Annotated in this window: 50 protein-coding genes and 1 pseudogene (2 of these 51 cut by a window edge); 8 read left to right on the top strand and 43 right to left on the bottom strand. The window is 48.8% G+C overall.

Annotated features, from left to right (window positions below; all coding sequences use genetic code 11):
• The 3 genes from P3X63_RS07605 to P3X63_RS07595 all read right to left on the bottom strand — a co-directional run.
• Nucleotides 1-36: the start of a PadR family transcriptional regulator gene (locus P3X63_RS07605; protein ID WP_026586668.1), read on the bottom strand. Its footprint begins 297 nt before the window's first position; the window shows 36 of its 333 coding nt (coding positions 1-36); it begins with the start codon at nt 34-36; its stop codon lies off the left edge, out of view.
• Nucleotides 37-153: 117 nt separating this feature from the next.
• Nucleotides 154-1425 carry a pectate lyase family protein gene (locus tag P3X63_RS07600; RefSeq protein WP_277692903.1) on the bottom strand — a complete coding sequence of 424 codons (1272 nt, stop codon included), beginning with the start codon at nt 1423-1425 and terminating at the stop codon, nt 154-156.
• Between the two features lie 405 nt (nt 1426-1830).
• Nucleotides 1831-2349 (bottom strand): acyl-CoA thioesterase, encoded by a 519-nt coding sequence (locus P3X63_RS07595; RefSeq protein ID WP_026586666.1) that lies wholly within the window; start codon nt 2347-2349, stop codon nt 1831-1833.
• A gap of 181 nt (nt 2350-2530) precedes the next feature.
• On the opposite strand from P3X63_RS07595, the gene P3X63_RS07590 reads away from it, so the two are divergent.
• Complete coding sequence (locus P3X63_RS07590) at nt 2531-3397, top strand: dimethylarginine dimethylaminohydrolase family protein (RefSeq protein ID WP_277692694.1); 867 nt, start codon at nt 2531-2533, stop codon at nt 3395-3397.
• 39 nt (nt 3398-3436) lie between these two features.
• Here P3X63_RS07590 and P3X63_RS07585 read toward each other — a convergent pair whose 3' ends face one another.
• From P3X63_RS07585 to proG, 10 genes are all read right to left on the bottom strand, one after another.
• Nucleotides 3437-4456, bottom strand: a complete 1020-nt coding sequence (locus P3X63_RS07585) for an ABC transporter ATP-binding protein (protein ID WP_277692693.1) — start codon at nt 4454-4456, stop codon at nt 3437-3439.
• Between the two features lie 23 nt (nt 4457-4479).
• Entirely contained in the window at nt 4480-5367 is an 888-nt protein-coding gene (locus P3X63_RS07580) for a C40 family peptidase (protein WP_277692692.1), read from the bottom strand.
• A complete protein-coding gene (locus P3X63_RS07575; protein ID WP_026586661.1) occupies nt 5367-6461 on the bottom strand; it encodes a mandelate racemase/muconate lactonizing enzyme family protein in 1095 nt (364 codons plus the stop codon). The genes P3X63_RS07580 and P3X63_RS07575 overlap by 1 nt, the downstream gene beginning before the upstream one ends.
• A 24-nt stretch (nt 6462-6485) precedes the next feature.
• Entirely contained in the window at nt 6486-7373 is an 888-nt protein-coding gene (locus tag P3X63_RS07570; protein WP_256860501.1) for a S66 peptidase family protein, read from the bottom strand.
• A 110-nt stretch (nt 7374-7483) separates the two neighbouring features.
• Nucleotides 7484-9124 carry a peptide ABC transporter substrate-binding protein gene (locus P3X63_RS07565; RefSeq protein ID WP_277692691.1) on the bottom strand — a complete coding sequence of 547 codons (1641 nt, stop codon included), beginning with the start codon at nt 9122-9124 and terminating at the stop codon, nt 7484-7486.
• A gap of 10 nt (nt 9125-9134) precedes the next feature.
• Complete coding sequence (locus P3X63_RS07560) at nt 9135-10127, bottom strand: ABC transporter ATP-binding protein (RefSeq protein ID WP_277692690.1); 993 nt, start codon at nt 10125-10127, stop codon at nt 9135-9137.
• 7 nt (nt 10128-10134) lie between these two features.
• Nucleotides 10135-11094: an ABC transporter permease gene (locus P3X63_RS07555; RefSeq protein WP_026586657.1), complete on the bottom strand. Its 960-nt coding sequence runs from the start codon at nt 11092-11094 to the stop codon at nt 10135-10137.
• Nucleotides 11095-11099: 5 nt separating this feature from the next.
• Entirely contained in the window at nt 11100-12026 is a 927-nt protein-coding gene (locus P3X63_RS07550) for an ABC transporter permease (protein WP_026586656.1), read from the bottom strand.
• A gap of 15 nt (nt 12027-12041) precedes the next feature.
• On the bottom strand, nt 12042-12866 hold the full coding sequence (locus P3X63_RS07545; protein ID WP_026586655.1) for a M55 family metallopeptidase: 825 nt from the start codon (nt 12864-12866) through the stop codon (nt 12042-12044).
• A gap of 189 nt (nt 12867-13055) precedes the next feature.
• Entirely contained in the window at nt 13056-13868 is an 813-nt protein-coding gene (proG, locus tag P3X63_RS07540) for a pyrroline-5-carboxylate reductase ProG (RefSeq protein WP_277692689.1), read from the bottom strand.
• Between the two features lie 164 nt (nt 13869-14032).
• On the opposite strand from proG, the gene P3X63_RS07535 reads away from it, so the two are divergent.
• Entirely contained in the window at nt 14033-15337 is a 1305-nt protein-coding gene (locus P3X63_RS07535) for a S1C family serine protease (RefSeq protein WP_277692688.1), read from the top strand.
• Between the two features lie 58 nt (nt 15338-15395).
• Here the strand turns inward: P3X63_RS07535 and P3X63_RS07530 are convergent, their stop codons facing one another.
• A complete protein-coding gene (locus P3X63_RS07530) occupies nt 15396-16349 on the bottom strand; it encodes a ring-cleaving dioxygenase (protein ID WP_026586643.1) in 954 nt (317 codons plus the stop codon).
• 327 nt (nt 16350-16676) lie between these two features.
• On the opposite strand from P3X63_RS07530, the gene P3X63_RS07525 reads away from it, so the two are divergent.
• The gene (locus P3X63_RS07525; protein WP_077736971.1) at nt 16677-18002 is read left to right on the top strand and encodes an APC family permease; all 1326 of its coding nucleotides are present in this window, start codon (nt 16677-16679) and stop codon (nt 18000-18002) included.
• Nucleotides 18003-18039: 37 nt separating this feature from the next.
• On the opposite strand, the gene P3X63_RS07520 is transcribed toward P3X63_RS07525, so the two are convergent.
• The 22 genes and pseudogenes from P3X63_RS07520 to ggt form a co-directional block, all read right to left on the bottom strand.
• Nucleotides 18040-18924 carry a carbohydrate ABC transporter permease gene (locus P3X63_RS07520; protein ID WP_077736972.1) on the bottom strand — a complete coding sequence of 295 codons (885 nt, stop codon included), beginning with the start codon at nt 18922-18924 and terminating at the stop codon, nt 18040-18042.
• Between the two features lie 17 nt (nt 18925-18941).
• Nucleotides 18942-19895 carry an ABC transporter permease gene (locus P3X63_RS07515; protein ID WP_277692687.1) on the bottom strand — a complete coding sequence of 318 codons (954 nt, stop codon included), beginning with the start codon at nt 19893-19895 and terminating at the stop codon, nt 18942-18944.
• A 38-nt stretch (nt 19896-19933) separates the two neighbouring features.
• Complete coding sequence (locus P3X63_RS07510) at nt 19934-21457, bottom strand: extracellular solute-binding protein (protein WP_481748572.1); 1524 nt, start codon at nt 21455-21457, stop codon at nt 19934-19936.
• 61 nt (nt 21458-21518) lie between these two features.
• The gene (locus P3X63_RS07505; protein ID WP_277692685.1) at nt 21519-24122 is read right to left on the bottom strand and encodes an exo-rhamnogalacturonan lyase family protein; all 2604 of its coding nucleotides are present in this window, start codon (nt 24120-24122) and stop codon (nt 21519-21521) included.
• A gap of 195 nt (nt 24123-24317) precedes the next feature.
• A pseudogene (locus P3X63_RS07500) lies at nt 24318-26305 on the bottom strand (beta-galactosidase).
• A 2-nt stretch (nt 26306-26307) separates the two neighbouring features.
• Nucleotides 26308-26952 (bottom strand): rhamnogalacturonan acetylesterase, encoded by a 645-nt coding sequence (locus P3X63_RS07495; RefSeq protein WP_026586636.1) that lies wholly within the window; start codon nt 26950-26952, stop codon nt 26308-26310.
• 179 nt (nt 26953-27131) lie between these two features.
• Nucleotides 27132-27866, bottom strand: coding sequence for an MBL fold metallo-hydrolase (locus P3X63_RS07490; protein ID WP_026586635.1), 735 nt, complete (start codon nt 27864-27866; stop codon nt 27132-27134).
• 125 nt (nt 27867-27991) lie between these two features.
• Nucleotides 27992-29821, bottom strand: a complete 1830-nt coding sequence (locus P3X63_RS07485) for a rhamnogalacturonan lyase (RefSeq protein WP_277692902.1) — start codon at nt 29819-29821, stop codon at nt 27992-27994.
• 72 nt (nt 29822-29893) lie between these two features.
• Nucleotides 29894-31528, bottom strand: a complete 1635-nt coding sequence (locus P3X63_RS07480; RefSeq protein ID WP_277692684.1) for a rhamnogalacturonan acetylesterase — start codon at nt 31526-31528, stop codon at nt 29894-29896.
• Nucleotides 31529-31547: 19 nt separating this feature from the next.
• Nucleotides 31548-33410: a rhamnogalacturonan lyase gene (locus tag P3X63_RS07475; RefSeq protein WP_277692683.1), complete on the bottom strand. Its 1863-nt coding sequence runs from the start codon at nt 33408-33410 to the stop codon at nt 31548-31550.
• Between the two features lie 164 nt (nt 33411-33574).
• Complete coding sequence (locus P3X63_RS07470; protein WP_277692682.1) at nt 33575-34186, bottom strand: YesL family protein; 612 nt, start codon at nt 34184-34186, stop codon at nt 33575-33577.
• 14 nt (nt 34187-34200) lie between these two features.
• On the bottom strand, nt 34201-34893 hold the full coding sequence (locus tag P3X63_RS07465; protein WP_077736977.1) for a YesU family protein: 693 nt from the start codon (nt 34891-34893) through the stop codon (nt 34201-34203).
• Nucleotides 34880-35587 (bottom strand): rhamnogalacturonan acetylesterase, encoded by a 708-nt coding sequence (locus P3X63_RS07460; protein ID WP_277692681.1) that lies wholly within the window; start codon nt 35585-35587, stop codon nt 34880-34882. The genes P3X63_RS07465 and P3X63_RS07460 overlap by 14 nt, the downstream gene beginning before the upstream one ends.
• A gap of 15 nt (nt 35588-35602) precedes the next feature.
• Nucleotides 35603-37888 (bottom strand): helix-turn-helix transcriptional regulator, encoded by a 2286-nt coding sequence (locus P3X63_RS07455; protein WP_277692680.1) that lies wholly within the window; start codon nt 37886-37888, stop codon nt 35603-35605.
• A 46-nt stretch (nt 37889-37934) separates the two neighbouring features.
• Nucleotides 37935-38969: a glycoside hydrolase family 88/105 protein gene (locus P3X63_RS07450; protein ID WP_026586627.1), complete on the bottom strand. Its 1035-nt coding sequence runs from the start codon at nt 38967-38969 to the stop codon at nt 37935-37937.
• A gap of 17 nt (nt 38970-38986) precedes the next feature.
• A complete protein-coding gene (locus P3X63_RS07445) occupies nt 38987-39868 on the bottom strand; it encodes a carbohydrate ABC transporter permease (protein ID WP_026586626.1) in 882 nt (293 codons plus the stop codon).
• Nucleotides 39868-40770, bottom strand: coding sequence for a carbohydrate ABC transporter permease (locus tag P3X63_RS07440; protein ID WP_026586625.1), 903 nt, complete (start codon nt 40768-40770; stop codon nt 39868-39870). The genes P3X63_RS07445 and P3X63_RS07440 overlap by 1 nt, the downstream gene beginning before the upstream one ends.
• Nucleotides 40771-40792: 22 nt before the next feature.
• Nucleotides 40793-42091, bottom strand: coding sequence for an ABC transporter substrate-binding protein (locus P3X63_RS07435; protein WP_481748571.1), 1299 nt, complete (start codon nt 42089-42091; stop codon nt 40793-40795).
• Nucleotides 42092-42232: 141 nt separating this feature from the next.
• On the bottom strand, nt 42233-43408 hold the full coding sequence (locus P3X63_RS07430) for a response regulator transcription factor (protein ID WP_081692826.1): 1176 nt from the start codon (nt 43406-43408) through the stop codon (nt 42233-42235).
• Nucleotides 43408-45144 (bottom strand): cache domain-containing sensor histidine kinase, encoded by a 1737-nt coding sequence (locus tag P3X63_RS07425; protein WP_077736982.1) that lies wholly within the window; start codon nt 45142-45144, stop codon nt 43408-43410. The genes P3X63_RS07430 and P3X63_RS07425 overlap by 1 nt, the downstream gene beginning before the upstream one ends.
• Nucleotides 45145-45158: 14 nt before the next feature.
• Entirely contained in the window at nt 45159-45803 is a 645-nt protein-coding gene (locus P3X63_RS07420; protein ID WP_026586621.1) for a YesL family protein, read from the bottom strand.
• A gap of 135 nt (nt 45804-45938) precedes the next feature.
• Nucleotides 45939-47690, bottom strand: coding sequence for a gamma-glutamyltransferase (ggt, locus tag P3X63_RS07415; protein WP_277692678.1), 1752 nt, complete (start codon nt 47688-47690; stop codon nt 45939-45941).
• 332 nt (nt 47691-48022) lie between these two features.
• On the opposite strand from ggt, the gene P3X63_RS07410 reads away from it, so the two are divergent.
• The 5 genes from P3X63_RS07410 to P3X63_RS07390 all read left to right on the top strand — a co-directional run bounded on the left by P3X63_RS07410 (nt 48023) and on the right by P3X63_RS07390 (nt 50890).
• A complete protein-coding gene (locus P3X63_RS07410; protein WP_026586619.1) occupies nt 48023-48640 on the top strand; it encodes a DUF47 domain-containing protein in 618 nt (205 codons plus the stop codon).
• A gap of 12 nt (nt 48641-48652) precedes the next feature.
• Complete coding sequence (locus P3X63_RS07405) at nt 48653-49651, top strand: inorganic phosphate transporter (RefSeq protein WP_026586618.1); 999 nt, start codon at nt 48653-48655, stop codon at nt 49649-49651.
• 109 nt (nt 49652-49760) lie between these two features.
• Nucleotides 49761-50507, top strand: a complete 747-nt coding sequence (locus P3X63_RS07400; protein WP_026586617.1) for a type II toxin-antitoxin system SpoIISA family toxin — start codon at nt 49761-49763, stop codon at nt 50505-50507.
• A 1-nt stretch (nt 50508) separates the two neighbouring features.
• Nucleotides 50509-50673 carry a type II toxin-antitoxin system SpoIISB family antitoxin gene (locus P3X63_RS07395; protein ID WP_026586616.1) on the top strand — a complete coding sequence of 55 codons (165 nt, stop codon included), beginning with the start codon at nt 50509-50511 and terminating at the stop codon, nt 50671-50673.
• 88 nt (nt 50674-50761) lie between these two features.
• Entirely contained in the window at nt 50762-50890 is a 129-nt protein-coding gene (locus tag P3X63_RS07390) for a hypothetical protein (protein ID WP_256860446.1), read from the top strand.
• A 60-nt stretch (nt 50891-50950) separates the two neighbouring features.
• Here P3X63_RS07390 and P3X63_RS07385 read toward each other — a convergent pair whose 3' ends face one another.
• The 7 genes from P3X63_RS07385 to P3X63_RS07355 all read right to left on the bottom strand — a co-directional run.
• Nucleotides 50951-52222, bottom strand: a complete 1272-nt coding sequence (locus P3X63_RS07385) for an MFS transporter (RefSeq protein ID WP_277692677.1) — start codon at nt 52220-52222, stop codon at nt 50951-50953.
• A gap of 53 nt (nt 52223-52275) precedes the next feature.
• Nucleotides 52276-53289: a zinc-binding alcohol dehydrogenase family protein gene (locus P3X63_RS07380; RefSeq protein WP_277692676.1), complete on the bottom strand. Its 1014-nt coding sequence runs from the start codon at nt 53287-53289 to the stop codon at nt 52276-52278.
• A 21-nt stretch (nt 53290-53310) separates the two neighbouring features.
• Nucleotides 53311-54159: an SDR family oxidoreductase gene (locus tag P3X63_RS07375; RefSeq protein WP_277692675.1), complete on the bottom strand. Its 849-nt coding sequence runs from the start codon at nt 54157-54159 to the stop codon at nt 53311-53313.
• Nucleotides 54135-55232 (bottom strand): mannonate dehydratase, encoded by a 1098-nt coding sequence (gene uxuA, locus P3X63_RS07370; protein ID WP_026586613.1) that lies wholly within the window; start codon nt 55230-55232, stop codon nt 54135-54137. Before uxuA ends, P3X63_RS07375 begins: the two co-directional genes overlap by 25 nt.
• Before the next feature lie 21 nt (nt 55233-55253).
• Entirely contained in the window at nt 55254-56270 is a 1017-nt protein-coding gene (locus tag P3X63_RS07365; RefSeq protein ID WP_277692674.1) for a zinc-binding alcohol dehydrogenase family protein, read from the bottom strand.
• 11 nt (nt 56271-56281) lie between these two features.
• Entirely contained in the window at nt 56282-56959 is a 678-nt protein-coding gene (locus P3X63_RS07360; protein ID WP_077736988.1) for a GntR family transcriptional regulator, read from the bottom strand.
• A gap of 499 nt (nt 56960-57458) precedes the next feature.
• A protein-coding gene (locus tag P3X63_RS07355) for a peptidoglycan recognition protein family protein (protein WP_077736989.1) crosses the window boundary here: on the bottom strand, nt 57459-57671 show its end. The gene runs 867 nt beyond the window's last position; 213 of the gene's 1080 nt are visible here — the last part of the coding sequence; its start codon lies off the right edge, out of view — the gene reads right to left on this strand; it ends in the stop codon at nt 57459-57461.

Here is a 57671-nt window from a genome sequence, read left to right as displayed (position 1 = left end):
TTCTAAAATCCCTTTCAGCATTTGCGTCGAACTCATCATATTCTCCCTTCGGTATCTTGTCATACAAGATACTTACACCTTACCACACACTATTTTGTTATGCAAGATAGCAGACGTAAAAAAAGCAGGCATGCCACATGCCCGCTTACGATATTATTGCAGTTTTCCAACACCGGCTTGTGCTTGTACAATCTCAGGCACATCGGCGGCATCGTCGATTTTTTCATAGAGCTCAGGCGTCCAGCCTACTGTTGTTTTGATCGACGCATCGTTCGCTTCATTATAAGCGGAGACAACACTGATTTTTTGATCATTCAGCAGCATGTCTTGTTCATAGAGCTCGTCTCCTTTAAAGACCTTCATCAGCTTCTGCGGCTTTGTTCCTTCAGGCATCTCGAAGTAGTTGTCTTCCGCATATATTTTTGAAGAGTAGCCGACACCCCATGAATAATTGTAGTTTTTCGTGCTTTTAAAATAGTTGTTGTAGATGTGCACTTTACCGTAACGTACACGCGGCGCACGCTCTTTAATATTTTCGTACATGTTGTGGTGGAATGTCACTCTCAGATGGCCATTATCGGCTTTATAACTGTCGCTTGATCCGACAATCGTGTTTTTCGAATGACCTGCAAACACATTGTAGGAAACAGTGATGAAGTCAGACTGTTTTTTGATATCAAGCAGTCCGTCATGGTGCTGAAATTCGCGTCCGAAATAAGTCTCGGTTTCCTCATCAGGCTTATTTCCGTCATTGAATGAGCAATGGTCGATCCAGATATGCTTGGATGACTCGATTAACAGATTATCAAATTCAGAGTTCCAGTTCCCGCTGCTTCCGTCGGTCGGATCCCAGCCGGGGAAGAAATCATAGGCATTTTCAAACTCGATATTGCGGACAATGATATTTTCGACACCTTTGATATAAAGGCCGCCGCCGATGATTTTCGCATCATCGCCCAATCCGATGATCGTCGTATTGGAACCGACGCGAATGATAACGCGTTCTTTCTCGTTCTTTTCAGAGCGGAGTCTTGCTTCTTCAAGCTTTCCTGACGGTTCTTTTTTGCCCCATTTCTTCGGGTCATAAGCTTTCAAATACTCTTCAATGCTGTAGTCAGGATCTTTATAATCATCATAGCCCAGAGGCTTGTTTTGATCATCGACACTGAGATCAATCGTACCTTTCACATAGATGATTTTCGGCGTGTCATTCGTGCCGTTCTTGCTGTTGTTCCCTCCGAGCGCTTCAACAAGCTGCTTCCGGTTTTCAGCTGTGTACACATGGTCTGAAGAAGCGTCGGCACCGCCGGTTGTTCCATCTCCATATGCGCCCCAGCCGTCTTTGGCCCCCAATGTTTCTCGTCCGTGGTCTGCTGCTTGGACGGAAAAAGACGAGCCGAACATCAGCAGAGGAAAAATCATCATGCTACAAAAAAATTTTTTCAATACTTGCACCTTCCATCTAAATTTTTTCACAAAAACTAATATATTCTATAAAAATACATAAAACAACAGATTTTCCTCCTATTTTTTTCGTCATTTACCAAGAGATGTATGACGAATTCCCCAAGGACATAGTGCAAAACTTACCTAAATATGAAGGCAGCTGAAATGAAGATGATGGCAGATTGATTTTTCAGAATAATAAATAAAATTGTGGCTAATCGGTGAACGGAGATGTTTGAGCTTTTCCGCAGGTTAACTTGGTGAGTGTGATTCGAGGCGAGGAGCTTTCGGCTGAAGAAAAGCAATAAGGACGGTTCAACCGTCCTTACAAAAAAACGCCAAGACCCCGGCTGCTATTAAACAGGCGAGTGTTGGCGGCTTTGATTACCATGGCTTGTCTACAGCGAGGGCCTGAGCGAGGGCTTTGCTGTGCTTCCGGTGGCTTTTGCGTTCTTCCGCCCGCTGTTCGGCTGTTTTGTGCAGCATGATCTCTTCTTCCGTCTCCGGCTCGACCTGTGGAACAGGCTGGGGATTTCCGTTTTTGTCAAGAGCCACAAATGTTAAAAAGGATGTTGCCGCAAGCTTGCGTTCGCCCGTCAGCAAATGTTCTTTAATCACTTTCACAAACACTTCCATTGATGTTTTACCGACCCATGTCACATACGATTCAAGGCACACGGAATCCTCCTGCCGGATCGGCTCAAGAAAATCGACGGAATCCATTGAAGCGGTGACCGTTTCACACCTGGAATGCCTTGCTGCAGATATCGATGCAATATCGTCGATATAACTCATCAGCTTTCCCCCGAACAGTGTGTTGTGGTTGTTTGTATCAAGCGGAAACACCCGGCTTGTTTTCACAACTTTTGATTCCCGGCAGTATCTTTTTTCTGGTCCTGTCATGTCCATTACTCCTTTGATGTCTGATTGTTTATAAGGTGAATGTTCTTTATTAAACACTATTAGAATTCATTTGTCTAAAGTTTTTTATCCGGATACTTGTGAGATTTTCTTGCTAAAACGTTTATTTCCAATCTTGCGAAGGGAATAATGAAAGTATGAAAGGAAGATGGGGGAGAGAAATATGGACTCAGCAACGCCGAAAAAAGATTATCAAGCAAGCTGCAGCAGCGAATATGATCTTTTAAAAAAAGTTGTGCTATGCAGACCCGAATACATGGAAATTGCTGAAGTCATCAATGCTACACAAAAATACTACCATAAAGAAAACATCGATAAAACGCTGGCCGTCCAGCAGCATAACAGATTGATTGAGGAATTGGAGAAACGCGGTGTTGAAGTGGTGCTTCTGCCTGCGCTGAGCCAATTTCCTGAGCAGATATTCACGAGGGACATCGGGTTTATCATCGGCGAGACCGTTTTCTCCGCTCAGCTTTCCGCCGATATCCGCCAAGGTGAAGAGAACGTGTTGCAGGAATGGCTCGGCAAGGAAAACATATCCTATAAGACCTTTAACGAAGGATATCAAATTGAAGGCGGAGACATTTTGATTGATCAAAACACCGTCTTCGCCGGAATCAGCCACAGAACGACATTTTCAGCTGTTCGGGAGCTTAAACGGCAGCTTCCCTCATATGAAGTCATTCCGATTCCGTTTGAAGAAACATTTCTCCACCTGGACTGCGTCTTTAACATTCTTTCTCCAACAGAAGCGCTCGTTTATCCAAAAGCCTTGGGAGAACAAGAATACCAGATACTAGGGAAACACTACGATCTGATCGACATAACGGATGATGAACAGTTCACACTCGGAACAAACGTCCTGGCCATCGGCAATCAAACCGTCATCAGCCTCCCCGATAACAAAAATGTCAACAATCAGCTTAGGAACCGGGGCTATACAGTGATTGAAATCGATCTGTCCGAGATTATCAAATCCGGCGGATCATTTAGATGCTGTACGATGCCGATCGTGAGAAGCTGCAGTTGAGGAGCCGTCAAGGCTCCTCTTTTTTCGTCCGCCACTGCTTTATCTAGCCTGCATCGTCAATTTCGGGCCGCCCGCTTCTTCATCTTTTCTCACGTCTCCATCATACAAATGGCAGGCGACTAAGTGGCCTGTGTCCGCTTCCTTCAACACGGGCTTTTCCAGTGCGCATATGTCCATTGCCGCCGGACACCTTGTCCTGAACACACAGCCGCTCGGCGGGTCGATCGGGCTCGGGAGCTCGCCTTTTAAAATGATTCGCTTCCGCTTATCTTCGATGTCCGGGTCGGGGATCGGAATTGCGGATAAAAGGGCCTGTGTATACGGGTGAAGCGGTTCTCGATAGAGCTTGCCGCTGTCTGTGATTTCAACCATGTTTCCGAGGTACATGACACCGATGCGGTCGCTGATATGCTTGACCATTGAAAGGTCGTGAGCGATAAACAGGAAGGTGAGCCCTTTTTCTTTTTGCAGTTTTTTCAGGAGATTGACGACCTGCGCTTGTACGGAGACGTCAAGAGCTGAGATCGGTTCATCACAGACGATGAATTCCGGTTCAAGCGTGAGCGCCCTGGCAATGCCGATTCTCTGCCTCTGACCGCCGCTGAATTCGTGCGCATAGCGATCGGCAAAGCTTTTGTGCAAGCCGACGGCTTCCAAGAGCTCGTCCGCTTTTTTGAGGCGCCCTTTATTTCCCCCGTATAAACCGTGGATTTCCATCGGCTCCATCATAATATCCCTGACCGTCAGGCGCGGATTCAGTGAGGCGTACGGGTCTTGAAAAATCATCTGGATTTTGCGATTGTACTGAAACGCCTCTTGCTCATTCAATTGATGGATATTGACGCCCCGATATGTCACCTCGCCTTCGGTCGGTTTATAAAGGCGCAGCAGCACCCGCCCTGAAGTCGATTTGCCGCAGCCTGATTCACCGACAAGCCCGAATGTCTCCCCTTCTTTGATCTCAAAGGAAATGCCGTCGACCGCTTTGACCGTTTTGCCTTTCCCGGCGTCAAAATGCATTTTCAGCCGGCTGACTTTTAGGAGTGTATCTATTTTCATGGCGATCTCCCCTTCGTTTTTGTTTAAAAGTAGCGCCTTGCCGCACACAGCTCTTTTTCATAAATCGTGCCTTTAAGAGATATGATTTCAATCGATTTTCCCGTTTTCGGCGAGTGGAGCATCCGCCCTTCCCCACAGTAGATGCCAACATGATGGACCCGGCCTTGGCCCTCTTCATATGCAAAAAACAGCAAATCCCCCTCCTCCAGATGGCTTAAAGAAACGTCTTTGCCTCCTTTTGCCTGATCACCGGCATCGCGGGGGGCGAGGTGTCCGTTGGCTTTCAGCATATTGAAGGCAAACCCTGAACAATCATAGCCGAATCCGCTCATTCCCCCCCATAGATACGGAAGGTTTAAAAACGCTTTTCCCGTTTGCACGATGTCTTTGCCAGAGCCTTTGCGATGTCCTTTGATTGTCGCATCTGCTTTTTTCAGCCATTTTCGTCCCAATGGCGTCGCCACTTCAAACCAGCCGCTCTCCTCCGATAGAACAGCGAGCTTTGTGAGAAAGCTTAATTCGAGTTCTTTTGTTTTCTTTTGATCATATAAAAAAGCAGTCGGTTTTTGAATAACGGCGCAGCTTTCGGTCTTGGGATCTGTTTTTCTGACCAGGCAGGCTGCGGGAATCCAGCCCGGATAACCACGCTCATTTTTCGCAGATGGCTGGCCGGGAATGACGACAGATGCCCAGCCGTCCTTTTCCTCGAGCACCTCGACATCTTCGCCGAATAAAACCTGTGTTTGCAGAAGGTTTTCCGTACACAGCGCAAGGCGGTCTTCATATGCTAGTGACTCAAGCCAATGTCTGATAGGAGCGGGTTTTGAGAGCATCATTTCATCTGCACGGCGCGGTGCTTCGGGATGTGTCCAAACATTGGCTACCGCGACGGCGGCTGTATAGACCGTCATCAGTCATCTCCCCTTAAACCTTTGATATAATCAATCCCGAGTCCCGGGACTTCCGGAATCGTCAGTTTCCTGCCTTCATAAATGATGCCGCCCTGGACGATGTCTTCTTTCAGCATAAGCGGTGCGTCAAAGTCAAATCTTGTCACGTTTTTCTGGCTTGCGGCAAAGTGCGCGGCGGCTGTAATGCCGAGCCTCGTTTCGATCATGCTTCCAGCCATGCATTCCACACCGCAGGCTTCTGCCATCGCATTGATCGTCAGCGCCTGGCGGATGCCGCCCGCTTTCATCAGCTTGATATTGATCATGTCGGCGCTTCTTGTTTTCAAAACCAGGAACGCCTCCTCTGCTGTAAAGACGCTTTCATCCGCCATGATCGGCGTATCCACTGCATCTGTTACTTGCTTCAAACCTTCAAGATCGTGTCTGTGGACAGGCTGCTCCACAAGCTCAATATCAAGACCTTCATCTTCCATCTTGCGAATGGCTCCTATCGCCTGCTTCACTGTCCAGCCTTGATTCACGTCGAGCCGGATGTTAACCCCGGACCCGCTTACCTTGCGGATTTCGCGGATACGGGCCAGGTCTGTTGCGATGTCGTCTTTTCCGATTTTGATTTTCAAGGTGTGATAGCCTTCTTTTATATAGCGTGCGGCATCCTTTCCCATTTCTTCGGGGTCGTTGACACTGACGGTAAAGTCCGTCTCCATCTCCCGCCTGTATCCCCCCAAAAATTGATAAAGAGGCAGGCCGCACATTTGCGCTAAACAGTCATAAACAGCCATATCAACGGCCGCTTTCGCACTTGTGTTTCCAATCATCAGCTTTTCGATTGTATGAAAAATGGCGTCCGCTCTCAGTAAACTTTGGCCGATCAGCGCCGGGGCGAAGACCTGTTTGATCGCCCCTTCGATGCTTTCAAGCGTTTCGCCGGTGATGACGGCGGTCGGAGGCGCTTCTCCCCAGCCTATCGCCCCGTTCTCAGCTGTGATTTTCACGATGACAGCCTCTGCGGTATGTACGGTTCGAAGCGCGGTTTTAAACGGTTTTTTCAGGCGAACGCTGGCACGGTATGTGGTGATGTCGGTGATCTGCATGCCGGCCCTCCTTTCTCTTAAGTTTTAAGAAATTCCCGGCTCGATCGTCAGCTGTTTCCGATCGGCATCCAACACGGCCTCCGCCCCGATCGGCACGGCGATGTTCGGTGATGAATGGCCGATTTTAAAGCCGGACAGCGCCGGTTTTCCCTCGGGGACGATATAGTCTTCGATCAGCTCTTTCAGTGTCAGCGATTGCTCGCGTTTTTTCGGTGTGCAGTTATGAAAATCGCAAATCAACATCCCGGCGGCGTCGGAAAGCTTTCCCGCCATCTGCAGATGATTCAGCATCCGGTCAATGCGATAAGGCTCCTCATCGACATCTTCGATAAACAAAAGCTTTCCTTTTACATCGATTTCAAACGGAGTTCCGAGCGTGGTCGTTAAAAGGGCGAGATTACCGCCGGCAAGCTCCCCCTTCACCTTCCCTTTCACAACCGTCTTCAAAGGCGAGGTGTCATCCGTCAAAGTAAGCGTCGATTTTTGAAAAAGCTGTCGAAACGAATGTTTTGTCAGCGGATCGACGTCATCCCGGCCGATGTCCGAGCTGAGCATCGGCCCGTGAAAAGTGACAAGCCCCGTCTGCTGCCTGATGGCTGTATGCAAAAAAGTAATATCTGAGTAGCCCCAGAAAATTTTCGGGTTGTTTTTCAAGATCTGATAGTCGATGTTTCCGGCGATTCTTGCCGTTCCATATCCGCCGCAAGCGCAGATCACCGCTTTGACGGCAGGATCTAAAAACATGTCATGAAAATCGCTCAGCCGCTCTTCATCACGTCCTGCGAGATAGCCGTGTTTTTTTGCCGCGGCCCGGCCCAGTTTGACACGAAGGCCCAGCTCTTGTAAAAAAGCGACGGCGGCATCCAGCTTTTCCGGATCAGGCGGACTGGCCGGTGCGATCACTCCGACCATATCTCCTTTTTTCAGCCGTTGAGGCGTTATTTTCAACAAAAGAGTACCCCCTTTTAGAAAAATCCGCCCGGCCCTGTGCTAAGCTTGCACAGATCACAGGCGGACACGGTTTATGTTTTTTCGACCCATTTGAGCTCGATATAGCCGACAGGGTGGCGGATGATGCCTTTTACGTTCTCTTTTTCCAAATGAACTTGATTATAGAAGTGGATGGGAATGATCGGCATTCCTTCAAACAACAGCTTTTCAGCCTGATGCATCAGCTCGTTCCGCTTTTGTTCGTCGGCTTCTTTTTTCGCCGCGTTGATCAGCTGATCATACGCTTTATTGCTCCACCCGGTTCTGTTCATCGCATTGCCGGTCTGAAAGCTTTCCAGAAAATTGACGGGATCTGCGTAATCGGCTAGGAAAGAGCTTTGGGAAAACTGAAATTTCAGCGCTTTTTGCTCTTCAAGGAATGTATTCCACTCCATATTTGCGAGCTTTACATTGACGCCGAGCGTGCTTTTCAGCTTCTGCTGAATGGCCTCTGCCATTTTTTTATGCTCAGGCTTTGTACTGTATGTCAATGTCACAGCGGGAAGCTTTTGATAGTGTTCTTCCCTCATGCCCTTTTCCAGCAGCTTTTTCGCTTCTTCGGGATCATATTTAACCAAATCGCCGCCTTCCTCGCGAAAGTCCTTGCCGCTAGGTCCCTTAATACCTGGAGAGACAAAGGCCCGCGCCGGTTTTTCACCGTTTTTTGTGACATAGTCGACGATTTCCTGCTGGTCAATGGCCATCGCGAACGCTTTTCTGATGTTTTCGTTTTTAAACGGCTCCATATTGACGTTGAACCTGTAAAAATAAAGGCCCGCCTGCTCGAACACTTTCACCTGGTCAGAGCCCCTCAGCTTCTCGCTCATCTCTGCCGGCACATAGGATGTATCAAGCTCATTGGACTCGAACATCTGGTAATCCGTATTTCTGTCATCAACCATCGCCCATGTGACTTTATCAAGCTTGACGGCATCCTTATCCCAATACGTATCGCTTTTTACCATCGTGAAGCTTTCATCATGCTTCCACTCTGTCAGCTTGAACGGTCCGTTGCCGACAAATGTGTCTGCTTCTTCGTGCCATTTCGGATTTTCTTCGGCGACCTTTTGATTGACGGGGAAAAAGGCCGGATTGGCGACAATGCTTAAAAACGATTTCTGCGGATGGGCCAGTGTGACTTTCAATGTTTTGTCATCCAAAGCCTCCACTTTCACATCATCTTTTGCGCCTTTTCCCGTGTTAAACGCCTCTCCTCCTTCGATAAAATAGCCGAGGAACGCGGCGGATGAACCCGTTTTCGGATCAAGCAGCCGCTTCCACGCATATTCGAAATCGCCGGCTGTCAACGGATCCCCGTTTGACCATTGCGCCTGTTTTCGAATTGTAAATGTATATGTCTTTCCGTCAGCGGAAATGTCCCATTTTTCGGCTGATGCAGCCTCAGGCTCATGATCTTTTCCAAGCCGTGTCAGCCCTTCCATAATGTTGTTCAGCGCCTGCCATGACACATTGTTAAAGCCGATCGGCGGATCGAATGACGTCGGCTCATTCTCATTGTTCAGCCGCAGGATTTGTTCTTTTTCAGCTTCCTTTCCTTTCTTTTCCGTCTCCTGACCGGCTTGCTCATTCGCCGTACACCCAAACAGCATCACAACAATCATCATAGCGGCCAAACTGCTCCACAACCTTTTCATCAAATCCCCCCGTTTCATTTGATCCTTATCACTTTCTCACCAATACGGCCCGCTCGTCCTGAAGCCAGCAGCACACATCATGCCCGGCTGTAAGTTCGGTTTTCACAGGGTGGAGCTTTTCGCACACTTCCATTGCAGATGAACAGCGGGCGGTAAACGGACACCCTTGAGGCGGTGAAAATAAATCAGGCGGCGTCCCGTCAATCGGGACAAGCTCCGCTTCTTCAATGTCAAGCCTTGGAACGGATTTCAGCAACCCTTTTGTGTATGGATGCTGCGGATGATAAAAGATGTCTTTTCTCGTCCCCGTCTCCGCGATTTTTCCGGCGTACATGACCGCGATTCTATCGGCCGTCTGCGCGACAACGCCCAAATCATGGGTAATCAAGATAATCGAGACCCCGGTTTTGCGCTGTATGTCTTTAAAGAGCTCAAGGATCTGCGCTTGAATGGTGACATCAAGCGCTGTTGTCGGTTCGTCCGCAATCAGGATCTCCGGTTCGCAGATCAGCGCCATCGCGATTACGATCCGCTGCCTCATTCCGCCGCTGAATTGATGGGGATACTGCCGCAAACGCTCTTTCGGGTTCGGGATTCCGACAAGCTCAAGCATGGAGAGGGCGGCTTTTTTCGCGGCATCCTTTGAAATTCTTCGATGCTCCAAAACCGCTTCTGTCAGCTGGTCGCCGATCGTTAACGTCGGATTCAGGGCAGTCATCGGATCCTGAAAAATCATCGAAATCTCGGCGCCGCGGATTTTCCGCATCTCTTTTTCAGACAGATAGCGCAAATCCCTTCCTTTAAAGCGGATCGAACCGTCGGTGATGGAGGCGGAATACTTCGGCAAAAGCTGCATGATGCTTTGTGATGTTACGCTTTTCCCGCAGCCCGATTCACCGACGACCGCAAACGTTTCCCCTTCATATAAAGCAAAGCTGACACCGCGGACAGCTTTCACCGTCCCTCCGTGTGTCGCAAATGAAACATGCAGATTTTCAACATCCAGCACTTTTTTCCGCAAACATCCATCACCTCCTCAGCTTCGGATCCAGCGCATCCTGGAGTCCGTCTCCCAGAACATTAAAGGCGAACATCGTCAATGAAATAAAGAAAGCCGGAAAAAACAGCCGCCACCAATCCCCCGACAAAATGACCGGCAGACCGTCGTTGGCCATCACGCCCCAGCTGGCAAACGGGGCTTGAATCCCTAAGCCGAGGAAGCTTAAGAACGCTTCGGCAAATATGGCTTGCGGCACCGTCAGCGTCATTTGCACGATAATCGCCCCCATCATGTTCGGAAGCAGGTTCCGCCTAATGATCCGCATCGTTTTCGCCCCAAATGTTTTGGATGCAAGAACGTGCTCATCGTGTTTGATCTTCAGCACCTGCCCTCTGACAATTCTCGCCATGCCGACCCAGCCGGTGACCGTCAGCGCAACGATAATCGTCCCGAGTCCCGGTCCCATCAAGACCATCAGAAGGATGACGACCAAAAGGTATGGAAGCCCGTGCAGGACTTCGATGATCCGCATCATCACATGATCGGTCTTACCGCCTTTATAGCCGGCAACACCGCCGTAGATAACACCGATCGCAAAATCGATCAACGCCGCCATAAGGCCGACAAAAAGCGAAATCCTCGCTCCATACCATGTTCTTGTAAAAACATCGCGGCCCAGCTCGTCGGTTCCGAACCAATGCGTTCCGGACGGAGGCAGGTTTTGCTGGGAAAGCGACTGCTGTGTGACACTGTGGGGAGAAAGAGTCGGCCCGAGAGCCGCCATGATAAAGAGAAAGATTAAAATACTCAAGCCAGTCATCGCCAGCTTGTTCTTTCTTAAAATCCGCCAGGCGTTCTGCCAGTATGAAAGGCTCGGCCTGACAACAGATTCGCTTTCACCCCTTACCTGTTTCTTCGGGGCAAACCATTCATTCGGGATAGGCCCGCCATGCGGAGTCCCATTTTCCCGGCGAACCGGAAGGCTCATATCTCTCACCCTTTCTTATGCAGTTTAATGCGCGGATCAAGGATTCCGTATGCCATATCGACTAAAAACAGCATAACGATGAGGATGATGCTGTAGAAAACGGTGGTTCCCATAATCACGGGATAATCGCGGGAGTTGATGCTTTCGACGAAGTATTTTCCCATGCCTGGAATCGCGAAGATTTTTTCAATGACGAAGCTCCCTGTTAAAATGGCGGCTGAAAGTGTGCCAAGCACCGTAACAACGGGCATCAGCGCGTTTTTAAGCGCATGCTTGATGACGATTTTAAAGGGAGAGAGTCCCTTCGCCCTTGCCGTGCGGATATAATCCTGGGTCAGCACTTCAATCATGCTCGACCGCGTCAATCTGGCGATTATCGCCATCGGTCCCATCGCCAAAGCCGTTGTCGGCAGCACCATATGCATCGGGCTCGTCCAGGTCGAAGGCGGAAAGATGTTCCAATTGACGGCGAATTGCTGAATCAAGAGGGTCGCCATAATGAAGTTCGGCACAGAAATCCCGAGGACGGCGATTGTCATCGCCAAGTAATCGATGATCCCGTTTTGCTTCAGCGCCGCAAAAATGCCGAGGGCGATTCCTGATATGACCGCCAGCACGAGCGCCGTCATCCCCAGTTCAAATGAAACAGGGAAGCCTCTTGCCAGCATGTCGTTCACACTTTGCGAAGACTGTTTGATCGACGGTCCAAAATCAAAGGTGATGATCGATTTCAAGTAGATCACATATTGCACAATGAGAGGCTCATCTAAGTGATAATAAGCTTCAAGGTTTCGCTGAACCGCCTCATTGGTGTTTCGCTCCTCATTAAAAGGAGAACCCGGAATCACTTTCATCATCACAAAGGTCAATGTTGTGATCACCAAAATGGTCACAAGCATCGAGAAAAACCGCTTCATGATGTAACCCGCCATGTCCATCACACCTTCCTAGGAAAATGTCGTCCGCATCGCCAGCTCTGTCATGACAAGCATCGCTTGGTAGGCCTCCAAAATATCTTTCGCTTGATAGCGGACAATCGTCGTTCCCGGTTTGATTTCAGTGCCGGGCATCAAGTTCGCCCACTCCGCCTGGCCGTAGTTGGCAAATTCGATGCTGAGCACCGGCCTGTCCGGAGGTGTGAGGGGCTTGACCTTGTCCCTGTTTTGCAGCGCATAAGCCGTCTGTTCCTTTAAAAGACGCCCCGCTTTCTCAGGTGTCAGACATTTGACGGCCGAACGCGAAATCGTTTCTTTCACGGCCGCGGTCGTCACGTTCGGGATCAGCTCCTTCGCTTCAGCCGCGGCCTCACTGTCACCGGCCACCATGATGACCGGAACGCCGTAATAGCCGGCTACATAAGCGTTAAAGCCGAGCTCGCCGACCGTCTGATCGTTTATGTAAAAATGCCGAACACCGAAGATCATGCTGTGCGACATCACGCCTCTCATCGACGCCCGCGCGTGATAGCCGAGAAACACCGCTCCCCCATATGTTTCATCAAGTCCCTGAACCATCGAAAACGGCTTGACATCCCCTGAAATAAGCTGTGCTTCAGGATGGAGGCGCTCGATCAAAATATTGTTCATTTTTGAATGGCTGTCATTGACAAGCACTTCTGAACAGCCGTTTTGCAACGCTGCTTCAATCACATGATTGGCTTCATCCGTCATGATCGCCCTTCCCCGCTCATAGTTCAGCTTGCTTGAATCGACAAACGTATCATCAGGAAGTCCAGAAATTCCTTCCATATCAACGGACATGTACAGCTTCACAAAATTCCCCCTCATCAAAAACATCTCAAATTTTTTATTATTTTATGAATATTCTAACAAATTATATTAAAATCTTAATAGGATTTCAATAACTATTGGGAAATTTAGAAATTTAAGATAACAATGGAAATGTGAAGAAATTTGTCGAACAGCACGAAAAGGCTGCCCTCAAAAAGGCAGCCTCCCCGCTTATGGCCGTACGGCATCTTTTAATGATTGATACTTGTCCAGCGTTCTCTCAAACAGCTTATCAAAAACCTCTGGTACAGCCTGCTGAATAACCTCTGCGCCTTCTGCTGTAATGCCGCCTTTTGTCGCCACCCGTCGAAGGGTTTCTTCAAAGGTCATTTGTTGTTCCAACAAAAGTTTCCCAGTACCTACTAAAGAATGGATCAGGAACTCAAACGCTTCTTCTTTCGTCAGACTGCTGTTTCTGACTGCGGACTGGGCGAACTCTTCAAAAATCGCGGCGATAAAACCCGGTGAAGAGCTTGTTAAATTGCTCGCGGCATCGATATCGTTCTCGCTGATGTTTTTTACTTTGCTGAAAGGGGAAAGGTATCCTTCGAGACTGGTTTTATTGTCTTCTGTCACCCGTTCGCCGTGCACGACAAGCGAAATGCCGACTCCCGCTTCAGATGTCAAAGTCGGGATGTATCTTGATACTTGCCGGTTTGTCCATTCGTGCAGCCGTTCAAGCGTGATGCCCGCAGCAATTGACACGATATGTGCGTGTTCCTGAAGAAATGGATTGATGTTTGTGAGCGTTTCTTTCACCGCTAAAGGCGGAACACAGATGAAGATGAGTCCGCACTGCTTTGCGAGATCTTCAGACGATTGGAAGGAGACATCCGGATGAAGCCTTTGGGCGGCCGCTGCTTTGTCTCTGTCAGCCCTTGTTGCAACAAGCACCGTCTCGCCCTTTATGTTGTCTTGTTGAAGCAGCTTGCCCGCGATCATCCGCGCCATGCTCCCGTATCCGATAAAACCGATTTTGTTCAATGTTCGTCAACACCTCTGGAATGTCGTATTGTAAGAAAAAAGCATCCATATCTATTCTATCCTTTTCCTTTGACAATTTCCCACATTCTTTTCATGTTTATCCCACAGTCTTTGTTTATGATGGGTGTATCAAAGGATATGATAACAATAGGAGCGTGGAGAAAATGGAATATAACAGGGAAAATCAACCTCAAACCGAAAACGAAATCATCGTCTCTGATAAACAGCCAAATCAAAAATTAAAACCAGAACAACAAAAGCGGAGACTATCATGGATGACGCCGATCATCAGCGGCATCATCGGCGGAAGCCTCGTCCTCGGCGTGTCGACTTATCAGCACTCAAAAGACCAGACAGTCGATTCGTCCGCTCAGACACAAACCAATCAAACATCCACTTCTTCGTCAGCGAACGAGACGAAGACGGAAAAGCTGTCATCTACAAGCTCTTCCGACGTGTCAGCAATGGTTGAGAACATATCGCCGGCCATCGTCGGCATCTCAAACTATCAAAAACAGACAGAGAATGATATGTTCGGCTTTGAGAGCAGCGATAACACGAACAGCGGCAGCTCAACCGAGGAAGAAACAGGCACGGGTTCAGGCGTCATTTATAAAAAAGCGAACGGAAAAGCGTATATCATTACGAACAACCATGTCGTCGAAGGCGCAAGCAAGCTGAAGGTTTCTCTCTCAAACGGGAAAGAAGTCGAGGGCAAACTGGTCGGAAGCGACTCCTTGACAGACCTTGCCGTTGTCGAAATTTCTGCGGATAACGTCGAAAAAGTGGCGTCATTCGGAGATTCGTCAAGCTTAAGGGCGGGCGAATCGGTCGTCGCCATCGGCAATCCGCTCGGCAAAGACCTTTCCCGCACCGTCACACAAGGAATCATCAGCGGTGTTGACCGGACCGTATCCGTCAACACATCTGCCGGCGAAACGGAAATGAACGTCATTCAAACGGATGCCGCGATCAATCCTGGTAACAGCGGCGGTGCTCTGTTGAACACGAAAGGCGAAGTGATCGGCATCAACAGCATGAAGATCAGTGAAACAGGCGTGGAAGGCATCGGTTTTGCGATTCCGAGCAATGATGTCAAACCGATTGCAGAAGAGCTGATGTCCAAAGGCAAAATCGAACGTCCATACATCGGCATCAGCATGATGGATCTGAGCCAGGTTCCGGAAAACTATCAAACCGGAACACTCGGTTTAAAGAGCAGCCAATTAAACAAAGGCGTCTACATCGGCCAAGTCGCTTCAGGATCTCCTGCCGAAAAAGCGGGGCTTAAAGAAAATGATGTGATCGTCAGCCTGAACGACAAAGAAACCGCTGCCGGCAGCACCCTTCGCAACATCCTGTACAAAGATACGCAAATCGGCGATACGATAAAAGTGAAAATCATCAGAAACGGCAAGACAATGACCAAGCAAGTGAAACTTGATCAAAAAGAAGAAGCATCTTCTTAAATCAATCCCCCCTGTTTGATATAACAAAAAACAAGGCCCTTAACACGGGCCTTGTTTTTTATTTGATCGGTGTAAGACGGGCTTCGATTTCTGTTCGCCTGTTTTCAAGGTATGGCGGAAGCGCAAGGCTTTGTCCCAGCTCATCGAGTCCTTCGTCAACATGAAAGCCGGGTCCGTCGGTGGAAAGCTCAAAGAGGATGCCGTTCGGCTCTCTGAAATAGAGCGCTTTAAAATAATAGCGCTCAACAATGCCGGAATTCGTGAAACCGTGCGCACTGATTTTTTCATGCCATTTTTGCAGTTCGTCTTCATTTTTGACGCGGAATGCGACATGGTGGACACTGCCTTTTCCGGGACGCTCTCTTCTCATGTCTTGCGTTTCTGTGAGATGAACCTCTGTGGCGGCTCCGCCGTCTCCTGATTCAAACACAACCAGCTCCCGGCCGCTTCCATCAAGCTCCTCTTTTGCAACACGCTTAAAGCCGAGAAGTTCTGTCAGCACTTCTTCAGTCGGGCCTCTATCGGGAACGGACAGCTCGACAGGCCCAAGTCCTCTGATCTGAAACTCTTCCGGAATAGGACTGTTTTTCACTGGCACCCCATGATCTTTACCTTCAGCGTCCGCTACAAGAATGATCGTTTGCCCTTCATGATCGAAAAAGCGGAGAACGCTCCGTCCCGCACGCTGCATGATCCCGTCTTGCCTGACGCCGAGTTCATCAAGGCGCCGCTGCCAAAAACCGAGGGCTTCCTCGCTCGGAACCCTGAGGGACACTGATGAAATGCAGTTTGTTCCTTGTATCTTTCGGGCCAGCATCGGAATCTCGAAAAACGTCAAATCTGAACCAGGGGTTGCAACCTCATCACCGTAAAACAAATGATACATTGTCGGATCATCCTGATTGACCGTTTTCTTGATCAGTCTCATGCCAAGCCCTTTGACGTAAAAGTCGAGATTTTTTTGCGCGTTGGCCGTTAAAGCGGATACGTGGTGAATGCCGTTCACTTTCATCTTGTATAATCTCCTCTCAATTAAATATCTCGAATTCGAGATATTTTCTTTTCTTCAAAAATAGGTGATTTCAGATGAAAAGTCAACCAATACGGCTTTCGATCCGGTTCGTTTCTAAGGGTAAGCAAAACACTAACAATATAACTTTTAATAGATTACATAGTTCGTTTATAACCGCATTTTTTTAGTTTTACTCTGTGAAAAACAATGACCTTCAAAGGAAATACGAAAATCTGAAAATTTATTTTATTTTTATTTTGAAAAAAAGGTATTACAATATAAAAATAGTTTTTTACAAAAAGAATGACACAACAGGAGGCGTAGCAAATGAATGCAGACACAAACGGACTAAAAAAAGAGATTGGCTTGTTATTTGCGCTTTCTCTTGTGATTGGCACGATCATCGGCTCGGGCGTGTTTATGAAGCCCGGCAGTGTTCTTTCTTATTCCGGGAATGCACAGATCGCCCTTTTCGCCTGGCTTCTCGGAGGCATTTTGACGCTTGCGGGCGGACTGACGATCGCCGAAATCGGCACGCAAATTCCGAAAACGGGCGGGTTGTACACGTATCTGGAAGAAATCTACGGAGAGTTTTGGGGCTTTTTGTGCGGCTGGGTGCAGATCATCATCTACGGACCGGCGATCATCGGCGCCCTTGGGCTATATTTCGGGTCGCTTGTGGCCAACTTGTTTTCCTGGGACAAATCATGGGCCGCACTGATCGGCATTATTTCCGTCGCGTTTTTGTGCATCATCAACATCATCGGGACAAAGTACGGCGGAGCGGTCCAGACGATCACAACGGTCGGAAAACTGATCCCCATTGTATGTATTGTTGTCTTCGGGCTCTGGCAAGGTGATGAACATATTTTCAGCGAAGTCAAAAGTTTCGGCGGAGAGAATTTCGGAGCGGCGGTGCTGGCGACATTGTTTGCCTACGACGGCTGGATTCTTCTTGCCGCACTCGGCGGAGAAATGAAAAACCCGGAAAAGGTGCTTCCAAAAGCGATGACCGGAGGCATTTTGATTGTGACGGCGTGCTATCTGTTTATCAATCTGGCGCTCTTGCATATTCTGCCGGCAGAACAGATTGTCGCACTCGGTGAAAATGCGACAAGCACCGCCGCTTCGATGCTGTTTGGACCGCTCGGCGGAAAATTGATCTCCATCGGTATTATCGTCAGCATTTTCGGCTGTTTAAACGGAAAAGTTCTGTCTTTCCCGCGCGTTATTTTCGCGATGGCGGAAAAAAAACAGCTGCCGTTTTCGCGCTGGATCTCGCATGTCCACCCGACATTCCATACGCCTTGGATTGCCGTCACCGTACAGATCATGATTGCCGTCGTCCTCATGATGATCAGCAATCCGGAAAAGCTGTCTGAGGTTTCGATTTTTATGATCTATATCTTTTATGTGATGGCATTTTTCGCGGTGTTTATTCTGAGGAAGAAAAACAGCGGACAGGAAAGATCCTACAGTGTGCCGCTTTACCCTTACATGCCGATTGCGGCTATTGCCGGATCGCTGTTTGTCCTTTTCAGCACCCTGATCACAGACTTTTACAGCTGCCTCTGGTCTATCTTGATCGGCCTTGCCGGACTCCCTGTTTATGTGTGGATGAAAAAACGAAACAAAGGCGGCTCCCATGTATAAGCCGCCCGCTGCTGCCGAAGATGTCCGGCAGCTTTTTTTATCCTTTGACAGACCCGATCAATATCCCTTTTGCAAAATGTTTCTGCAAAAACGGATAAACCGCTAAAATCGGCAGTGTCGCTATGACAATGACGGCCAGTTTGATCGACTGTTCCGGCGGCACCGCACTCTCCATCATCTCATTGGTCCCGGTCAAGTCGGACAGGATCGTCACCTGGCGCAGCACCATCTGCAGCGGCCATTTGGCGCTGTCATTGATATAAAGCAGGGCATGAAAAAAGTCGTTCCAGATGCCGACCGCATAAAACAGGGCAAAGGTGGCGATGATCGGCTTTGACAGCGGAAGGGCGATCCTCAGGAATACGCCGATTTCTGAACAGCCGTCTATTTTCGCCGATTCCTCGAGTTCTTTCGGCAGCTGCTGAAAAAAGTTTTTGATAATGATCAAATTAAACGGATTAATCGCCATCGGCAAAATTAAAGCCCAATAGGAATCGAGCAGTCCGAGTGTTTTGACGACGATATAGGTCGGAATCATCCCCCCGCTGAAAAGCATCGCGAAAATCACGAGATTTAAAAGCAAATTCCGGCCTTTGAGGTTCCGTTTCGCAAGGGGATAGGCCATCGTAAACGTAAACAACAGCTGAACAAAAGTTCCCACAACCGTAATGAACACGGAAACCCCCATGCTTCTGATAAAGGTCGGCGTAGAAAAAATGTAGCGGTACGCATCCAGTGAAAAGGTTTCCGGAAAGATAAAGAAGCTCCTTTCCGACAGCTCGGCTTCTGTTGCAAAAGACCCGGCGATGATGTACAGAAATGGCAGCACCGTCACAAGCCCCAGGCAGCCAAGAAAGACAATATTAAACACATCGAACACCCGCCCGGCTTTCGTATTATGGAGCGATTCTGAAGCGGACATCCCATCACCTCCATTCATTAAAACAGACCATCCTGGTCGAATTTTTTCGCGACATAATTGGCACCGAAAATCAGGATGATGCCGACGACTGATTTAAAAAGGCCGACTGCCGTGCTGTAGCTGTAAGCCCCTTGGGTAATCCCAACCACATAGACATACGTGTCAAAGATTTCGGCGACGCTCCGGTTTAATGAATTGGTCATTAAAAAGATCTGTTCAAAGCCGATGTTTAAAAAACTGCCGATTCTTAAGATAAGGAGCACGACAATCGTACTTCTGATCGCGGGCAGCGTGATATGCCACATTCTCCTGAAGCGCCCGGCCCCGTCTATCACCGCCGCTTCATACTGTTCCTGGTCAACGGCGGCAAGCGCCGCCAAAAACAGAATCGTTCCCCAGCCCGTCTCCTTCCACATGCTTTGCAGCACGATCATCGGCCTGAACCATTCGGGATCGGAGAGAAATGAGATCTCCCCTCCCGTTACATGCTGCAGCATTTTATTGATAACCCCTGTATCAACCGTAAAAAAGACAAATGTGATGCTGACGACGATCGTCCATGAGACAAAGTGCGGCACATAAATAAACGTCTGAATGCATCGTTTATAAATCGCATGCCTTAATTCATTCAGCAATAGCGCCACGATCAATGGCGCCGGAAAGGCGAAAAGCAAGTCGAGAGCGGCCAGCATCAGCGTGTTGCGCAAGAGCCGGAAGAAATCGGGATTCATAAAAAAATCCTTGAAATACTCGAATCCGACCCATTCGCTCTGCCAAAAGCCGAGATATGGGGAATAATCCTTAAAAGCGATCAATACGCCCCACATCGGCCAATATTTAAAGATGAGAAAATATAAAACACCGGGAACGAGCAGAAGATAAAGCCATTTGTCCCGTTTAAAGGCCGAGAGCCCATTTGTTTTTCTAGCCGCCTTGACAGCGGCCTTCTCCGTTTTTGTGGCGATTTCCATGTCCTAAACCCCCTTTCGTGTGCATTGGCGGAGATGGGCTATTCAGCCTGCCGGTACAATTGATTAAGCTCCTTCATCAAATCCTCGCCGCCGCTTTTATACCAAAGCTCAACGGCATCCTGAAAACCTTTTTCATCAATGTCTCCGATGATAAATTGTGTTTTGGCGTCAAGGATGATGTTGTCGAGCTGTGCGCCTTTTTGCGTGTACACATCTGAAACGAGCGATTCTGCCGGGTTGAAGACGGCGATTTTTTCTCCTTCTTTGATGATCTGTTCACGGTGCTTGAACAGCTTTGACGTTTGTTTTTCAATGTAATATCTTTGTTCCGGAATCCCCATGCTGAACTGGGCGAGCCCTTCGTGTTCGTAAAGCAGTTTTTTGTTATTTTTTTCTAGAGATGTGAATGTTCCGTTTTCGAGCTTATAATTACGCCCCTCAATACCGTCGTTGGCAATGATCTGAGCCTCTTTATCGTTCATTTTGTCCAGGAAGCTCAAAACCTCCCTCAGCTCTTTCTCCGTTTTGACGCTTGCCTTCGGGATGGCAATCATTCCGGCATAGCCAGACGTGGGGAATGTATAGGTCCCCTTCGGCCCTTTTACCGTACCGACGACATCGATCACACCCTTGTTGGCGGGTTCGGCTTCCTCAAGAGCGCTTTGGATTTGTGAAGCCCTTGAACCTGTATCGACGATCACGCCCGCTTTCCCTTTGACGACGGGGTCATTCCATTTCGCCGAATCCATTACGGCAAAATCTTTATTGATCAGCCGTTCATCATAAAGTTTTTTAAAGAACCGCAATGCCTCCATATACTCCTCTGTCGTAAAATCGGGAACGAGCTCGCCGTTCTCATCTACGCCATAGCGATTCGGCGCGCCGAACCAAGTCTGCATAATATCCCACGGACTCCCGTTTCCAAGCCCCATCCATTTCGGCACAACCATGCCGTACGTATCGTCTTTCCCGTTCCCGTCGGGGTCTTTTTCTTTAAATGCTTTCAACACTTCATAAAAATCATCGATCGTTTTCGGCATATCGAGCCCGACGTTGTCCAGCCAGTCGGTTCTGATGATGATCGAAGCCCGAATCAGATCCCTCGCCCTGTATATGCCGTAAATCTCGCCGTTGATCGAGCTGTTTTTCATGATCTTTTCATCAGCCTTGCTGAGATTCGGGTAATCTTTTAAGTATGGAGACAGCTCCCAGAACGCGCCCGCTTTAACCGATTTGATAAATCCTGGTGATTTGTCGGTGATAACGATCGCGTGCGGCAAATCTCCGGACGCCATGACAATGTTGAATTTGTCATTGTAGGAAGAGTTCGGAACCCATGTCACGTTAATTTGTTTTTGCGTATACGTTTCAAGCGCTTTCAATGACGGGCTGTTTTGCCCCGGACTTTCCGGCGATAGAAGCGGTGCCATGATGTGGATCACATCCTTTTGCTTGTCCTTTTCGTTTTGGCTGGATGATTCGTTTGCGCTGCAGCCCATGAGAAGAAAAAAGGCGGCGGAGGCGGCCAGCCATTTTTTCCCCTTGCTTTTTACTACCGGCATTTTCATTCCCCCTTTATGATTTAACAATAAATTTAAAGCGCTTTCATTTTTCCGGCAATCTTCATTTTTTGCCTGTCGCTTGAATGTGTGACATCACCTTTTCCTGAAGCTCCCGACTGGGCGGCATATCGCCGAGAAGCTCCAATACTGCGATTAAGTTTAAACACCATTGCGATACACAGTTTGTCGTCACCCAAGGCATTTCCGTCAGTTCTCTCCATCTGTTCGTCCGCTTTGGTGTAATCGGCAGTGGTGTATGGCTTTGCGTTTCATCCAGCAAAAGGCGCCACACTTTTTCGGCAAGCTCCCGGTCCCGGCGCCGGTGTGCAGCATATGCGGCCATTGCAGCAGCAAACATCGGCCAATGGAACAAACCGTTATGAAGCTTTCCCCCGCTCCTTCGCCGCTTCTCTTCATCGCTCAGCAAATAAAATTCGCCGAATTCACTAAGCATCTCCTTCCATTCTTCATCTTCCAGGAGTCCGGCAAGTTCCATCCATACTTGCGGAGCGCCAAATGCGATCACCATATGGTAGCCGCCTTCGTTCCCGTCTCCCATGTGAAACAAAGCGGCACCCGCCGGATCATAGCCGAACGTCGGCCCTGACAAAAGACGAAGCGGCAATGCTTTCAGCTGGCTGATCCCTTTTTTGATTTTTGCAAGATATGCAGTGTCCCCCGTCCGTTCCCAATGTGTTAGCCAGTTCGAGCAAAACGCCGCCCAATCAGGGCCCACTCTTGCATGTGCAGGAAACCCGCCTTTCGGATAATAAGCTCTCATCGGGTCCAACGTCGCGACTGCTTTGTCGGCATCCTTTCTTTCAGCGAGAATCTCACCCGTGCGTTCATCGGCCGTCAAAAAATAGTACATTTTATGGAGCCCGGCCATGCTGATTCTCGCTTCTTTGCAGCCGCAGCCCCAATGGAGGACATTGTGCCTTGAACCGAGACCTTGATATTCTCCGAAGTGGTAGCAGTCAACCTCGCTTGTATGGCGCGTCATCGCTTCGGCCATTCGGAAGACATCCTCCCTGCCCGACCGGAGAAATGACTGCCAAAGCCACAGATTCGGTACAAGCTCTGTGTTTTGCCATGCGTAACCGCCAAGATCATACCGCCACATATGGCGGACGGGATCATACGTATGCATCACATCACCATAATGCCAATACCCGTACCAGCTTCGCTGTTCGACTTCGTTTTTGTAAAACCGGAAAGCTTCGTCAAGCTGTTCTTCAAGCATCGCTTCTAGCGGACGGCTTGTATCTTTCAAGCTCCAAATCCCAAGTGCGCGGGTGTTGTAATAATAGTCGGGCTCACAAAGCAAAAGCGGCGGATTTTGCCATTCATCCGCCAGTCTCATCAGTTCTTCATCGCTTGGCGGCTTTGTCAAACAGGCGAGATGGACTTCGCTCGTATTGGCAATCCCTGAAGCAGTAGAGCGCATTTCCGCAAAGCCTTCATATGCGCTTTCAACATGGGTGTCCTTTGAATAGTGGCGGAAATCCATCGCTTCCGCTTCCGGAGGCCAAAACCAGACCGTCAATGTCGTTTCATCAGAGGCGAGATTTGCCGCTGTAAGTGAGGACGGATATTTTTCAAAAAAATCCTTTAGCCCTAAAGCGATTCCACCCGTTTCTCCTCCTGCATACATCAGCCCTTTCGCTCTCTCTCCGCGGAAGGCGGGCACCCAGGCACAGCTTTTATCCGTCCGTTTTTGCAAACGGTAGTGATGCGGAGCGTCTTGAACGAGTTGAAAGTCATGCCAAATCGCATTCCGGCGGGCATCCTGAACCACGGCCGATGTTTCTGGTGTCTCACGGACCGGCTGTCCGGCAATTTGTTTTTCATAAATCCCGTTTGATTCGTTAAATCTTCTCGTCACAAGCAGCTGGGCCGCCTCCCCGTAAATGCCGCTGTCAGCCGCATAACGAATGTGCCGATTCCAAGGGGCACCTTTGAAAAACGCGGAAAACTCCAAGCCGAGCCCTTTGATCCATTCAGTTTGCGGATCTCCGTCGATGAAAATGGTATGCATGATCCGAATGGCCGATACCCCGGCGTAAAAAGACAGTCTGTCGGCAAAAGGAAGCCAAGGGTTGCCCCGGTCTTCGCTCCGGTGGACACCTTCTGCTTTCAACACCGCTTTTACCGGCCCGTTTTGTTCAATAACCACCCTGTTGATCATGCTTTTAAATCGTGTGATTTGATAAGTCTCGTGAAAATCTGCGGCAGTCCGTTTTTCTTTTAAGGCGATGAGCCGTCCGTTTTTCGCCATCATTTCCCCGGAAATGGAAATCGAGCTGAACAAGGTCGAGCCTGTTTTCTCCAGCTTGCAGACCATCTCCCCGGTGTCCACTGTGATGCTGTCTTCCTGCTCTGAAATGTGTACGGTGTTTTCAGGTGGTTTTGGACACCCTTTTTGCAGCCAAAAACGGCCGCCGCTCTCTTCTGTGAAAACCGCCGCATGCCCTGTCCATTTCAGCGATCCGTCAGGCCAATAGGCAAGCGGCCATGTTTGTAAGCTAGGCGCCTGACCGTTCTGATCGGCGATGGTGACTGCCTCCCCTTTTTGCAGCACACCTTTTTCCCAGGGAACTCCCCATGTGACGCCACCCGCCCGGGGCGGCGCCTTCAGCCATTTCACTTCAGCCTGTGCTTTCACAAGCGCTCCTCCTCTTTCTGCTTTGTCTGATCAGTCTGTATTTTCCCTTTCCATTCTTTTGACCGTCAATGTTCTTTTTTTGCCTTGGGAACTGGCCGGGATTTCTCCTTATTTGCAGGGCTGCCCTTCTTTTGCAGCCGTATCAGGCAAAAGAAAAGCCGCCGGCATTGCCGGCGGCGGTTCTTCTTCAAAGTCCTATTTTCCAGAAAAACAAATAACGCGATGTTCATGCGGTTTGAGCATTAAACAGCCGGACATCGGCTCGCCGGATATCAAGTCGGTTCCGCGATCCAGCAGGGTCACTTGTCCGCCTTTGCCGTCCATATTGACGACCACCCAGACAAGGCCGTCCATTCCCCTCCGCGGGGCGACGATCGTGCCCGGTGTAACATCTGTTCCCAGTGTGACACCCGCTTCTTCGGCATAGTGGCTGATCAGCTTTTTCAACATGATATCACCGGCCTCACCCGCCGGCAAGGAACCGAGCATGACGATTTTTCCTTTCCCCCGTTTATGCTCAGTTATAAATGCCTTCCCAGGTGCCGCTCCTTCTTCGATGATGCCGACCGCTTCGGAATCGTCCGGTTCAAAAACAGCGCTCCATAAACTGAGCGGCGCCTTAACGTCAAAGGCTGCACCGACCGTGTTTCGTTCATCCATCGGATAAGTAAACAAGGTTTTGGCCCCGGCGCATTTTTCTAAATCACCCAACCCGCGGTCGGTGTGAATCGTATGATGCTCTGTCCTTCCTCCTGCCAGAGGCCCCGCGATCCAGATTCCGCCGCTTTCTGTGAAGGTAGCCGCTTTTTGGATATATTCAGGAGAAAGATAATGGATAAACGGTGTAAACAGCAATTTATAGCCGTCAAGCGGGCTTCCTTCCGGGATGACGTCCCTGTGGATGCCGAGCGAGAGAATCCTGTCGTAAAACTCGGTGATGAGCGACCTGTAATGAAGCTTTCGGTGGGGTTCCGTTTTGAAAAAGACCTTCGCCCTGTCCGAGTAGACAAGAGCCGTTTCAGCCTGGACGGGAGCCGTTGCGAGCATGATGTTTTCGATCTCTTTTCTGGCGCGCTCGACTTCAAGCACATTCCCATACCCTACATCCGGCGCTCCCCAAGCGCTGAGGACAGCGCCGTGCGGCTGTTCGGAACCGGCCCGCTGCTGCCGCCACAGCCAATAGCAGAACGCGCCTCCGCCCAAGGCGTAGGATGATACGGCTTCCGCTTTCAAATAGCCGTCCTGATGCGGCAATGCATAGCTTTCCAATGAAGCGCTGTAAGAAGGGCTCGTCTCCATCACCCAAAAAGCCCGGTCTTTTTTCATGTTTCTCCATAAATCGCAGTTCAACAAAAAGGCCGCTCTGTTCTCTTGCGTGGCGTACGTATCAAATGAGGCAAAATCAAGTCCGCCAAACAGCTCTTCATTGTTGACGCCGAACATGATGCTGCTGTTATGGGTAATCGGCGCATCGGAGTACGCCCTGATCACTTCAGCCTGCTCAAATGCAAATTCGGCGATTTTGTCCATGGAAAACAGCTGATACATCGTCCTTAACGACGAGTTATGCAAAAATGGCGTCGGACCGGGCTGCGGAATTTGCTCAAAGCGCTGATAGGTTTCGCTCCAAATATCGGTTCCCCAGGCTTCGTTGAGACTGGCAATCGACTCGTATCGCTCCTTCAGCCATTTGTGCCACAGCGTTTTGCATGTTTCACACATGCATTCCGCGACATGGCATTTGAATTCATTGTCAAGCTGCCAGCCGATGAGTCCCGGGAGCCTGCCGATTTTTTCCGCGATCTGCTCGGTGATCAGCCTGGCCCGCTTCCGGAAATACGGATGGTTTGTACAGACGTGCTGTCTTGAGCCATGCCCCATCGTCTCCCCTTTTTCATTGACATACATTCTTTCCGGATGCCCGTGGGTAAGCCAAATCGGCGGAGTCGCGGTCGGCGTGCACATCACCGTGTCAATCCCGTTGTCATCTAGCTTTTTGATGACATCGGCAAAAAACCGACATCGATCTTTCCTTCCTCAGGCTCCATTGTCGACCAGGCAAATTCACCGATTCTCACGACATTGATCCCTGTTTCCTTCATCAGCTTGATATCTTCTTCAAGCGTTGCTTCATCCCATAACTCGGGATAAAAACAGGCGCCATGATACAGCTTTTTCTTCATGCTCACACCGTCTCTTCGACAAACGGCAAACCGAGTTCCCGGATCCCGGCCGAGACGAGCTTTGCGATTTCCCGGGCACCTTTTTTCGTGAAATGAGTGTAATCGTTTACATTTTCCGAAATCATAAAATATTGAAATATTTCGCTGTAGCCTTTTTCGGCAAAATGCTGAAGACTTTTTTCCATTAAGTCGATCAAGCGGACATGTTCTTCATGGGCCACCTGCTTCATGGCGATGCAATAGTCGGGGAAATCGTTCAAAAAGACGCCGTCCTTGTAATGAAGCCTTGCCACCGGTGTGATGAGAAGCGGTTCCGCTCCTTTTTGTCGCGCACCTTCGACATACATTTTCAAATATTCTTTATACGTCGTATACGGCTCTGTGTAACGCTCCGGTTTATCTTTTGAGGCATCATTATGCCCCATCTGCACAAACAGCCAATCCCCTGTTTGAATCACATCCAAAATCGAGGCGAGCCTCCCTTCTTCAACGAAGGTTTTTGAGCTCCTCCCCCCGATCGCCCGGTTGATCACCTGTACATCTCCAGTCAAATAGACTTGCAGAAATTCCCCCCAGCCTCCCTGCGGCGAGTCTGCCCTATAGTTTTGCACGGTCGAATCACCGGCCAAATAAATGCTGATTGTCAAACCGATCACTCCTTTTCATCTCTTCGTGTCACCCTGTTTTCCCTGCCTTCCGCGGCGAAACCGCTTACTATTTATTTTAGCGGAGCTGGCTTTTTGTCTACAATCATACTTTTTTGTTTTTCGAAAAGGCCGAGGGAGAGCTCCGTCGCCCCGGCCATTTTGTTTATTTTTGCAATAGATTACAAGCTTGCCTGATGAATGATTTCCCTGATCCGCTTCTTTGGATCGCCAATAGCAGCGCCCCCGTGATAGCAGATCACCGTCTTGATATCAAATGCCAAAAGCTTTTCCAGCGACTTGATCGCTTGCTTCATATCCGGGGTCACGCGGGGAATGGGCGGCTGTAAACGGCCTTCGGCACATACTAAAGCATCGCCCGTAATCAACGTTTTGCTTTTCTTCAAATAAAGGCTGACATGGCCTTCCGTATGCCCCGGTGTGGAGATCACCTGAATGCCTCCGCAAAACGGCAGTTCCATCCCGTCTTCCAGCAGACAGTCGACCCTTGCCTTCGGCGGATTTGCGAAAATGGCAAGCAGATCTTTTGGCAAGGCTTTCTTTTCCTCATCGCTCATCTGCTTCGGATCTGTCTTGAAAAGCGGGCGTTCGCCTTCTATATACGGCTTTTCCAGCTTGTGGGCATAGCTTTTCACACCTTCGGCTTCCTGTAAAATACCGGGAAGACTGCCGATATGATCGATATCCTGATGTGTCAAGACAACCGCCTTCAGCATCTTGAAGGGGACATCGCATTGTTCTAGCGCCAGGCGGAGTTGTCCCAATTGCCCCGGCATGCCGGTGTCGATTAAAACGGCGTCTTCCTCATCCCACACAAGCACCGGGTGAAGCGCGGCTTTTTGGCCAAAAGCTTCACTTTCCAATTCCAGCATTTCAACACCATCTGATATTCTCATCATTGATCCGCTCCTTACTCAAAGTTGATACAGCTTGCTCTACATCAACTAGATTAATAGCGAGATCATCATTTGTCAAATAAATATTTTATTATATCACAATTTTAAATTACAGTCAATGTTTTTTAATTCTTTTTCACTGAAACGGTATAAATATTGGGCCGGGGCGGTTTTTTCATCCCCGTTCCCAAATAAAAGCCGGGATGAGGCGGCTGATTGTAAGCGACGTTTTGCCAGGCCACCGCCAAGCGGTAGACGGGATCATGCATGAATGTGTAAAAACGGTGCTCCGTCAGCTCTGTCGTTGTATAAATGCGCAAGGCCTCGCTTGTTTCTGTTCTGAACACGACATCTTCCCGCCAGTCGCCGAACATATTGGCCTGAAGAACAGGCGTCCCTTTCGTCCAGTTGTTTGATAGTGTTCCTTCAGCGGTAAGGAGATTGATCAGCCTTCCATTGTGATAATCCCACTTATCAATTTTCGGGATGCCGTTCGACTCTTGCCAATCATGGTCAAGCAATTCCCGAAGGAGATCGCCGTCCCACCATATCGCAAAATTGGCCGAAGCCGGAGCAGTATCGCTGATTTTTTCCCCCTTGCACGTATAGAGCCCGTATGAATGTCCTTCTGTCCCCGGAGGATCGATCGCCCAAACCAGCGCACCTTTATAGCGCGGATCAATGTGGGCCGCCATTCCCCGTCCGACATCGGTATCGGCGGGTACCCCCCAAAGAATCTCGCCGGTTCCCGCATCGCGAAAGGACAGGCCGTATGGCAGGCGCGGATCTTCATGGACTTGAAACACTTCAAGCCCCGGCCTGTCGGGATCAAGGTCGCTTACATGCAGCGCATCCCCGTGTCCAAGCCCAGTCGTATAAAGCCCTGTTCCGTCATGATCAACGACCATCGCCCCGTAAATGATCTCATCCTTCCCGTCGCCGTCAACATCAGCAACGCTCAGGCTGTGATTCCCCTGCCCCGCATATGCGGCATATTCAAGCTTGTCGCTGTCAAATGTCCATAGTTTGGTCAGCATCCCATTGCGAAAATGGTAGGCGACAAGCACTGTTCTTGTGTAATAGCCGCGCGCCATCACCAGGCTCGGCCGCTCCCCATCCAAGTAGGCGATGCCGGCGAGAAACCGGTCCATTCTGTTGCCGTAGCCGTCCCCCCAGTCCTCAAGCTTTCCGCGCGGCGGTTCATAATCGACCGTCACCAATTCCCCGCCAGTTTCACCGTCAAAAATGGACAAGTATTCCTGCCCCGATAAAATCCGGCCTTGCTCATTTCTGTAATCGGCCTCCTTGTCACCGATTACCCGGCCCGTTCCATCAATCGTTCCGTCAGCGGTCTTCATGGCGATTTCCGCTTTTCCGTCACCGTCAAGATCATAAACCATAAACTGGGTGTAGTGGGCTCCCGCACGAATGTTTTTCCCGAGGTTGATTCTCCACAAATGTGTTCCGTCAAGCTTATAAGCGTCAATGAATACTTCCCCTGTATAGCCGTGGTGAGCATTATCTTTCGAATTGGACGGATCCCATTTGAGCACGATTTCATATTCGCCGTCACCGTCAAGATCCCCGATCGACGCATCATTGGCGCTGTAGGTATACGGCTCGCCGTCAGGAGTGAACCCGCCTTCCGGTTTATTTAACGGCACATCCAGATAGGGCTTCTTCCAAACCGACGCTTCTTTCGATTTTTCGCATTCTTTTCCGCGGAGAATGGTTTTGACGTCATAAATTGATTCAAGATCGCCGTTTTCATCTAGAAAATTAGTAGATGAGGCGATTGGACGTGAATTGATTTTGCGACCGTTGCGGTAAAGGTTAAAAGCTGTTTTCTCAGGGTCTGTCCCGAGCAGTCTCCAGCTGAGAAAAACGCCGTTTTCCGTTTTCACGGCAATAAGACCGCGGTTTAATGCTTCCATTTGCCTCGGCGCCGCCGTCATGTTTTGTTCATGAGCCGGCCCGCTCTCTTGTGTACGCTTCATCGTCTGCTCTCCTTTCAAGACAATGCTCCATCAGAACGATTTTTTCAACTCTCGTTTCAGCGGATAAAGGTTCAGATCTGCGATCTCTTCTGTGACGAGCCTTGCCAATTGATTGGCCCCGTACTCTTGGAAATGAACCCTGTCTTCGATTCCGTCCGGATAGTTCGGACTTTCTCCAGGCTCGAGAAACATAAACACATTTTTCGTCGCTTCAACACCGATTTCATTGTAAAAGGCGATGCTTTTTTTGTTCAGATCGATGACGGGCACATTCATCTGACGCCCAAGCTGCCTCATCGCTTCAGGGTAGTCTCCGATGCTGTTATAGAAAACGCCGTTTTCATTGAATGTCCGCTTGCTCTGCGAAGTGACGAGCACCGGATGGCCGCCTTTTTCTCTTGTGCGTTCGATATAGATTCGCAAATAATCCTGAAATGTCGTATAAGGATCTGTATGGCGGGCCGGGTCCGGGCCGGCGTCATTAATACCGAACATGATCAACAGATAATCCCCCCGCTTCATGCGGTTCATAATCGTATCAAGGGAACGTTCATCAACAAAGCTTTTCGCGCTTCTCGCCCGTTTGGCCTGATTATCGATGGCAATGTCGCCCGTAAAATAATCGTCCAAAAACTGCCCCCAGCCGGCCATTGGCGCGTATCCCCGCTCATAGTCGGATACGGTCGAGTCGCCCGCCAGAAAAACCGTCGTTTTGTCGTTTGTTACATGATAAGCCGTTTTCGTGATGATGACGGCATTGATGTGCGGCAGTGTTCTCGCCGTCAGACATTGGATGGAAAGGCGGCCGTCTGTAATCGTAATCGGAAACGTTTTTTCGTTGTAAGAACCGGCGCCGGCGCCAAACGAATAAAGCTGAAGCATGCCGTTCGCCCGTACATCCATATTTGTTTTTGCCAGGTCGTCTCCAGTTATGATCTTGACTTCGTATGTTCCGTTTGGCAGATCGAGAGAAAACGCGGTGCCGTCGGGAATGCAGAAGTCTGAGCGAAGCGGGTCGTTTGTGCCGCGGTCAGTGCAGGATACCTTGGATGAGTCGTCAAATCCGAAGCCTTTTTCAGGCGAATAAGCCGATTGGGCGGAAACCGGGATAAATCCGGGGGCTGCTTGTCCGTTGCCGAAATCGAATTGATACATATGCGAAATTTCGATGGCATACACCTTTGGCGAGCCTTGCCAGCCGAGATCAAGCCGTCCGTCCTCTACCGAAACCGTAAATACCGTTTCAGCCGCGCTTCGGTTTGCTCCGGCAGGAATCGCTCCGACCTTCTCACCTTCTGCATAAAGTGCCGTTTCCTCGGCAGCTGTGGCAAATACGGTTATCCGGTATTTTCCGTTTGCAAGGTCTGCTAAGAATGCAGCATCGTTTACAATACAATAGTCTTTGCGCAAGGTTTCATGACTTTTCGTCCGTTTGCATTTGATGCCTTTTCCATGCGAAAAGCCGTATCCTGTGTCTTTTTTGTAAATCGAGGTTTTCCCGATTTTTGTGTAATGCTCTTCTGCGGGCCCTATTCCAAAATCGAACAGAAACAGCTGCCGGTCGGTCTGCGCAGCGGCCTTCTGCGGATGCATCAGTCCGATAAAACCCGCCAGCAAAAGGATGAGCAGGGGAAGAGCCGCGGTGAAACGAAGATATTTCTTCATGTTTTCAGTCTCCTTTCACTCAGCGCGTATCAATATTTGGCTTCTCGGGGACCGCCATGCCTTCCCCTAAATAAAAGCCGGTGTGCGGCGGCTGATTGTAGCCGACATTTTGCCAGGCGATGCCGAGCCTGTAGACAGCGTCATGCATCAGCGTATATATGCGGTGATTGGTCATATCTGTCGTCGTATAGATGTGCAGTGCACTGCTGTCATCTGTGCGCCAAATCACTTCCTCGCGCCAGTCTCCGAGAATATCGGCCTGCAAAGTCGGCGTCGCTTTTGTCCCATTATTCGCAGAAGCTCCGGCCGCTGTCAGCAAATTGATTGTTTTCGCATGTTGATAATCCCACTTATCGATCCTGTTGCTGTCAAGCAGCTCTCGCTGAAGGTCTCCATCCCACCAGATGCCGAAATTGGTTGACGAAGGCAGTGTGCTGCCGATCTTTTCTCCTTTTGCCGTGTAAAGTCCCCCGTTTGCCCACACTTCAGCCCCCTCATAGCGCGGATCAATATCAGCGGCCATCCCGCGTCCGACATCCTTGCCGGCATGGACGCCCCAAATCAGCTGTCCGGTGGCCGCGTCGCGAAAGGACAATCCGTATGGAGAACTGCTGTTTTCATGCACTTGAAACACTTCCAGTCCGTCTCTTGCCGGATCAAGGTCTCCGGCGTGCATCGCATCTCCATGGCCCCAGCCTGTTGAATAAAGACCTTTGCCGTCATGGTCGACAGCCATCGCACCGTATAAAATTTCATCTTTTCCATCCCCGTCTGCATCTGCGACACTTAAGCTGTGATTGCCCTGTCCGGCATATCTCTCATTGCCCGGCGCTTTTGAATCAAATGTCCACAGCTTGGTCAGCTTTCCATCCCTAAAGTTATAAGCGACAAGGACGGTTCTCGTGTAATAGCCGCGCGCCATGACAAGACTCGGCCGTTTTCCGTCAAGATATGCGACACCTGCGAGAAAACGATCAACCCTGTTTCCGTAGCTGTCACCCCAGTCCGCTACATTCCCCCGGGCCGGCTCGTAGTTTATCGTCTGCAGCTCGCTTCCTGTATCACCTTTAAAGATCGTCAAATACTCAGGCCCTTCCAAAATCCTGCCTTGGCTATTCCGATAGTCGGCGCTGCGGTTGCCGATCACTTTTCCTTTTCCGTCCGTCGTTCCGTCAGCCGTTTTCATCGCGATTTCCGCTTTTCCGTCGCCGTCGAAGTCATAGACGAGGAACTGTGTATAGTGGGCGCCGGCGCGGATGTTTTTACCCAGCCCGATTCTCCATATTCTCGTACCGTCTAGTTTATAAGCATCGATCAACACTTCTCCTGTATACCCGTCCTGTGAATTATCCTTTGAGTTGGATGGGTCCCATTTGAGAATGATCTCGTACTCACCGTCACCATCAAGATCACCGACGCTCGCATCATTGGCGCTGTAGGTATATGAATGGCCATCAGGCGTTTTCCCGCCGGCCGGCTTCTCGAGCGGAACAGCTTTGTGATTCTCACCCCAAACCCCAACCGTTTCAGAAGGCGCCTGTTCTTTGCCGTTTAAAACAGCCCGAACTGCATAAGAATCATTGGCATTTCCCCCCGCATCCTGATAATTCGTGCTTGATGTGATCGGAGAATTGTTCAGTTTCCGGCCGTTTCGATACACATTAAAAGAAACGGATGACGGCTCTGTACCGAGGAGCCGCCAGCTCAAAAACACACCACTTCCAGTTTTGACAGCGACAAGCCCCCGTTTCAGCGACTCCATTTGTCGCCCTTCATCCGCATGAACTTTCCCGGCTTTCGCCTGTTCCGCAACGGGTGGAACTGCCATGATCAAAAACAAAGCTGAGGCCGCCAGCCGTTTTCTCCACCTTTTTTTCCTCATAATAGTCTCCCTTCACAAGATAATTTGTAAGCGCTTACTCAAAAGGGATTCTATTATGACTTCCATTTTTATTCAATTGCACTTTTTTGCGAGGGGCAAATAGCTGACTAATAGCCGCCAGCGGCAGCTTTTTTATTAAAATTGGTACTTTTTTGCCTAACTTCTCACGCTTCCAACCTCATAAAACACCTGTGTGTGATAAACATAAAAACAAGAGCAAATAAACTGACACCATAAAACGGGATCAGCCCCGGCACCGTTATGAGCACGCAGACGACCAGCCCGCCCGCCGCGGCCAGCCCGGCCGTTGTCAAAGGGCGAAGAAGACCGATCAGTACAGCCTGGGAAAAATAGCGGGAAAACGGCAGCTCAAAATGAACGTAGAGCGGGAAAATATAAATGAGGACCATCGCATACGCCAGCCCGGCAAGCAATGTCGCATAGCTGATCATGATCGAAAACAAGTCTTCGCGAATATGAAAAAATTGATAGTTAACAAATAAAATATAACCGGCCGCCACAAGGATAAGACCGATCCCGTTTGCTTTGGCAAATTCCTTTTTGTATGTTTGGTAAAACGTTTTGAAAAGCGGCAGATCCGTATAACCAAAAAGCCATTTGCGTACGACTGTAAACATCGCGGCCGTGCTTGGAGCCCAGCCGAGAACGATGCCTCCGCATACTGTAAACAAAATCCACAAACCGTTCAGCATGGCGATCTTAACGGCTGCTTCACAGCCGTTGTAAATCATCGCCATTACGCCTTTTTCACGCATGATGCACCTCCCCTTTAGCCGCGCAAAAGCGTGCGAACCTCAAAATTGCTGTAGGCCGCTTTCAGCGGAGCCATTTGCCTGAAGCCGATTTTTCCTCCTCCGTATACAGGGCCGAAGCGGCGGCCGTCATCCGTCCACTCCAGAATGGAAAGCCCGTTGATCGAAAAGTGAATGTATGGACCGTCTTTAACGAGCCTCATCCGGTAAGGCGGAAGAGCGTCGGCTGCTGGCGGCAGCGGATCGGCTCCCTCCTCGACAAGGTGAAAACCGCGGCTTTTCCTGAGATTGCATGTTCTGAAGGCTCTTTCATCAGCATGCTTATGTCTGAAATAAGAGAGATGCAGCGTATTGATATCACCTGAATGATATTCCGGATATTTGCCTGTTCTTTCTGCGAGCTTCCGATCAAACAAATCCTCTCCATTCCGTCCGGAAGCCGCGAAAAAGATCATGCACAGCCCGGGTTCTCTGATAGGGTAGAAATCCCATTTGATGATGATCCCATCAGGAAACGTCTCCGGGCACCAGTACACAAAGTGTGCGTCATCTCCGTAAAGCTCCGGATCAAGCTCATTTTCCAGATGAAGCCTTCCCTCAGGAAAGCTGACCTTTCCTTTCCCTTCCATGACCCAGCCGCTGAGATCCTGAGGAGATGATAAACGATTTTGATAGATCATGAGGCCCTCCCTGTTGTCAAAACTTTGCATGGCGACCGCTCCTTTCTGTTTGAAGATAGGCGGAAAGAGGAAGCCCAAGCTCCTTGATGCCTTCTGTGACAAGCTTTGCAACCTGACGAGCGCCGTATGCGGAGAAATGGGTGTTATCTTCGATGCCGCCTGGATAATGAGGATGCTCATCAGGCTGAAAGTGAACGAACAGCTGCTTTGACCCTTCCACTCCGAAAGATTCATAGAGCGCTTTTGTCTTCGACCATAAATCGATGTGCGGCACTTCAAGCCTCCGCGCAAGCTCAAGCATCGCTTTTGGAAAATCGCCAAGCGTATTAACGATCACTCCGCTTTCATCAAAATGCCGCCTCTGGACAGAAGTAACCAAAACCGGAAACGCCGCTTTTGCCCGCACGGTTTCGACATAGCGGAAAAGATTGTCCTGATACGATGTAAACGGATCTGTTCCATACGGCTTTTGATCATTGTGACCGAATTGAATCAACACATAATCCCCTGCTGTGAGACGGCCGGCGATGTCAGCGAGACGCCCCTCGGTGATAAAGCGGTTGGAGCTGGCGCCGCCTTTGGCCAGATTGACGATTCTTGCTTCATCTGTAAAAAACAATGGAAACGCTTGACCCCAGCCGGCCATCGGCGCTTCATGCGGCGGACACTCGGCAACGGTCGAATCCCCCGCCAAAAACACGGTGACTTTCGGTTTTTCGTTCATGTTTTCCTCTCCATTTCACGAGGTTTCCTGATGAAGCTGTCTATAGCGGCTCGGCGGAACCCCGACCTGTTTTTTAAAAATCCGGTTGAAATAGCTGTGTCTGTAGCCGACAGCCTCTGATACGTCATGTATTTTCTGATCCGTTTCGAGAAGCAGCTCTTTCGCTTTTTCAATTCGCAAATGCGTGACATAATCGATAAAATTGATGCCGGTGATCTGTTTAAACGCCTTGCTCAGCGTATATGAATTCGTTCCCGCTTCATCAGCGCAGCTTTCAAGTGAAATATCATTCATGTAATTTTCGTGAATCATCGCAAGCACCCGTTCGACAAGCCGTTTTTGCTGTCTGTTGTTTCTCCCCTCAAGTTCTTTGAGATAAGGACCGACAGCGCGTTCCATCATCCAGGCGACCGCGTGTGACGGCTCTCTGAGTTCTGACAGCTCCCGGATCAGATCGTTATTGGAAAATAATTCATAAGGGTGAAGACCCGAATGAAAAATCTCTTCCTGAATTTTGGCAAACAGCTGAATCATTCCCGGCTGGATACGGGCCTCTGTTTTCCCTCTTTCCGCAAGCTCATTCATAAAAAGCGCGATCAGGCGTTCGGCTTCATCTTTTTCTTCGAGGCGGATCGCTTGTACGATCCTTTTTTCCAGGGCAAACGGATAATAAGCATCGGCTTGTGTCTTCTCCTTCCGCCGGCTTAAATCGATCAGCTGGCTGGAATTTTCAAACTGTCTGTAAAGCTTCCCGGCTTTCACCTCTTCATATATGACAGGAATGTCCTTTACCATGCCGACCGGCTTTGAGATTGTAGCCGTAATGTGAAGCCCGCATAGTGTATGAATCGTATCTGTCAGCTCGCGGACAAATTGCGCGGCGGTTTTCTGCTGTGCGCGAGGACCGCTAAACATCAAAAGGGCATCGAGCGATAAAGCGCGGACATCGCTGATATACGCCCGCCGGAATACTTTTTCGGCCAGTTCGCGGGCGATGTTGGCCAGCATAAAATTGGCGAGGCTTTCGTCTTTTTTGGAAAAAGAGCCGGCCCCGTCATAAAGGCCGGTCATCTGGATATCGATGATGATGAACACCTTGTCTTTCGCTTCCCAGCCCCAGCGCTTCAGACGGTTTTTCAAGCTTTTCTCCGCTTCTCCCGCAAAGCCTCCTTGGAGAAGCCGCTGAAAAAATCCGCTTGTCACTTGAGAAACTTGAGCCGTCATCTGCTGTTTCAGCTTCCCGCTTTCGTTCGACATGTCCTCCCAACGCTTTTGGAGCCACTGAAATTCATCGCGGCCGAAAGCGGCGGTTTTCTGTTCTGCTGAACAAAGCTGGATCAGCTTCTCGACAGGTGAATAGATTTTATTTGAGGCATACCAGGTGAGAATGAAAGCCAGCACAATCCCGGCCATGCTGACGGATGCGACGAGCTTTGATAAAAACAGGACAGGAGAGGTAATGGACGACATTGGCGATGCGGAAACATAAGTCCATTCCTGGCCGAGTCGATCCATCTGTCCGAAGGAGACGGAATAGTTTTCACCTCTCCACTTCATGAAAAAGGCCCCCTGTTTGCTCCGCTGTTTTTCAGCCCGCTTCTTTAATGCGCTTTCAAATTCTTCGCCTTCCTTTCCAAAAGGTGCGTCCCTGCTGAAAAGCAGCGCGGTTCCTTTTGAATATGGGGAAAGGCTTTCCAGCAAATGCTTCATTTCTTTACGATCTATCGTTACAATCAGGGCGCCGAACGGCTCTGAAATGCCCCCCGGAATTTTATGAACGAGGGCCATGCCTCCAGTGCTGCCGCGCCATTTTTTCCAATAGACGTTTTTATTGCCGGAAAGCAGTGAATCGTAGGATTTTAAACGATTTCGATCGGTCAGCGCGCTGTATTCCGGATTTAAAAGCTGGGGCTCACCTTCATGAATGAATAATTCAACCCGCTGAATGAGCGGATTTTGGTCCTGGAGAACAAACAGCGACTTTGACAAGCGGTATGTCGTTTGAAAGTCTTTTTTTAAATCCGTATGAGCCAGCCCGCTCATCAGCCGTGTGTCATACGCCAGCTGGGAGAGCATGATTTCGAGCCCTTCCAGCTTGTCATCCATTTGCATGATTTGGCGTCTGACTTGGCTTTCATGCAGATGCTGAAGCTCGTGTTCGATTTTTGCGGCTGAGAAAAAATAGATGCCCGCACTCGTCAACAGACCCGGGATGCACGCAATCAGCAAGATCAGCACAAAACTCTTTTTGAAATAGGTCCCCTTCCGCCGTGAAACATGTCTTTGATGCAGCTTTTTCATGCCTCTCCCCCCACTGCAAATGAAAAGAATGTTTCTTTTTCAATTTTTATTGAAATGCTCGCGATTTTGAGCGGATGACATCTGCCAAAAAGGTCAGCGCAAGCCCCTGCCCCCAGCCTTGAATCCGTTTATACGGGACATCCTTATACCCCCCGGCGTCCCGCATGACCGCCGTTCCCGCGGAAACGCGTTCGACCCTGCCGTCCGGCGCGACGGATTCTGTGATGGCCGCCAGCGCTCTCTGAACCGACTCGTGGTACAAAGAGCCTCTTGATAAAAGACCGGAGGCAATTCCGGCGGAACCCGAGACTTCAAGATATGAGCCGGGGTCTGTCACGATGGTGTGCCATAACCCGGAAGGATGCTGAAGCCTGACAAGCGCGCTCAACAGATCTCTCAATGAGCCGTCGATGATCATATAAGACGGATGGGTCACATCAATCAGCGGCAGCGCTTTGGCCATGGTCAGCGCGGCCCAGCCGTTTCCCCTCCCCCAAAATATGCCTGACATATGGTTTTTGGCCACATTGTCCCAGCCGTGATAATACAGATTGGTATCCATATCCTGCAAAAGTTCTTCATGACCATGATACTGGCGGAGGCCATCCTCAAAGTATTCTTCACTCTCGACAAGCTTTCCGATGCGGAGAAGAAACAAGCCGGCCATCATCATCGTATCGACCCACGCCTGCTCCGGGAAGACGTTTTTCTCTGAATTGACGGTATGCTGGAGGATGCCGTCTGCAAACCTCGGCGCTTCATGAAGGACATAGTCTGCCATTTCCCTGGCTGTTTCAAGATAACGGTCATCACCTGTTGCCTGATAGAGCGATAAAAGGGTGTGGCCAATGGAGACGCCGTTGATCGAAAGCTTCGGCAGGCCGTCTTCAAGCTTTTCATCCGTCCAGTTTTTCAGAAGCTGAAGGTATTCTTCCTTTTCCGTCGCATCATACGCCTCGGCCACGCCGTAAAACGCCACACCGCCGGGCCAATCCCATTCAAAATCCATCGCAAATGTCCGCTTGACGATTCTGTCGATCATGTCATTCAGCTTTTCTTCATCAAAAACAAGTTTTGCCACCCGCATTCACTCCTTTTTTATTTTAATCCGCTCATGCTGATGCCTTGAACGATCGATTTTTGAAAGACAAAAAACACGATCACGACAGGCAGCAGCGAAACGACGGACATCGCAAACATCGCACCCCAGTTTGACGCCGTCTCCGTATCCAAAAACAGCTTCAACGCCAGGGAAACCGGATAAAGCTCGGGCTTGTTTAAATAAAGGAGCGGATTGATCAGCTCCTCCCATTTCCAGTAAAATGAAAAGATCGCCGATGTCGCAAGCGCCGGGGCGATCAGCGGCAGGATTACCTTGAAAAAAATGCCGAGACGGCTGCAACCATCAATCTTCGCCGCTTCATCGAGTTCAACCGGAATCGTTCTGATAAACTGGATCATCAAAAAGATAAAAAACGCGTGTCCAAAAAACTGAGGAACGACGATCGGCTTAAAGGAATTCAGCCAATCAAGCTTCGCAAAGATGATGTACTGCGGAATCATCAGCACTTCATGCGGCAGCATCATCGTCACCATCATAGCGGCAAACCAAAACGATTTGCCTTTAAACGAAATCCGCGCGAACCCGTAGGCGATAAAAGCTGACGACAGGACGGCGCCAGCGGTCGATAAACCGACGATGATCAGCGAGTTTTTGATGAATGTGATAAACGGCTGTCCGGCAATTCCCTTCCATCCATCCGCATAATTGGAGATGACAAACGGATCGGGAACGAGCGAATGAGAAGTGGCGAAAATGCTGGCGCTCTCTTTAAAAGAACTGACAACAAGCCATATGACAGGATAGAGAAGAAAAACCGCCAAACCGGCTGTTGCAATATGAAAAGCGATCTGACCCGTCCGGCTTTTCCCGCTCCTTACAGGAACGCGTGCAGGCGCCGTTTCCTTGACCGGCTCCATCATGATCCCTCCTTTGATTCGTAATGCACCCATAAGGATGATGTTTTAAATAAAATGAATGTCACAAGGCCGATCAATAGGAGCATCACCCAGGCCATGGCTGAGGCATAGCCCATTTGGAAAAAGTTGAAGGCCCGCTGGAATAAATACAGGGAATATAGGAGCGTTCCGTCAAGCGGTCCGCCCTCCCCCTTGGAAATAATATAAGCCGGTGTAAAGGTCATAAACGCGGATATCGTCTGCATCACCAAATTAAAGAAGATGATCGGGCTGAGCAGCGGAAGCGTAATCAGGAAAAACCGCTGCACCCTGTTTGCCCCGTCAATGCTGGCTGCTTCCTGATACATCGGCGGAATGTTTTTGAGTCCGGCCAAAAAAATCAGCATCGAAGAACCGAACTGCCAAACCGACAAAAGGATCAGCGTCCACAACGCACTCGTCGGATCCTGGTACCAGAAAATCTTCTTTTCAATCCCGATAAAAAACAGAAGCGCATTGATGACACCGTCATTCCCGAAGACATTGCGCCACATGATCGCCACCGCCACACTGCCGCCGATGATCGACGGCAGATAAAAAAGCGTCCGGTAAATACCCACACCTTTTTGCGATCTGTTCAACATCACCGCGATGAAAAGCGCGAACGCCAGCCTGAGCGGTACGCCGCAGAGAACATAGTAAAATGTCACTTTCAATGATCCCCAGTACTTTTCATCATCCGTCAGCATCGTTTTGTAGTTGTCAAGGCCCACCCACTTAGGAGAAGTAAACAGATCATAATCGGTAAAAGACAAAAACAGTGAAGCGCCCATCGGTATCACGGTAAAGCAGAAAAAGCCGATTACAAATGGAGAAATAAAGGCATAACCCGCCAGGTTGTCATTCAGTCGTTTGCTCTTCACGGTCGCATCCCCCTTTCAGGCATTACCTTTTTTGATTTCGTTTCAAGATGTCGTTCGCTTCTTTTCTGAACTTGGCGGCTCCTTCTTCCGGTGTGATTTTTTTGAACAAAATTTGGTCTGACGTATCCTTCAGCAGCTTGATCACTTCAGCGCTGCCAATCGGTTCAGGCGGGTCCGCCTGACCTGCATGTTCTTTTGCCCGCTCGACATATTCAAAAATCTTTTTTTCCTCTTCATTCAGTTCCGACTTTACCGCTTCGGCCGTTTTCGCTGAAACGGGTACACCGCGCTCACCTTTGATCAGCGCATTGGCTTTTTCATTATTGATAAAGAAATCGATAAATGTTGCCGCTTCTTTTTTATGTTCGGAGCTTTTCGGAATCGAAAACAGCATGCTCGGTCTGAGAAACAGCGCTTTTTCTTTCGCCTGTTCCGGCGGCAGATGGAGTGAAAGCGGCGCATCCGTCAGCTGGGCAAACGCCGAGTATTGGTTGGAATAATTCCATGTGGCAGACGTTTCGCCTTTTACGATAAAATCGTCTTCCATCCCTTTGATTTGCGCGCTTTCATCAGGTGTCGGAGAAGCCTTCTGCTCGACAAGTCTGACCTGTCTTTTGAAGTAATCGACAAACAGCTTGTCATCCGTATAGGCAAGACCTGTTCCATCCTCTTTATAAAAGCGCTCGCCCTTCGTCCTGAGATAATACGGGAAAAAGACGTCAGGCGGATGCATTCCGTTTGAGCCGTATTTTCCCGTCTTCTCCTGCACCTTGAGCGCCAATGTTTCAAAATCGTCCCATGTCCAGTTCTCATCATCAATCTCGGCGCCGACTTCTTTTAAAAGGTCATCATTTGTAATGACGGACAGCACATTGATCCCGAGCGGAAAACCGTAAAGCTTGCCGCCGATTTTCCCGCCCTCGAGCGTCTTGTCATCAATTGCATCTGTGTTGATCGTCCCGTCTTTCACATACGCCGAGAGATCTTCCAGCTGGCCCTTTTCACCGTATTGTGATAAATATGCGGAATCCATCTGGATGACATCAGGCAGCTGGTTCGCCGCGGACATCGGTGCGAGCTTTTTCCAATAATCGTCCCAGTTGGCAAACTCCGCTTCGATTTTGACATGCGGATTTTCCTTTTCGTACATCTCAATCACTTTCGTTGTGTAATCATGTCGCGGTTGTCCGCCCCACCAGGCGATCCTCAGCGTGATCATGTTTTCTCCGCCTGAGCCCCCCGCCTCTTCGCTGTTTGAACTGCATCCGTAAAGCCCGGACAGCAGCAATGCGCATAACGAGACAAGCATGAATCTCCTCATCGACATCCCCCTCTTTTTGTAAGTGCTTACATTTTATTTTAATGACGCATTTTCGTCCCAGAAACTCAAAAAACAGAGAAGAATGTTAAAAAAACAGAGATCGCGTCGCAAGAAAAAGCCGCCGGACTTTCTCCGGCGGCTTTACAGCAGGTGTTCTTCTTTTTTCCGGTACTCAGACGGTGTACAGCCTGTATACTTTTTAAAGACGAGGCTGAAGTATTTCGGATTATCGCCAAATCCCGTCTCCTCCGCGAGAGCGCCGATCGTGATATCGTTTGTCTTTTTCATTTTGGCGATCGCTTTTTCAATCCGGACCTTCGTCACATAGCTGGAAAACCGTTCACCTGTCTCCTGTTTGAAAACCTTGCCGAGATAATCGGGATTCATATACAGCATGTTTCGGGCCGCCCATTTTAATGACAGCTTCGGATTGGCGGCTTCCTTTTGGATCAGCTCAATCATTTGCCTGACCAAAACCGATGTCTGCCCCCCGCTGACCAGGCTTTCAAACTCGGCCCGCGCGCGGCCATATAAAACAGCGGCCTCCCCGATGTCACCGCTTCCGCTGAATGCTGCCGCCAGCTCCATCTGTAAGCGCTGGCGTGAAAGCCTTTTAATCCTTTCCAGATTTGCTTTTAGCTGTTCATCTTCCATTCGGGCTTTGACTGCGAGGACGAGCACACCTTTATGGCGGATGGAGGTGATGATGCCGCTTTTGAAGACATCACAGGCGATCTGTTCGAGATCAGACAAACACCTTCTCCCTCCCTGCTCCTGGAATGAAAGGAGGACGAGCTTCATGTTTCCGCTTTCTGAAAAAAAGTGCAAATACCTTTCGGCGTCTGACTTCTCGCCTGTGATCAGCTCTTTGAACACGTGTTTTTCAAGGTGCGGCCTGATCATCTCCAAATCGGTTTTGACCTGTTTAGCAGACTCTTCTTTTTTCAGCTCGCTGACAACGCTTTTGAGCGATTCTGTAATATGGCTCTCATTGCAAGGTTTCAGCAAATAATGCCTGACACCGTATGTCATCGCTTTTTTCGCGTATTCAAACTGGCCGAATCCGGTAAGGAGAATAAACCGGGTCGATGGGTACTTGCGGGACACTTTTTCAATCAGCTCCAATCCTCCCAATCCCGGCATTTTAATGTCTGAGATCACGATATCCGGGCGCTCGCGCACAATCAGCCGATAGGCGTCAGCGCCGTTTTGCACCGCACCGATTAATGACGTGCCGACTGAATTCCACTCGATCATCTTTGAAATCCCTTCAAGAATGATCCGTTCATCGTCTGCCAAGAGCACTTTATACATCATCACACCCCGCTTTGAAATGGTATTTTAATATTCACCTTTGTTCCCTTGTTTTTTTCGCTTGAAATGGTGATTCCATACCTTTTGCCAAACATCAGCTTGATCCGCTCATCAATATTTGTAAGCCCGATGCCTCTGCCTTTTGTCCGTACAAGCCCCTTTCTCGCTTTCTCCAAAAAGTCTTCATCCATGCCGGGACCGTTGTCAGCGACTGTTAAATAAACGGATTCTCCCTTTCTGAACGCCTGAATCCGAATGTGACAAGGCTCAATGACAGGCTCAAGGCAATAGTGAATGGCGTTTTCCGCCAAAGGCTGAAGGATCAGCTTTGGAACCGGGCATGTTTTGACAAGCGGATCGATCTCCACATCAAACACGAGCCTTTCGTCAAAGCGAAACCGCTGAATCGTAAAATAATGAAGGACAATCTCTGCTTCCTCTTCAATCGTTAAACAATCGGTTTTCAGATTCATCGCACTCCGCAGCAAAAATCCGAGAGATTCGGTCATCTTTGAAATTTGCGGCTGACGGTTCATTTTGGCGAGCCAATTGATCGATTCGAGTGTGTTGTATAAAAAATGGGGGTTGATTTGCGCCTGCAGCGCTTTAAATTCCGTTTCTTTGATCATCAGCTGCTTCTCATAGTTCTCCGCGATTAATTCATTGATCCGTTCGATCATTGTCACAAAATTGCACTTCAGCACGCTGACTTCGTCCTGATGCTCAGGTGATGCAGAAAGCGGCGGCCGTATGTTGAAATCGCCGTTTTGCACATTTTTCATGGCAGCCACCAGCCCTTCAATCGGACTTGTTATGCCCCTGGCCATTTTTCTTCCGAAGAAGACGGCAATGAAAAAGAAGAGAATGAAAAGGGAAATGAGTATAGATTTCATCGCTGATATTTTGGAGAACATGGTGTCAAAAGGAATCAGACTCCAGTATGTCCAGTTCCCATACGATGACTTGACATATGAAATGAAAAAACGCCGGCCGTTTTCTTTCACAATGTCGTATCCGTTTTGATCCGGAGAAGATAAGCGGAGCACATCGATTCGGCTTAAAGGGATTTCTGAAAAGAACGCGTGTCGTCCGTCAGACATGGCGATTTTGCCTGCGCCTTCCCCCATATCTTTCGGAAGGTCGGCGATAATGTTTTGCAGATCACACACAATCAGCACCGTCCCCAGGTGATCGAGGTTTAAATGCTGATAGGAACGGATTTCCCTGACGGATAAAAGCTCACCACGGACATCCGGCATCGTCGTCCATAGATTGCCGCCTTTTTGACGCGACGCTTTTAAGGCAAGCTCGTCTTTCCGCTCTATTATAGCTTCGGCAGAGCTGGCCCCTGCTGAGTATTCCGTCCCGAAGGCATCGAACAAATGAATCGATTTAATGTACCGTTTAGAACCGGTGAATTCGGCAAGCTTGTCCCAAATTTCTTTTTTGATGCGATACCGGCCGTATGTGTTCTGATTGCGGCCGGCTTTTAAGAGGTTGGTTTGAATGTTTGTGTCGGTCGCGATTTGATAGGAAACATCTTCAATTTTTTTTAGTTCATCTTCAATCGCTTTGGAAGACATCATCAGCACCTGGGACGATTTTCTGTAAAGCTGCTGATCATACACGCGAAACGCGTATTGAACACCGCTCAAAATCAATATCAGTGAAACCGCCATAATGAGCGTGATCAAAATAAACAACTGATCTTTAATTTTCAAATGATGATACCGGTTCACTAAAAAAACACCCTTCATTTCACGCGCGGGACGGCAGTCTGTTTGTCATTGCCGCGGCCGTCAATGGCGAAAAATGCGCTGGACGCCAATTTTGTCAGGAGCAAGCTTAACCCGCTGCCGCTGAAGAACAAGAGAAATGTGACGTGAAATAAAGCGGCCAGCACCATTCCAAATGCGCTCAATATCATCAGCAAAGTGATGAGCGGACGGGAAAATCCGATCATGAAGCTGTATTTCAGAACATCGATTCGTTTCATTTGATAGTGGACATAGATTGGAAAAGTGTATAAGAAGATGATGGCGTAAATGATAAACAAACTGATAAACAAGCTCAATACGGCAGGCTGACCTTGAAAATATATGGAAACAATTTGAAAATCAACATATAACACGAGGGCGATTGCCGCTAAAATGAAGCCGAGAATGCTTGAACCGGCCCATTCCTTTTTGAACGCCTGAAAAAAAGTCTGGAAAACAGGAATATCTGTTTCACCCTTCACCCACTGTCTCGTCACACTAAACATGGCGGCAGTCGCCGGCGCTAATCCGAAGATGACCGCTCCCGCCAAAGAAAAGCCGATCCACAGCAGATTAAGATATGCCAGCCTCATCACCCACTCGCAAAAACGGTTAAATCCGTTTGTCAATGTGTGAATCATGGTAAACCTCCTTCATTTCGACCAGTAAACGCTTACAAAAAATATATTTCTCCTCTTTTTAAAAAAATCCTCTTTTATGGCGGGTCCAGACGAAGAAGGGCTTGATCTACATTGCAAGACCAAGCCCATCCTCCTTTATTTTGCTGAATGTTTGATATTGACGCCGACCGCCGTGCCGTTCCGGCTTGAATCGGCGACCCCCATAAAGGATTTGTGCTCCCGGTCAATGAAAATGCTTTGGACATTGCCGATATCCTGCGGACTCGATCCGAAATCATGGCCGAATTCATTGAGCTTCAGCCTGACGTCTTCCGGCATGCCCGATTCATAACGGTAAGAAGACAGACTGTTCGTATAAATCCTCGGTTCTTCAATCGCATCCTGGAGACTCATGTCGTACTCAAAGTAATTCAGGATCGTTTGGAAAACGGAGGCAATAATCGTTTTCCCGCCAGGCGATCCGACGGTCAATACCGGTTTGTCGTCTTTAAAGACGATCGTCGGGGTCATGCTGGACAGCGGCCTTTTATTCGGCTGCACTTCATTGGCGCCCCCTGGAACCGCGTCAAAATCGGTCAGTTCATTATTTAAAAAGAAACCGTATCCCGGTACTAAAATGCCCGTACCGAAAAGCTGTTCGATCGTCGTTGTATAGGAAACGACATTTCCCCATTGATCAGCGACAGTAAAATGAGTGGTTTCGCCTGTTTCGTTATCATCGGCCTGCGGCACGATGTCATAGTTCGGCTCCCCTTCTTCATATTTCCACGGGTCCCCCTCTTTCACATCGCGGTTGACCTCGTCAAGGCTGATCAATTTTTGCCGTTCTTGAATATATTCCGGATCAAGCAATCCTTCCAGCGGAACATCGACAAATTCGGGATCGCCGGCGTACGCCGCTCTGTCCGCATATGAAAGGTGCATCGTTTCCGCTAATAAATGATATTTTTCAAATGACTTCGGATCGTACTGTGACAAATGAAAGTCATCGATTAACTTCAGCATCTGCAGCATGAAGACCCCTCCCGAACTTGGGGGCGGCATGCTTGCAATATCATAGCCGTGGTAATCTCCCCAGATCGGCTTGTCTGTTGTTACATCATAACGCGCCAGATCATCAGGTGTCATCGATCCGCCGAAATCCTGGACGACGTCTGCGACCGCACTGCCGATTTCACCCTTGTAAAAGGCTTGTGACCCTTCTTTCCGGATCAGTTTAAAGGTTTTCGCCAAATCCTCTTGTACGAGCTTATCGCCTTCTTTCAGCGGCTCGCCGTCCGGCAGGAAAATATCTTTCGCAGCCGTTTTGCTCAGTTTGTCCTCATTGTCCTGAATCGCCTCCGCCAGCACTGAATCGATTTCAAATCCGTCTTCCGCAAGCTTGATGGCAGGTGTGATCAGTTCTTTCATGCTCTTCGTTCCCCATTTTTCGTGCGCCGCTTCCAGCCCCTTTAACGTTCCCGGGACACCGACTGCGTTTCCGTGCCTCGACCTTTTGGAGAAAGGAATCACCTTCCCGTCCTCATCCAAAAACATATCGGATTCAGCGCCTTGTGGAGCCCGCTCACGGCTGTTGATAATCGAGGTTTCCTTCGTGCTGCCGTCATAGACCATCATAAATCCGCCGCCGCCGATTCCAGACATCATCGGCTCTGTCACATTGAGGGCAAACTGGATGGCGATGGACGCATCAATCGCATTTCCGCCTTTTTTCAAAACCTCTGCACCGATTTTTGATGCCAATGGATGAGCCGTCGCCACCATCCCGTCCTTACCGACTGCGACTTTTTCTCCGCTGCCACTTACACCTTCAGCTTTCGACACTGGACTGAAAAAACAACCAACCGCGAAACAAAAAGCAACAACCAAGAAAGCTAACCGTCTCATCAGCTCACTCCCTTTCCAGTTTATTACTACTATATCAGGAAAGAGAACTGAAAATAAGGAAAAATCTCAATTTTCGATATTTTTAAACCGAAACTCCCATTCATAGAAAAATTCCCGGATAATTCATTCTTTAGACACAAATACATATAAGGAGAAAACAACTATGAATTGTCAAAAAAACACGATGAACATGTCGGCCTCACATCCGTTAATATGTGGCAACTGCCTGAAAATTAAATTGTTTTTTTCGACTGCACCTGTTTTTTTTCGACAAAAAGTTATATAATATTTTGATGTGTGCATTGTCTCATTTAAACAATGGAGGGTTACAAATGTTGAAAAGAAAAAAAGACAAGTTTTCCGTGCTTTTGATGGAAATTGCAAAAAACCTGGATGAAACAGCCGAATATTTTGTTCATTATAAAGTGACAAATCAAACAACCCTAAAGGAATTTGCAGATACCTTAAAAGAGTATGAGACAAAAGGAGATAATTATGTACATACGATGATTAAGGAGCTGAATAAGGCTTTTATCACGCCGATCGAGCGGGAGGATATCCTGCAGCTGACGAACAGTCTTGACGATGTACTCGACGGCATCGAGCATTTCTCGGCGATGATGGAAATTTTCTCGATCACCTCTTCAGACGAGCATATTGATAAATTCAGCGGCTACATCAGAGAATGTGCAAAAGAAATTTTAATAACCATTGAATTGATGGCGGACAATCGCTTGAAAGAAATTCAGCCGCATGCCATCAAAATTAAAGAATACGAACACAACTGCGATAACCTGCACCGCAAATCGCTGAAAAATCTTTTCGGTAAAGAGACAGATCCGATTAAAGTGATCCAGTACAGAGAAATCTATGAGACGCTTGAAGAAATCGCAGATTCATGCCAAAGTGTAGCAAACAATTTAGAAACCATCATAATGAAAAATGCGTAACGAGGGATTATAATGGATCTTTTATTTGTATTAACCATATTGATTGTCATCTTTGCTTTGGCATTTGACTTTATCAACGGCTTTCATGATACGGCAAATGCGATCGCCACCTCGGTATCGACAAAAGCGTTAAAACCACGGCACGCCATTATTATGGCCGCTGTCATGAACTTCGCCGGCGCCATGACGTTCACAGGCGTCGCCAAAACAATTACGAGCGACATCGCCGATCCTTTCAAGCTGGAAAACGGATCGATCGTGATCCTTGCAGCTCTTATCGCCGGCATTACATGGAACCTAGTGACCTGGTATTTCGGAATTCCCAGCAGCTCATCCCACGCGATCATCGGAGCGATTGCCGGAGCTGTCATCGCATCGGAAGGATTCGCCGCGATTAAATACCACGGATTTATTAAAATTATTGAAGCACTTATATTATCGCCCATTTTGGCGTTTGTTTTAGGATATTTGATCTACAGCATCGTCAAAGTCATTTTTAAGAACAGCAATCTGGCAAAAACGAATAAGCGGTTCCGGCGCGTTCAAATCGCGACAGCTGCCATTCAGTCCTATACGCACGGCACGAACGATGCACAGAAAGCGATGGGTATCATTACGATGGCTTTAATTGCGGGTAACTTGCACAGTACAACTGACATCCCGTTCTGGGTGCAGTTTGCATGCGCCACGGCTATGGGTCTCGGAACATCTGTCGGCGGCTGGAAAATCATCAAAACCGTCGGCGGAAAAATCATGAAGATCCGTCCCGTCAATGGTGTCTCTGCAGATTTGACGGGAGCCCTCATCATCTTTGGTGCGACGATCGTCCATTTGCCTGTCAGCACGACACACGTCATTTCTTCATCCATTTTAGGTGTGGGTGCTTCCCACCGGGTGAAAGGCGTAAACTGGGGCACCGCAAAGCGGATGTTGATCACATGGGTCATTACCCTTCCTATTTCGGCAACCATCGGTGCATTTGCCTATTTCATACTTGATTTATTCTTTTAATCAGCACACTCCCGTCCGAATCTAGGACGGGAGTTTTCATGTTTAAAAGAAAGCCGGCATAACAATAGAATAGGAACTGCACTATTTCTCGGGAAGAGGGAAACAAGTTATGCTGCTATTTTATCAATTCCTTGTTTGGCTCATTGTTTTGGCGCTGGCTCTGTACGTGGCTGCCGTGTGGCGTTTTGAAAAAAAGCTCACCGAAAAAACGGTCGCGATCAGAAAAACGTGGTACCTGCTTTATGTTATCGGCGCCGTGATTTATTGGACGCACGATCCGCAGTCGATTTTCACGAATCCGCTTCATTACCTGATCGTCGCCGTTTTCTTCACGCTCACCGATGCTTTTATTTTTTTAAACGCCTATTTTAAAAAACTCGGAAGTTCTGAACTCGCCACAGACACAAGGATGCTTCTCGAAGAAAACAACGACCTGCTTCACACTTATCAAAACAGGCTGAAAACGTACCAATACCTATTGAAAAACGAACCGATCCACATCTATTATGGAAGTATAGAAGCTTATGCTGAAGGCATTGAAAAACTCATCAGCCGCTTTGGCGAAAAAATGAATATTTCTGCCGCCTTATGTGAATATAATTCAAACGAGAGCAAGGATCATTTGCTTGAACACATGGAAAACCGGTTCGCCGTTCAAGAAAAGCTGGATCGGAAAGACGTCTATTACGAAGAAAACGGAAAAATGGTCCTGATTCCATTTTCGATCCATGATTATGACTATGTGATGAAATTAACCTCAGAGGATCTGGTCACAGAATTCGACTACCTCCTGTTTACTTCTTTAACAAGCGTCTATGATCTCCTGCTACCAAACGAAGAGGAAGGTGACGATTGAGATGGAGCCTGCTTTTCAGGAAAACGCAAAGAAGCGCCTTTCATTTAAAATGTTTAAAAAGCAATCGAAAACCAGTATCGCAAAATACGAAGTCAGCCCCCACACCGAACGGATTTTCAAACAAAACGAACGGCTGATAGGCGAGTATAAACGGAAAAAAGCCTGAAATGGGACGGGGAAAAATTTTCCCGTCCTTATCCCATTTTCCCAGTTGATACATACAATAAACCAATCAACACAGATTAGGTGATACCGTGAAAAAACAAAAAAAACAAGTCAAACATACAGACTTCGCAAAATTCGGCCTGTCGGACTATACCGCCCTCCTCAGAAAAAGAAGCGAGAACCTGATTAAAGCGCTCAACAAGAAAAAAAAGAAATAGCAGCACCCCTTCCTTGACGAGGAAGGGGTTTTGTTTGCCCGCACCGATTCCGTCTCTCGCCTAAGATAAAAACGGTTTCTGTTCATCACCTGAAACAGCTGGCGGCAGCTTATCCGAACCGATCGGTTTGACAAAGAAAGCAACGGAAAGCGAGCCTGCCACTGCGAGCCCCCCAGCCAGCAGAAACGCGCTTGTAAAGGCGCCGCTGTACTCGACGATGAAGCCGGTGACAGTCGGACCGATGATCCCGGACGTATTGGCGAGAAAATGCATGAAGCCGCTGACACCGCCGACCCTCTCAGGATGAACGATATCCTGAATAATCGCCCAGTACGTGATACCTGTCAAATACAAAAAGAAAACGGACAAAGCGACTAATGCGACCGCTCCGACGGCGGTGGAGACCACCCCGGCAAACCCGATGCATACAGCAGCAGCCAAAAGGCATATGACAAGAACCGCTTTTCGTGAAAACATCTGCCTGCCGGTGATCCTGAAAATGTAATCGGAAATAAATCCCCCAAGCGCAAGGCCGATAAACCCGACAATCCATGGAATAACCGTGGCAATGCTCATATCGTGGATACTCAGCCCGCGGGCCGTCGTTAAATAGCTGGGAAACCAGGTTAAGAAAAAAAACAAAATATAATTGTATGAGAAAAAAGCGAAAGCGGTGAAAAGGACAGTCGGCTGTTTTAAATAAAAAGACAGCGGGATGGGAGCGGATTTTTTCGAGTGTTCATGTTCATGGGCGTCTTTTTGGAATTCTTCAGGTCTTTCTTTCATGTATTTGATCCAAAACCAAACCCAAATCAGCCCGATCAGCATAATCAGCACAAAAGAAGCTTTCCAGCCCCAATGGATGGCAATCAGCCCGACGATCGGCCCTGAAATCGCGCCGCCGAGCGGAGTTCCGCACATCGTCATGCCGAGCGCCCTTGCCCTTTCTTTTTGCGGGAACCAGTTGTTGACCGCCTTGCTTGTCGAAGCTGACAGCGGACCTTCCCCCATCCCAAAGATGACGCGGATGATAAAAAGCGACACAAAATTGTAGGTCAGTGCGATCGCTCCGCTGAACACAGACCAGACAATCATCGCCAGCGATAATGTGTTTTTTGCTCCAAATCTGTCTGAAGCCCAGCCGCCAATGAAATTAAATACCGCATACCCGATGAAAAAACTGCTGAAGAGCATCCCCATCTGAGAAGGACGGATGTTCAGATCCTCCTGAATGAACGGAGCGGCGACTGACAGCGCCGAGCGATCCAAATAATTAATAACCCCTGCCAAAAAGAGCATGACAATCACAAACCCCCGGCCGTTTGCAAACATTGACAACCCCTCTTTCCGTCATAATTCGTAAGCGCTTTCTCATTGCATCAGCCTTACAATCTGATTAACACTTTCACCGGATTTTTCTCAGGTGCAAGCGCCTCTTCAAACCCGTCAACCACACCGCTGAACGGAAGATATCCGGTCACAAACCGTTTGGCATCAACAACGCCTTTTCCAATGGCTTCAATCACCGACTCAAAATCGCTTTTTAAAGCATTTCGGCTAAATAAAACGTCCAGCTCCCGCTTATGGCATTCAGGATCGAAAAGTGACAGGTGATCGTTGACAAGTCCGACATATATGATCCGCCCCCCATGAGCGGCATATTGGTAAGCCTGATTCATGGAAACGGAATGGCCGGTCGCGTCAAAAACGGCGCTGGGGAAATCCCCTTCTGTCATTCGCTTGATCGCATCAGCTGCACTTTCCCCGGCAAGAACGGTCTCATCAGCGTCCGCCCACATCTTACTGAAGGCAAGACGCTCCTTTCTGACATCCATTGCGATCACTTTCGCACCCTTCAGTTTGGCAAACTTCATCACGCTGAGCCCGATAGGCCCTGCCCCAATCACCAGAACCGACTCGCCGTTTTGAACATCGGCCCTGGCGACAGCGTGGGCGCCGATGCTCAAACACTCTATAACGGCTGCTGCGCTGTATGTCAGATCCTCTGTCTTCATCAAGTGGTCTGCCGGGATTTTCATATACTCCTGCATCCCGCCGTCTGTATGAACACCCAGCACCTTCAGATTCACACAACAATTGGGCCGCCCCATCCGACAGGCGGCACACGCTCCGCATTCCAAATAGGGAATGACTGCAGCCCGGTCGCCTGGCTGCAACACTCCGCACGGATCATCAACACTGACAATCTCCCCCGAGAGTTCATGCCCGAGCACCCTCGGGTATGAAAAAAACGGCTGTCTGCCGCAATAGGCATGAAAGTCGGTGCCGCAAATCCCAATCCGCTTGATTTTCAGGAGCGCTTCTCCTTTTTCCGGTTCCGGCGCTTTGGCTTCCGCCATCTTTAAACGGTAAGGTTTTTCACACACAATCTGTTTCATTCCTCCGCCCCTCTCTCGTGTTTAGACTCCCGAGTACGCCATAAAGCCGCCATCTACAGGGATTGTAATGCCTGTGACAAATCCGGACATGCCTGCGTCCGCCAGCCAAATCATTGTCCCCAGTAAATCGTCCGGGCTGCCAAACCGCTTCATCGGCGTATGGGAAATGATCTTCCCCGCCCTTTCCGTCCATTCCCCGTTTTCATCAAGAAGAAGCCGTTTATTTTGTCTCGTCAAGAAAAAGCCGGGGGCAATCGCATTGACTCTGATCCCTGTTTCGGCCAAATAGACGGCAAGCCATTTTGTGAAATTTTCGATGCCGGCTTTTGCGGCGCTGTAAGCGGGCACTTTTGTCATGGGGATGTGTGCGCTCATTGAAGAGATGTTGATCACTGAAGCCCCTTTTTTGTTCAGCATCGTTTTCGTGAATACTTGGGAAGTTATGAAAGATCCGAGAAAGTTTACATTGAACACAGAGCCGACGTCGCTGCTTTTCAGATCAAAGAATGTGGTTTCGTTATCATTGATGAGGTCGTCGGGGTGAAGGGTTTCATTCGATGTCGTACCTCCGGGATGATTGCCGCCGGCTCCGTTAATCAATAGATCGCACCCGCCGTAAAGCTGTGTAACCAAACGTTCTGCTCGCTCAACACTTTGTTGGCTGAGGACGTCGCACTCCGCCGCTACGGCCTCTCCCCCCATCTTTCGGATATCTTCAGCCACAAGCTCGCCGTTTTCGACATTCCGGTTTAAGACGGCCACTTTCATGCCCTGCCGTCCGAGTTCCCTTGCCATCGCACTGCAGAGGACACCGCTTCCGCCTGTGATGACCGCCGTTTTTCCTCTTAAATGTTCATGGATTTCAAGCATTGTGAAGCCCCCCGTTTTTCTCTTTCAAGTGCGTCCCAAATGCCCCATAAATACATGATTCCCAGCGCCCTGTCATAGAGGCCGTATCCAGGCCTGCAGTTTTCACCCCAGATATGGCGGCCGTGATCTGGACGGACATACCCTGAATAGCCCGCCTCGTGATAGGCTTTGACGATGCCGCAAATGTCCACAGAACCATCTTTCGTCCGATGCGATGTTTCGATAAAATCCCCGTTTTCATAGACTTTAACATTTCGAATATGTGCGAATGGAATCCGGTCAGAATACGTTTTGATGATGCTTGCGATATCGTTATCGGGATTGGCGCCCAATGAACCGCTGCAAAGGGTGACACCATTGGATGGGTGGTCGATCAGACGAAGCAGGCGCCCGATGTTTTTGGCAGAAGTGATGATGCGGGGCAGCCCAAAGACCGGCCATGGCGGATCATCAGGATGGATCGCCATCTTAATCCCGCAGCGCGCAGCGGTTGGAATAATCTGCTCCAAAAAATATTGCAGATTGCTCCATAAATCTTCTTCTGTCACGTTTTGATAGGCTTCAAAAAGCGCTGTCAGATGCTCCAGCCGTTCAGGCTCCCAGCCCGGCATCGTATAATCGAGATTGTTGGCGATTTTTTCGACAAGCTCAAAAGGATCGATCTGATCAACTTTTGCGTTCTCATAAAACAAAGCGGTCGAGCCGTCTTCGGCTTCTTTGTATAATTCGGTCCGCAGCCAGTCAAAAACAGGCATAAAATTATAGCAGATCACCTTTACACCGGCTTTAGACAAATTTTCAATCGTCTGCTTGTACCTTTCGATATACAGGTCTCTCGTCGGCAGACCGAGCTTGATATCCTCATGGATGTTAACGCTTTCAACAACATCGATGTGAAAACCGTGCCGCCCGCAAACCTGCTTGACCTCCATAATGTCTTCCAGCGGCCATTCTTCACCGGCCGGAAAATGGTGAAGCGCCCACACGATTCCTTCAACACCGGGTATTTGCTTGATTTGCTCAAGGGTGACAGTGTCATTTCCTTCTCCGTACCATCTAAAAACCATTCTCATCACGGGATCCTCCAGTCCGATTTAATAAGTCAATACCACTTTTGTGATCTGCTCTGGATGATGCTTGGCTTTTTTCAGCGCCCTTTCGATTTCCGTAAACGGCATGATGTCAGTCACAAAGAAACGGACAAGCTCCGGATGTTCATTTAAAAATCGAATCACTCCGGGAAATTGATTGACGCTGTGCCTTGTGCCATGGATTTCAATGTCTTTTTTTGTGAGCTGAAGTCCGGGGAGTGTCACATCGTCTCCCGTTAATCCGACGATGACGATCCGGCCTCCGGCAGCTGCCAGCCGAAGCGACTGCTCGATTGTTGCGGGGACCCCGGCCGCTTCAAATACAATGCCGGCGCCTTCCCCATTGGTCAGGTTAAAGACTTCCCGTTCTGCATCTTCTTGATCAGGATGGATGACATGATCAGCTCCGAACGTTTTGGCAAGCTCCAATCGCTCCCGGACGGGGTCGATCGCGATAACCTCAACATCAAACCGCTTTTTCACCTGGGCTAAAATCGTTAGCCCGATCGGCCCCATTCCCAATATGACAACCGCTTCGCCGTTTTCAAGATCGGCGCGCCTGATCGCCTGAGCGCCGATGGCAAACGGCTCGCATAATGCACCTGTTACATCGTCCATTTCATCAGGAATAGGATGGACATGTGATTCGGGAACGGTGAGAAATTCCGCGAATCCTCCTCTCCGCACCGATCCGATCATCTCAATGTTGACACAGGCGTTCGTCCTTCCTTTTCGGCAAGGATAGCAGCGCCCGCAAGAAATGGCCGGTTCAATGACGACGCGTTTCCCTTCCAGTCTTTTGTCTGCCTTTGCCCCTGTTTTTTCTATCACCCCTGAGAGCTCATGTCCGAAAATTTGCGGATAGCGCCCGTAAGGATTTGTGCCGTCATAAAAATGAACATCGCTCCCGCAAATCCCGGCGGCCTTTACCCTGACGAGGACTTCATGGGCGTCTGGTTCAGGACAGGGAAGCTCTTGAAAATCAATGGAAAAAGGTTTTGTCATCACCGCAGCTTTCACATCACCACTCCTTATGCTTTGAAATAGCCCGGAAACTCCTCGATAAGCATTTCCCTGTCAACGATCACAAGCTGCAAATGCTCCTCGGCAATCCTGCGGGCTTCAGACGGCTGTTTTGACTTGATTGCTTCCAGAATAGCCGCGTGCTGGCTGTAAATCGTATCCCAGTTGAAATCGGCAGCAAGCCTTAAAAACCGTATCCTTCGAAATGGAACATTCATCTGCTGAATCACAGACCAAATGTTGGATTTCTGACAGCCGTCAAAAATCGTTTTGTGAAACGCTTCGTCTAAATCAAACAGGCTTTCGTAATTTTTCTGTTTCATTGATAATTGCTGCATGTTCAAATTATGCTCCAGCTCAATCACCGCCTGCTCCGGAAAATCTTCGCACGCCAGTTCGGCAACGGCTTTTTCAAGATTTTCCCGCATAAAGCGTGCTTCCTCCACCAGATGAAGATCGATTAAAGATACCCGGGTTCCCTTTTGCGGATAGATCTCCAAAAGACCTTCGCGCGACAGCTGCAAAAAAGCCTCTCTGACCGGCGTTCGGCTGACTTCATACCTTTCTGAAATTTCTTTTTCCGAGATGTGCGTCCCTGGTGTGAGGCGAAACTTCATAATATCTTCCTTCAGCCAATCATAAACCTGATCTCGTGCAGATCGGATGCTCGATTGTTTAATAGTCACAGATGCCACCTCCCTTCCCTGATTATGGTACCATACTTGTATGGTAGTGTGGTAGATGTTTTTCGAAAATTCTAAACAATAATGGTTTCGTCCCTTCATCATGGATAGACAGGATTAATCCGATTATTATTATCCTTACAGTGTTCAATTCATAGCTGATCATGATTTGAGAAAGGATTTGCTGTATGAAAATCTTCGAATCTAAAACTTTAGTAAGAATGGTTATTGGTTTATTGTCGATGAGGAAGTTGGCATATCGCTGCCGGGGATATACGAAGTTCATGAAATACATTGGAGATGGAGATAAAGAAAGTGCAATAGAGGGAACCTCGGCTTGTAGATAAACCCCTGTTTTCCACAGGCTTTGTTATAAAATGAACAACAGGTTGTATACACTGTAACTGACTTAGATTCACCAATAAGCCTGCTTTCATTTAACGGCAGGCTATCGAAAAAATTTCGATAGCCTGAAAGGCCTCTGCTACAAGGGCTGTTTTGATTACTGCAGTAACGCTTCAAGTTTCGTCTTAGTCTTCGGTCCGTAAATTCCGTCGGCACCCAGCCCGTGCATTAATTGAAACCGTTTGACCGCATCCGCTGTTTTCGGCCCGTAGCAGCCATCAATACCGTTATGTTTCGCGCCTTTGTCCGGGTAGAAATACAGGGCCGCTAAAGCCTCCTGAATTTGTCGGACGGCCGTTCCTTTCATCAT

The sequence above is a fragment of the Bacillus sp. HSf4 genome, from assembly GCF_029537375.1.
Classification (GTDB): domain Bacteria; phylum Bacillota; class Bacilli; order Bacillales; family Bacillaceae; genus Bacillus; species Bacillus sonorensis_A.
The sequence above is the reverse complement of the archived record's forward strand: the minus strand, read 5'-3'. Positions and strand labels throughout refer to the sequence as shown.

Bases quoted from the DNA above. Each gene is read 5' to 3' on its own strand.
- P3X63_RS07550 (WP_026586656.1), bottom strand. From the start codon at position 12,026: ATGGCGGGTTACATCATGAAGCGGTTTTTCTCGATGCTTGTGACCATT.
- P3X63_RS07490 (WP_026586635.1), bottom strand. From the start codon at position 27,866: ATGAGAATATCAGATGGTGTTGAAATGCTGGAATTGGAAAGTGAAGCT.
- P3X63_RS07465 (WP_077736977.1), bottom strand. From the start codon at position 34,893: ATGCAAAGTTTTGACAACAGGGAGGGCCTCATGATCTATCAAAATCGT.
- P3X63_RS07585 (WP_277692693.1), bottom strand. From the start codon at position 4,456: ATGAAAATAGATACACTCCTAAAAGTCAGCCGGCTGAAAATGCATTTT.
- P3X63_RS07400 (WP_026586617.1), top strand. From the start codon at position 49,761: ATGCTGCTATTTTATCAATTCCTTGTTTGGCTCATTGTTTTGGCGCTG.
- P3X63_RS07575 (WP_026586661.1), bottom strand. From the start codon at position 6,461: ATGCAGATCACCGACATCACCACATACCGTGCCAGCGTTCGCCTGAAA.
- P3X63_RS07380 (WP_277692676.1), bottom strand. From the start codon at position 53,289: ATGAAACAGATTGTGTGTGAAAAACCTTACCGTTTAAAGATGGCGGAA.
- P3X63_RS07570 (WP_256860501.1), bottom strand. From the start codon at position 7,373: ATGGTCGGAGTGATCGCACCGGCCAGTCCGCCTGATCCGGAAAAGCTG.
- P3X63_RS07395 (WP_026586616.1), top strand. From the start codon at position 50,509: ATGGAGCCTGCTTTTCAGGAAAACGCAAAGAAGCGCCTTTCATTTAAA.
- P3X63_RS07525 (WP_077736971.1), top strand. From the start codon at position 16,677: ATGAATGCAGACACAAACGGACTAAAAAAAGAGATTGGCTTGTTATTT.
- P3X63_RS07375 (WP_277692675.1), bottom strand. From the start codon at position 54,159: ATGCTTGAAATCCATGAACATTTAAGAGGAAAAACGGCGGTCATCACA.
- P3X63_RS07420 (WP_026586621.1), bottom strand. From the start codon at position 45,803: ATGATTCACACATTGACAAACGGATTTAACCGTTTTTGCGAGTGGGTG.
- P3X63_RS07595 (WP_026586666.1), bottom strand. From the start codon at position 2,349: ATGACAGGACCAGAAAAAAGATACTGCCGGGAATCAAAAGTTGTGAAA.
- P3X63_RS07480 (WP_277692684.1), bottom strand. From the start codon at position 31,528: ATGAAGAAATATCTTCGTTTCACCGCGGCTCTTCCCCTGCTCATCCTT.
- P3X63_RS07410 (WP_026586619.1), top strand. From the start codon at position 48,023: ATGTTGAAAAGAAAAAAAGACAAGTTTTCCGTGCTTTTGATGGAAATT.
- uxuA (WP_026586613.1), bottom strand. From the start codon at position 55,232: ATGAGAATGGTTTTTAGATGGTACGGAGAAGGAAATGACACTGTCACC.
- P3X63_RS07475 (WP_277692683.1), bottom strand. From the start codon at position 33,410: ATGAGGAAAAAAAGGTGGAGAAAACGGCTGGCGGCCTCAGCTTTGTTT.
- P3X63_RS07600 (WP_277692903.1), bottom strand. From the start codon at position 1,425: ATGATGATTTTTCCTCTGCTGATGTTCGGCTCGTCTTTTTCCGTCCAA.
- P3X63_RS07445 (WP_026586626.1), bottom strand. From the start codon at position 39,868: ATGGAGCCGGTCAAGGAAACGGCGCCTGCACGCGTTCCTGTAAGGAGC.
- P3X63_RS07405 (WP_026586618.1), top strand. From the start codon at position 48,653: ATGGATCTTTTATTTGTATTAACCATATTGATTGTCATCTTTGCTTTG.
- P3X63_RS07435 (WP_481748571.1), bottom strand. From the start codon at position 42,091: ATGAGGAGATTCATGCTTGTCTCGTTATGCGCATTGCTGCTGTCCGGG.
- P3X63_RS07385 (WP_277692677.1), bottom strand. From the start codon at position 52,222: ATGTTTGCAAACGGCCGGGGGTTTGTGATTGTCATGCTCTTTTTGGCA.
- P3X63_RS07580 (WP_277692692.1), bottom strand. From the start codon at position 5,367: ATGACGGTCTATACAGCCGCCGTCGCGGTAGCCAATGTTTGGACACAT.
- P3X63_RS07520 (WP_077736972.1), bottom strand. From the start codon at position 18,924: ATGTCCGCTTCAGAATCGCTCCATAATACGAAAGCCGGGCGGGTGTTC.
- P3X63_RS07515 (WP_277692687.1), bottom strand. From the start codon at position 19,895: ATGGAAATCGCCACAAAAACGGAGAAGGCCGCTGTCAAGGCGGCTAGA.
- P3X63_RS07535 (WP_277692688.1), top strand. From the start codon at position 14,033: ATGGAATATAACAGGGAAAATCAACCTCAAACCGAAAACGAAATCATC.
- P3X63_RS07565 (WP_277692691.1), bottom strand. From the start codon at position 9,124: ATGAAACGGGGGGATTTGATGAAAAGGTTGTGGAGCAGTTTGGCCGCT.
- ggt (WP_277692678.1), bottom strand. From the start codon at position 47,690: ATGAGACGGTTAGCTTTCTTGGTTGTTGCTTTTTGTTTCGCGGTTGGT.
- P3X63_RS07460 (WP_277692681.1), bottom strand. From the start codon at position 35,587: ATGAACGAAAAACCGAAAGTCACCGTGTTTTTGGCGGGGGATTCGACC.
- P3X63_RS07590 (WP_277692694.1), top strand. From the start codon at position 2,531: ATGGACTCAGCAACGCCGAAAAAAGATTATCAAGCAAGCTGCAGCAGC.
- P3X63_RS07555 (WP_026586657.1), bottom strand. From the start codon at position 11,094: ATGAGCCTTCCGGTTCGCCGGGAAAATGGGACTCCGCATGGCGGGCCT.
- P3X63_RS07430 (WP_081692826.1), bottom strand. From the start codon at position 43,408: ATGATGTATAAAGTGCTCTTGGCAGACGATGAACGGATCATTCTTGAA.
- P3X63_RS07510 (WP_481748572.1), bottom strand. From the start codon at position 21,457: ATGCCGGTAGTAAAAAGCAAGGGGAAAAAATGGCTGGCCGCCTCCGCC.
- P3X63_RS07530 (WP_026586643.1), bottom strand. From the start codon at position 16,349: ATGAAAGTGAACGGCATTCACCACGTATCCGCTTTAACGGCCAACGCG.
- P3X63_RS07455 (WP_277692680.1), bottom strand. From the start codon at position 37,888: ATGAAAAAGCTGCATCAAAGACATGTTTCACGGCGGAAGGGGACCTAT.
- P3X63_RS07485 (WP_277692902.1), bottom strand. From the start codon at position 29,821: ATGACGGCGGCGCCGAGGCAAATGGAAGCATTAAACCGCGGTCTTATT.
- P3X63_RS07470 (WP_277692682.1), bottom strand. From the start codon at position 34,186: ATGCGTGAAAAAGGCGTAATGGCGATGATTTACAACGGCTGTGAAGCA.